51 protein-coding genes, 2 pseudogenes, 1 riboswitch and 1 other annotated feature are annotated in these 51,460 nt (G+C 55.2%); of the genes and pseudogenes, 18 read left to right on the top strand and 35 right to left on the bottom strand.

What is annotated here, in order from left to right; translation table 11 throughout:
- Positions 1–234 precede the first annotated feature (234 nt).
- From EL26_RS18715 to EL26_RS18695, 5 genes are all read right to left on the bottom strand, one after another.
- Complete coding sequence (locus EL26_RS18715; RefSeq protein WP_038092553.1) at positions 235–1,146, bottom strand: DMT family transporter; 912 nt, start codon at positions 1,144–1,146, stop codon at positions 235–237.
- A 101-nt stretch (positions 1,147–1,247) separates the two neighbouring features.
- Positions 1,248–2,111 (bottom strand): 2-oxoacid:ferredoxin oxidoreductase subunit beta, encoded by an 864-nt coding sequence (locus tag EL26_RS18710; protein WP_038092549.1) that lies wholly within the window; start codon positions 2,109–2,111, stop codon positions 1,248–1,250.
- Entirely contained in the window at positions 2,111–3,874 is a 1,764-nt protein-coding gene (locus tag EL26_RS18705) for a 2-oxoacid:acceptor oxidoreductase subunit alpha (protein ID WP_038092547.1), read from the bottom strand. The genes EL26_RS18710 and EL26_RS18705 overlap by 1 nt, the downstream gene beginning before the upstream one ends.
- Positions 3,875–3,993: 119 nt before the next feature.
- A complete protein-coding gene (trpS, locus tag EL26_RS18700; protein ID WP_038092544.1) occupies positions 3,994–4,992 on the bottom strand; it encodes a tryptophan--tRNA ligase in 999 nt (332 codons plus the stop codon).
- Positions 4,993–5,143: 151 nt separating this feature from the next.
- Positions 5,144–5,382: a binding site (T-box leader), on the bottom strand.
- Between the two features lie 46 nt (positions 5,383–5,428).
- Complete coding sequence (locus EL26_RS18695) at positions 5,429–6,613, bottom strand: trans-sulfuration enzyme family protein (protein ID WP_038092542.1); 1,185 nt, start codon at positions 6,611–6,613, stop codon at positions 5,429–5,431.
- A gap of 160 nt (positions 6,614–6,773) precedes the next feature.
- On the opposite strand from EL26_RS18695, the gene EL26_RS18690 reads away from it, so the two are divergent.
- Positions 6,774–7,559, top strand: coding sequence for a 3D domain-containing protein (locus EL26_RS18690; protein ID WP_081857329.1), 786 nt, complete (start codon positions 6,774–6,776; stop codon positions 7,557–7,559).
- A 115-nt stretch (positions 7,560–7,674) separates the two neighbouring features.
- On the opposite strand, the gene EL26_RS18685 is transcribed toward EL26_RS18690, so the two are convergent.
- The 10 genes from EL26_RS18685 to EL26_RS18640 form a co-directional block, all read right to left on the bottom strand.
- Positions 7,675–8,472, bottom strand: coding sequence for an ABC transporter permease (locus EL26_RS18685; protein ID WP_052036562.1), 798 nt, complete (start codon positions 8,470–8,472; stop codon positions 7,675–7,677).
- A gap of 295 nt (positions 8,473–8,767) precedes the next feature.
- Positions 8,768–9,364: a hypothetical protein gene (locus EL26_RS18680; RefSeq protein WP_038092539.1), complete on the bottom strand. Its 597-nt coding sequence runs from the start codon at positions 9,362–9,364 to the stop codon at positions 8,768–8,770.
- Between the two features lie 13 nt (positions 9,365–9,377).
- On the bottom strand, positions 9,378–10,358 hold the full coding sequence (locus tag EL26_RS18675) for a S8 family peptidase (protein ID WP_038092535.1): 981 nt from the start codon (positions 10,356–10,358) through the stop codon (positions 9,378–9,380).
- On the bottom strand, positions 10,339–11,280 hold the full coding sequence (locus tag EL26_RS18670; protein WP_038092533.1) for a hypothetical protein: 942 nt from the start codon (positions 11,278–11,280) through the stop codon (positions 10,339–10,341). The genes EL26_RS18675 and EL26_RS18670 overlap by 20 nt, the downstream gene beginning before the upstream one ends.
- Positions 11,281–11,477: 197 nt before the next feature.
- Positions 11,478–12,287: an ABC transporter permease gene (locus tag EL26_RS18665; protein ID WP_038092530.1), complete on the bottom strand. Its 810-nt coding sequence runs from the start codon at positions 12,285–12,287 to the stop codon at positions 11,478–11,480.
- A gap of 3 nt (positions 12,288–12,290) precedes the next feature.
- Positions 12,291–13,289 carry an ABC transporter ATP-binding protein gene (locus EL26_RS18660; protein WP_038092528.1) on the bottom strand — a complete coding sequence of 333 codons (999 nt, stop codon included), beginning with the start codon at positions 13,287–13,289 and terminating at the stop codon, positions 12,291–12,293.
- Positions 13,290–13,297: 8 nt separating this feature from the next.
- The gene (gene hepT, locus EL26_RS18655) at positions 13,298–13,759 is read right to left on the bottom strand and encodes a type VII toxin-antitoxin system HepT family RNase toxin (RefSeq protein WP_152559323.1); all 462 of its coding nucleotides are present in this window, start codon (positions 13,757–13,759) and stop codon (positions 13,298–13,300) included.
- 92 nt (positions 13,760–13,851) lie between these two features.
- Positions 13,852–14,739, bottom strand: a complete 888-nt coding sequence (locus tag EL26_RS24065; RefSeq protein WP_052036560.1) for an N-acetylmuramoyl-L-alanine amidase family protein — start codon at positions 14,737–14,739, stop codon at positions 13,852–13,854.
- 180 nt (positions 14,740–14,919) lie between these two features.
- Positions 14,920–15,468, bottom strand: coding sequence for a P-loop nucleotide/nucleoside kinase family protein (locus EL26_RS18645; RefSeq protein ID WP_038092525.1), 549 nt, complete (start codon positions 15,466–15,468; stop codon positions 14,920–14,922).
- Positions 15,469–15,491: 23 nt separating this feature from the next.
- A complete protein-coding gene (locus EL26_RS18640; protein WP_038092522.1) occupies positions 15,492–16,676 on the bottom strand; it encodes a copper amine oxidase N-terminal domain-containing protein in 1,185 nt (394 codons plus the stop codon).
- 139 nt (positions 16,677–16,815) lie between these two features.
- Between EL26_RS18640 and EL26_RS18635 the strand changes: the two genes are divergently transcribed.
- Positions 16,816–17,277, top strand: a complete 462-nt coding sequence (locus EL26_RS18635; protein ID WP_038092519.1) for a VOC family protein — start codon at positions 16,816–16,818, stop codon at positions 17,275–17,277.
- 163 nt (positions 17,278–17,440) lie between these two features.
- On the opposite strand, the gene EL26_RS18630 is transcribed toward EL26_RS18635, so the two are convergent.
- Entirely contained in the window at positions 17,441–17,719 is a 279-nt protein-coding gene (locus tag EL26_RS18630) for a glycine zipper domain-containing protein (RefSeq protein ID WP_038092516.1), read from the bottom strand.
- A 277-nt stretch (positions 17,720–17,996) separates the two neighbouring features.
- Here EL26_RS18630 and thiE point away from each other — a divergent pair, with 277 nt between their 5' ends.
- Both thiE and thiO read left to right on the top strand, forming a co-directional pair.
- Positions 17,997–18,704, top strand: a complete 708-nt coding sequence (gene thiE, locus EL26_RS18625; RefSeq protein WP_238546149.1) for a thiamine phosphate synthase — start codon at positions 17,997–17,999, stop codon at positions 18,702–18,704.
- Entirely contained in the window at positions 18,701–19,840 is a 1,140-nt protein-coding gene (gene thiO, locus EL26_RS18620; protein ID WP_038092514.1) for a glycine oxidase ThiO, read from the top strand. Before thiE ends, thiO begins: the two co-directional genes overlap by 4 nt.
- A gap of 135 nt (positions 19,841–19,975) precedes the next feature.
- Here thiO and EL26_RS18615 read toward each other — a convergent pair whose 3' ends face one another.
- The 4 genes from EL26_RS18615 to EL26_RS18600 form a co-directional block, all read right to left on the bottom strand.
- Positions 19,976–20,497: a DUF4352 domain-containing protein gene (locus EL26_RS18615; protein WP_038092511.1), complete on the bottom strand. Its 522-nt coding sequence runs from the start codon at positions 20,495–20,497 to the stop codon at positions 19,976–19,978.
- A gap of 115 nt (positions 20,498–20,612) precedes the next feature.
- A complete protein-coding gene (locus EL26_RS18610) occupies positions 20,613–22,304 on the bottom strand; it encodes a DEAD/DEAH box helicase (RefSeq protein WP_038092509.1) in 1,692 nt (563 codons plus the stop codon).
- A 151-nt stretch (positions 22,305–22,455) separates the two neighbouring features.
- Positions 22,456–22,881, bottom strand: coding sequence for a hypothetical protein (locus EL26_RS18605; protein ID WP_038092507.1), 426 nt, complete (start codon positions 22,879–22,881; stop codon positions 22,456–22,458).
- Positions 22,882–22,991: 110 nt separating this feature from the next.
- Positions 22,992–23,741 carry a glycerophosphodiester phosphodiesterase gene (locus EL26_RS18600; protein ID WP_038092505.1) on the bottom strand — a complete coding sequence of 250 codons (750 nt, stop codon included), beginning with the start codon at positions 23,739–23,741 and terminating at the stop codon, positions 22,992–22,994.
- A gap of 143 nt (positions 23,742–23,884) precedes the next feature.
- Between EL26_RS18600 and EL26_RS18595 the strand changes: the two genes are divergently transcribed.
- The 3 genes from EL26_RS18595 to EL26_RS18585 all read left to right on the top strand — a co-directional run bounded on the left by EL26_RS18595 (position 23,885) and on the right by EL26_RS18585 (position 27,527).
- Positions 23,885–24,847 (top strand): GntR family transcriptional regulator, encoded by a 963-nt coding sequence (locus EL26_RS18595; protein ID WP_038092502.1) that lies wholly within the window; start codon positions 23,885–23,887, stop codon positions 24,845–24,847.
- A 78-nt stretch (positions 24,848–24,925) separates the two neighbouring features.
- Complete coding sequence (locus tag EL26_RS18590; protein WP_038092499.1) at positions 24,926–26,656, top strand: 2-oxoacid:acceptor oxidoreductase subunit alpha; 1,731 nt, start codon at positions 24,926–24,928, stop codon at positions 26,654–26,656.
- A 1-nt stretch (position 26,657) separates the two neighbouring features.
- Complete coding sequence (locus tag EL26_RS18585; RefSeq protein ID WP_038092496.1) at positions 26,658–27,527, top strand: 2-oxoacid:ferredoxin oxidoreductase subunit beta; 870 nt, start codon at positions 26,658–26,660, stop codon at positions 27,525–27,527.
- 182 nt (positions 27,528–27,709) lie between these two features.
- Here EL26_RS18585 and EL26_RS26760 read toward each other — a convergent pair.
- Positions 27,710–27,865 (bottom strand): annotated as a pseudogene (locus EL26_RS26760) (DapH/DapD/GlmU-related protein); the annotation flags it as partial.
- A 777-nt stretch (positions 27,866–28,642) separates the two neighbouring features.
- On the opposite strand from EL26_RS26760, the gene EL26_RS18575 reads away from it, so the two are divergent.
- Positions 28,643–29,317 carry a response regulator transcription factor gene (locus EL26_RS18575; protein ID WP_038092493.1) on the top strand — a complete coding sequence of 225 codons (675 nt, stop codon included), beginning with the start codon at positions 28,643–28,645 and terminating at the stop codon, positions 29,315–29,317.
- Positions 29,310–30,764: a sensor histidine kinase gene (locus EL26_RS18570; RefSeq protein WP_152559322.1), complete on the top strand. Its 1,455-nt coding sequence runs from the start codon at positions 29,310–29,312 to the stop codon at positions 30,762–30,764. Before EL26_RS18575 ends, EL26_RS18570 begins: the two co-directional genes overlap by 8 nt.
- 106 nt (positions 30,765–30,870) lie before the next feature.
- On the opposite strand, the gene EL26_RS18565 is transcribed toward EL26_RS18570, so the two are convergent.
- From EL26_RS18565 to EL26_RS18540, 7 genes are all read right to left on the bottom strand, one after another.
- A complete protein-coding gene (locus tag EL26_RS18565) occupies positions 30,871–31,740 on the bottom strand; it encodes a DUF2268 domain-containing putative Zn-dependent protease (protein WP_052036557.1) in 870 nt (289 codons plus the stop codon).
- A 61-nt stretch (positions 31,741–31,801) separates the two neighbouring features.
- Positions 31,802–31,969 (bottom strand): hypothetical protein, encoded by a 168-nt coding sequence (locus EL26_RS25595; protein WP_161780755.1) that lies wholly within the window; start codon positions 31,967–31,969, stop codon positions 31,802–31,804.
- Between the two features lie 173 nt (positions 31,970–32,142).
- On the bottom strand, positions 32,143–33,405 hold the full coding sequence (locus EL26_RS18560) for an alanine racemase (protein WP_052036556.1): 1,263 nt from the start codon (positions 33,403–33,405) through the stop codon (positions 32,143–32,145).
- 96 nt (positions 33,406–33,501) lie between these two features.
- Positions 33,502–33,999 (bottom strand): NUDIX domain-containing protein, encoded by a 498-nt coding sequence (locus EL26_RS18555; protein WP_038092488.1) that lies wholly within the window; start codon positions 33,997–33,999, stop codon positions 33,502–33,504.
- The gene (locus tag EL26_RS18550) at positions 33,996–34,955 is read right to left on the bottom strand and encodes an NAD(P)/FAD-dependent oxidoreductase (RefSeq protein ID WP_038092485.1); all 960 of its coding nucleotides are present in this window, start codon (positions 34,953–34,955) and stop codon (positions 33,996–33,998) included. The genes EL26_RS18555 and EL26_RS18550 overlap by 4 nt, the downstream gene beginning before the upstream one ends.
- Positions 34,939–35,496, bottom strand: coding sequence for a 5' nucleotidase, NT5C type (locus EL26_RS18545; RefSeq protein ID WP_038092482.1), 558 nt, complete (start codon positions 35,494–35,496; stop codon positions 34,939–34,941). Before EL26_RS18545 ends, EL26_RS18550 begins: the two co-directional genes overlap by 17 nt.
- 39 nt (positions 35,497–35,535) lie before the next feature.
- A complete protein-coding gene (locus tag EL26_RS18540; RefSeq protein ID WP_052036555.1) occupies positions 35,536–36,690 on the bottom strand; it encodes a class I SAM-dependent methyltransferase in 1,155 nt (384 codons plus the stop codon).
- Between the two features lie 182 nt (positions 36,691–36,872).
- Between EL26_RS18540 and EL26_RS18535 the strand changes: the two genes are divergently transcribed.
- From EL26_RS18535 to EL26_RS18520, 4 genes are all read left to right on the top strand, one after another.
- Entirely contained in the window at positions 36,873–37,103 is a 231-nt protein-coding gene (locus EL26_RS18535) for a hypothetical protein (RefSeq protein ID WP_038092480.1), read from the top strand.
- Between the two features lie 102 nt (positions 37,104–37,205).
- Positions 37,206–37,454, top strand: a complete 249-nt coding sequence (locus EL26_RS18530; protein ID WP_038092477.1) for a hypothetical protein — start codon at positions 37,206–37,208, stop codon at positions 37,452–37,454.
- Positions 37,455–37,500: 46 nt separating this feature from the next.
- Positions 37,501–37,603: riboswitch (purine riboswitch) on the top strand.
- Positions 37,604–37,800: 197 nt separating this feature from the next.
- A complete protein-coding gene (locus EL26_RS18525; RefSeq protein ID WP_038092475.1) occupies positions 37,801–38,394 on the top strand; it encodes a xanthine phosphoribosyltransferase in 594 nt (197 codons plus the stop codon).
- A 53-nt stretch (positions 38,395–38,447) separates the two neighbouring features.
- A complete protein-coding gene (locus EL26_RS18520; protein WP_038092459.1) occupies positions 38,448–39,761 on the top strand; it encodes a nucleobase:cation symporter-2 family protein in 1,314 nt (437 codons plus the stop codon).
- Positions 39,762–39,897: 136 nt separating this feature from the next.
- On the opposite strand, the pseudogene EL26_RS26820 reads toward EL26_RS18520, so the two are convergent.
- The 7 genes and pseudogenes from EL26_RS26820 to EL26_RS26755 all read right to left on the bottom strand — a co-directional run.
- Positions 39,898–40,032 (bottom strand): annotated as a pseudogene (locus EL26_RS26820) (hypothetical protein); the annotation flags it as partial.
- A gap of 376 nt (positions 40,033–40,408) precedes the next feature.
- Complete coding sequence (locus EL26_RS18510; protein ID WP_038092451.1) at positions 40,409–41,740, bottom strand: GH1 family beta-glucosidase; 1,332 nt, start codon at positions 41,738–41,740, stop codon at positions 40,409–40,411.
- Positions 41,741–41,765: 25 nt separating this feature from the next.
- The gene (locus EL26_RS18505; protein ID WP_038092447.1) at positions 41,766–42,617 is read right to left on the bottom strand and encodes a carbohydrate ABC transporter permease; all 852 of its coding nucleotides are present in this window, start codon (positions 42,615–42,617) and stop codon (positions 41,766–41,768) included.
- On the bottom strand, positions 42,614–43,546 hold the full coding sequence (locus EL26_RS18500; RefSeq protein ID WP_052036554.1) for a carbohydrate ABC transporter permease: 933 nt from the start codon (positions 43,544–43,546) through the stop codon (positions 42,614–42,616). Before EL26_RS18500 ends, EL26_RS18505 begins: the two co-directional genes overlap by 4 nt.
- Positions 43,547–43,628: 82 nt before the next feature.
- Positions 43,629–44,993, bottom strand: coding sequence for a sugar ABC transporter substrate-binding protein (locus EL26_RS18495; RefSeq protein ID WP_038092441.1), 1,365 nt, complete (start codon positions 44,991–44,993; stop codon positions 43,629–43,631).
- 253 nt (positions 44,994–45,246) lie between these two features.
- Entirely contained in the window at positions 45,247–46,500 is a 1,254-nt protein-coding gene (locus EL26_RS18490) for a hypothetical protein (protein ID WP_052036553.1), read from the bottom strand.
- A 68-nt stretch (positions 46,501–46,568) separates the two neighbouring features.
- On the bottom strand, positions 46,569–46,832 hold the full coding sequence (locus EL26_RS26755) for a DUF1883 domain-containing protein (RefSeq protein WP_081857326.1): 264 nt from the start codon (positions 46,830–46,832) through the stop codon (positions 46,569–46,571).
- Between the two features lie 275 nt (positions 46,833–47,107).
- Here EL26_RS26755 and EL26_RS18485 point away from each other — a divergent pair, with 275 nt between their 5' ends.
- From EL26_RS18485 to EL26_RS18465, 5 genes are all read left to right on the top strand, one after another.
- On the top strand, positions 47,108–47,875 hold the full coding sequence (locus EL26_RS18485; RefSeq protein WP_038092440.1) for a rolling circle replication-associated protein: 768 nt from the start codon (positions 47,108–47,110) through the stop codon (positions 47,873–47,875).
- Between the two features lie 308 nt (positions 47,876–48,183).
- Positions 48,184–49,395, top strand: a complete 1,212-nt coding sequence (locus EL26_RS18480) for a helix-turn-helix domain-containing protein (RefSeq protein ID WP_038092427.1) — start codon at positions 48,184–48,186, stop codon at positions 49,393–49,395.
- 280 nt (positions 49,396–49,675) lie between these two features.
- On the top strand, positions 49,676–50,026 hold the full coding sequence (locus EL26_RS18475; protein ID WP_038092424.1) for a hypothetical protein: 351 nt from the start codon (positions 49,676–49,678) through the stop codon (positions 50,024–50,026).
- Complete coding sequence (locus EL26_RS18470) at positions 50,017–50,637, top strand: helix-turn-helix domain-containing protein (RefSeq protein WP_038092419.1); 621 nt, start codon at positions 50,017–50,019, stop codon at positions 50,635–50,637. Before EL26_RS18475 ends, EL26_RS18470 begins: the two co-directional genes overlap by 10 nt.
- 195 nt (positions 50,638–50,832) lie before the next feature.
- Positions 50,833–51,027 carry a hypothetical protein gene (locus tag EL26_RS18465; protein ID WP_038092410.1) on the top strand — a complete coding sequence of 65 codons (195 nt, stop codon included), beginning with the start codon at positions 50,833–50,835 and terminating at the stop codon, positions 51,025–51,027.
- Positions 51,028–51,460: the final 433 nt, after the last annotated feature.

Below are 51,460 nucleotides of genomic sequence, written 5' to 3'. Positions count from 1 at the left end.
GAAGAGCTTCTGGCTCGAATCGATCTTCATCTATCACTCGTTTAGTTTTCAAGGATCAATCGCGAGATCACTCTCGCGCCAACCGCTTGTCTCTCGCGGCGACAAGAGTTATCTTATCATGCCCAGACCCAAGCAACAACGCACCTTCTACCCCCTGAACAAACAAAATCGCCCGTCTCTCCCGATATCCGAGAAACAGGCGAACTCACCTCCTGATTTTGTTTCCGTACACGCTCAATCGCTGACTTTAGGTTCAGCCTTCCTCACCGCCAAGATGGCCACCGTCACCAAAATGCACACACCGCCGATTCCTTCATAGAAACCAAGCGGCACCTTCAGCCAAAACACGGACGCCAACACAGCCACCAGCGGTTCAATGATCGACAGCAAGGAAGCCTCCGTGGACGTCACATAGCGCAGACTGTCTATAAATAGATAGAACGCAACCAACGTACCGAATATCACTACATAGATCACTTCCGCCGCGCTCACCCACGACCAGTGCATGCCGACAGCGTTCCACGGTCGGTTGATCAGAGCCAACGCAGCGCCTCCCACGACCATCGCCCATCCCAAGATCACCGTGGATTCCCACTTGCGCTGGAGTTCCGAAGGATAGATTGCGTTAAACGCCAATCCGACAGCCGACAACAACCCCCAGACCACTGCTGCCGTTGATATCGAGAGTGAATGCCACGAGCCGTTCGTCACCAACAACAGCGTACCGACCAGCGCAAACGCCACCGCAAGCGTCTCCCGCCCGCTTGGCAATTTCGACTTCAACCAAGCCTGATACACAACCACCAACAACGGTGCCAGATACTGCAACAGCGTCGCCGCCGCCGCATTGCCTTTTTCTATAGAAGCAAAGTACGTATACTGCACCCCGAGCATCCCGATCAACCCGAACACGACCAAGCGAATGCGAGACTCGTGATCTTTCCAAACCCCGAACACCTGCCTCCGTTTCTCGCCAAACGAAGCAAATAACAGAAGCAACGCCCCGGCCACCACCAGCCGTATACACACCAAAAACCCCGGTGTAAACCCTTCCTCCACAAACAACTTCTGCGCCACCGTCCCGGACAACCCCCAAAACATGCCGCCGGTCAAGACCATCGCGAACCCTTTCCACCGCTTAAACACTTCACTGCCTCCTCCGATCCTCAATCTCAATACTTTGACTATAATGGAAAAAGCTCTTGCACGCACGCAGCGCACAAGAGCTTTTTCTCGAAAAAAACGACTTATTTGAATTGAGCGATCAGTTTGCCCCAGTTCTCTTGGTTGAGGTTGATGTCAGCCTTGACGATCGGGGTGGTCGGGAACGCCGTGTTCGCTTCGTGGTACGGAAGCTTTTCGGTGTTGTGGTAGAGCAGACCGGTGAGCAGCTCTTCGGTTTCTTCAATTTTCTTGATCGCTGCGAAACGGTCGGTCTTGTCATAAGACGCGTCTTCGTCAACGTTGATCAAGTGTTGCTTGTAGAAATCGTAGGTGTTGACTTTGTTGAAGGTGACGCACGGCGAGTAGATGTTGATCAGCGAGAAGCCTTTGTGCTTCATGCCGCCTTCGATCAGCTCGGTCAGTTGCTTCAGGTTGCCGGAGTAACCTTGAGCGACGTAGCCGCAGCCTGCCATGATCGCCATTTGCAGCGGATGTACCGGCTCGTCGGTGGAGCCGTCCGGAGCGGTTTTGGTCTTGGTCCCTTTGTCAGAGGTCGGGGAGGTTTGACCGGTCGTCAGGCCGTAGATGTGGTTGTCCATGACGATGTAGGTGATGTCGATGTTACGGCGCATTGCATGGACGAAGTGACCCATACCGATACCGTAGCCGTCGCCGTCGCCGCCTGCTGCGACAACGGTCAGGTCCGTGTTCGACAACTTCACCGCAGTCGCAACCGGAAGGGAGCGGCCGTGCAGGGAGTGGAAGCCGTAGGAGCCCATGTATTGAGAAATCTTGCCGGAGCAACCGATACCGGAAACGGTTACCATATCCTCCGGTTCAAGACCCATGTTTGCTGCTGCTTTTTGAAGTGCGGCCAGAACGGTGAAGTCACCGCAGCCCGGGCACCAGTTCGGTTTTTCCGCACGGAAATCTGCCAATGTTGCCATTAGAGCGTCACCTCTTTTTTCAAGCTTGCGGCAACGTCCTTCGCTTTGGCCAGAACTTCACGGACCAGAAGCGGGTCGCCGCTGTATTTCAGGAAGGATTCGTACTTGTCGTGGCCGCCGACGAATTGCTTGAGTTGTTGCGCCAGTTGGCCGGTGGAGTTCAGTTCGGTGACGAGGACTTTTTTCGCTGCGTTGATGTACGGAGCGACGTCAGCCGTCGGGAACGGAAGCAGACGAGCGATCGACAGGTGGCCGACGGAAACGCCTTCCGCAACCAGTTCTTCGTACACTTCGCGCTGAATGCCGGAAGTGGAACCGAAGTCGACGAGCAGCAGTTCTGCGTTCTCAGCGCCTTCGTAGGTTGCGCCGACGATGTCGTCGAAGCCGACGAGCTTCTTCGCACGCTTATCCATTTGCTTCACGCGCAGTTCGGTTTCTTCCATTTCCACGCCGACTTCGTCGTGTTCGTTGCCCATTGCAACGAAACGTCCGTTTTTCATGCCCGGAATGGTGCGCAGGGAAATGCCGTTCTCTGCGGTCACGTCGAAACGCTTGAACTCGCCTTTTTCGAGGGAGTCAAGGTATTCTTGGGTCGCGAAGTTTTGACGCTCGTTGTGGAGCTTGTCGAAGTCGATCGATTCAACCGTCCACTTGTTCATGCCCATGAACAGGTCGGTTGCCACGATAACCGGGCATTGGTACTTCTCAGCCAGGTTGAACGCTTCCTTGGTGAAGTAGAACACTTCTTCGACGTTGCGCGGGGTGAGGACGATACGCGGGATTTCGCCGTGCGAACCGTACATCATCGTGAATACGTCGGATTGCTCGGTTTTGGTCGGGAGGCCGGTCGACGGACCTGCACGCATAACGTCAACGATGACGAGCGGGGTCTCGGAGATGCCGGCCAGACCGAGTGCTTCCATCATGAGCGAGAAGCCCGGGCCGGAAGTTGCGGTCAGGGAACGAGCGCCGGTGTAGTTCGCGCCGATCGACATCATGACAGCTGCGATTTCGTCTTCCGCTTGGACAACAGCGCCGCCGAGTTTCGGGAACTGTTTCACCATTTGGTACATTACTTCGGTTGCCGGAGTGATCGGGTATTGCGAGAGGAAACGCGCGCCGCCCGCGATCGCACCGATCGAAGTCGCTTCGTTGCCGGAGATGAAGAGGCGCTCCGGTTTCAGAACCGGGCGAGCCGGGAGTTCGATCGTGTTGGTGAAGTTGTTTTTGTAGAAGTCGTAGCCCTTTTGCATCGCTGCAATGTTGGACTCGACGACGTCGCCGCCCTTGGAGCCGAAACGGTCGGTCAGTACGGAACGGAAATCGTCCGGGGTCAGGCCGATGATCGCGGCGGTTGCACCGATGGAAACCATGTTCTTCATGATGGTGGAACCGGCTTCCTTCGCAATGTCGGTCAGCGGAACCGGAACGATGTTGACTTTGTCGTTCTCCGGAACTTCAACGTTCTTGATCGCGGTGTCGTAGATCAAGAAGCCGCCGTCCACGAGTTCGTGGAAGTTGAAGTTGATCGTCTCTTGGTCAAACGCCAGCAGGATGTGCAGGTCGTCGCCGTGATGGCCTTTGTTCTCGGTGGTGACACGAACTTTACCATTCGTGTGGCCGCCCTTGATCAAGGACATGAAGTGACGGTACGTGGAAACATAATAGCCGAGACGGAAGAGAGACAGTGCAAAGATATCACCGGTGGACTCGATGCCTTCGCCTTGCGCCCCGCCTACTTTCCAACCAAGGTCTTTACTCACTATGGTTCACCCCTATTTCAATAAATGCCTATACCCTATGATACAGATGCTTCTCCTCCATTGTAACAGTTCTTCTACAAAAATCTAGAGGGCATCTGCATAAATTTCGCCAGAGTTGGTTAGACCGTAATGATTCCAACCGCTTTGCGCACTTCTGCAATCGTGCGCTGTGCCGATTCTTTGGCGCGTTTTTGACCATCTGTGAGCACGTCCAAAATGTACTGTTCAGTCAGTTTTTCCCTGCGTTCGCGGAACGGATTCACGATCTCTTTCATAGATTCTGCCAAGCGTGCCTTGCACTGGACACAGCCAATCTCGGCGCTCAAGCACTGTGTTTCAAGCTGTGCGCGCGTCTGTTCGTCTGTGAAGTACGTGTGCATGTGGAAAATGTTGCATCCTTCCGCCGTCGGGTGTCCCGGTTGGTGTTTGTACACCCGCTCGGGGTCGGAGAATGCTTTTTTGACCTTCTTCTCGATCAGGTCTTGCGGGTCGGTCATCGAGATGTAGGTGTCCGCGGCATCGGATTTGCTCATCTTGCCGTTGCCGGTGAGCGACGGGATGCGCACAGCGTTTTTGGTCATGCCCAGCGGCTCCGGGAACAGGTCGAGTCCGTAGGTTTGGCGGAATTTGCGGACGATGGTGCGTGCCATTTCGAGGTGCACCATCTGGTCGTCGCCGACCGGCACGAATTCGCCGCGATGGATAAGGATGTCGGCCGCCATCAACACCGGGTAGCCGACGAGACCGTAGTTGACGTTGTCGGGGTGTTTTTTGGCTTTTTCCTTGAAGGTCGGGCAGCGGAGCAGTTCGCCCAGCGGCATCATCATGCCGAGGTACATCGCCAGTTCCGACACTTCGGCGGCGATCGACGATTGGGCGTACAGCGCGCATTTGTCCGGATCAAGCCCCGCCGCCAAGTAATTGCCCGCCACGTTCAACACGTTCTTGCGCAAGTCCGGGTTGTTCGGGTGCGTCGTCAACGAATGCAAATCGGCGATAAAAAAGTACGCGTCATACTCGTTTTGATAGTTCACCAAGTCCATCATCGCCCCGTAATAATTGCCGAGGTGCAGCTCTCCCGTGGAACGAATGCCGGATACCAGAATTTTGTTAGTCATCGTAAACCCTCCAATGTGTGTTTTGATCGTTTCCATTTCGGTTCTCGTTTCGGAAAAAACGCCACCAGCCGTCGCTCATGCGACCCACCTCCTTTTTTTGCGGTCAGCCCTTCGGTTTTTGGACAACAAAAAACGGGCTTCCCCGTCCTGGTCAAAGGACGAGAAAACCCGTGGTGCCACCTTCATTTGTGCTCAATCGGTACACAACTGCTATACCTAGCCCCTTGTATCGGTAGGGCGGTCCGCCGAAACCTACTTTTTCCCTAGATAAGAAAAGTTCGGTCCAGTGCTCGGAAGGCCATTCACAAACGCTGCGTGCACCGGCTCGCACCACCCGCCGGCTCTCTGAAGCACACCTGCGCCGCTACTCTTCTTCCTCATCGCATCGCGGTTTGCAGTTGTTATTCCCTATCATATGCCACTTTGAAAAAAATGTCTATGCCCGCAGCGCTTGATCCAAGTCCGCAATGATGTCTTCCACGTTCTCGATCCCCACGGAGAGGCGGATCAAACCGTCGGTGACACCCGCCGCTTCCCGCTCCGGTTTCGGCATGATCGCATGCGTCATCGAAGCGGGGTGCTGGATCAGCGTGTGCACGTCGCCAAGCGACACCGCCAGATGGGCGAGTTTCACGTTGTTCATCACCGACTTGCCTTTCTCAAACGACTTGACGACAAACGACATCGTGCCGCCAAACCCGCTCATCTGCTTGCGCGCCAGATCATGCTGCGGGTGCGATTCCAGACCCGGATAGTAGACTTCGACCACTTCCGGATGGTTTTCGAGGAACTTGGCGACGGCGAGGGCGTTTTTGTTATGCTGTTCCATGCGCACGGCGAGCGTGGAAATCCCGCGGTTGAGCAAGAACGCGTCGAACGGTCCCATGATCGGGCCGTGTTCCTTGAGCGTGCCGAACAGCGGCTTCATGATGTCCGCATAGCCGACGGCAATCCCGCCGACGACATCTCCGTGTCCGCCCAGATACTTGGTTGCGGAGTGGATCGACACATGCGCGCCGAGGTCGATCGGGCGTTGGAAGTACGGCGACATGAAGGTGTTGTCGACGACGACTTTGATGTCGGTGCCCTTGGTCAACTCGGAAATCGCTTGGATGTCCGCCATCTTCATCGTCGGGTTCGCCGGCGTTTCCAAGTAGATCACTTTGGTGTTCGGTTGAATCGCGGCTTTCACCTTCTCCACGTCGGAGGTGTCCACCCAAGACGTTTCCACGCCGTACTTTTTGAACGTCTTGTCAAAAAGTGCAAAGGTCGCGCCGTACAGCGCATCGGCCGCGACGATGTGGTCGCCGCTTTGCAACAGATGGAACATCACGGTCGAGATCGCCGCCATGCCGGAACCAAAGCACAGGCCCATCTCGGCGTTTTCGAGCGCCGCGACTTTTTCTGCGAGCGCGTCGGTGTTCGGGTTGCCGAGACGGCTGTATTTGTAGCCCGGATCGGTGCCGCCAAAACGCGCGGCGCCCTGATCGGCGTCTTCAAACACGAACGTCGAAGTTTGGTAGATCGGCATGTTGTGCGAACCGGTGCTCGGGTCGACTTTGTGGCCGGCGTGCACGATGCGCGTGCTGTATCCCAGTTTGTTGAAATCGTGTTTACTCATCGGAACAACTCCCTCTCTGTATTTCCTCGGAAATAGTTTAACGTACGCGGGGCATTCTCAGTCTGCCCCTCAACTTTGTGCATAGCCTGACAGCGCCTCGGGCACAGTAAGACTGTTTGTTAAGATTCTTACATGACGCTTCGAGGAGTGACGATCTGCCATGCAACCACGAAGTATGGTGATGGTCGCGCTGGGGACACTTCTGCTCTGGTCAACAGCCGGCCATCACGTCAGCGAGGCGCAACCGCTTACGCACATCGCGGTGAAACCTCTGGAGTTGCATTCGAGTTCGAGAGCCTTTCCTGCCCTGAAAGTGCTTCACGCGCAAGCCCCGTCGGCAACGGCCTCGGTGATTCCGGCACCGATTCGCCGCGACGAGCCGCAGATGGCCCGTCATACGATTGAACAAGGCGATACGCTGTTCGAACTTGCAACTCGTTACAACACCAAAGTCGAGCATATCTTGCAGCACAATCCTGAGGTGAACCCCGACAACCTCAAGATCGGCGACACGCTGAAAGTTCCGCTCAACACGGTGCAGCATACCAAAACGCGGGAAGAGCTTGGCGACATCGCCGCCAAAGTGACGATGTCCAGCGGCGGTGAGCCGCTCGGCTACAAACGCAAGATCGCCTGCAAGCTGACGGCCTACACGAGCTCCTATGAATCGACCGGCAAGCATCCGGGGGACCGGGGGTACGGCATCACTGCCAGCGGTTCTGCCGCCAAAGAAGGGCTGACCGTTGCCGTAGATCCCGAGTTGATTCCCCTGCACAGTCTGGTGTACATCTCCGGCATCGGACCCCGTTATGCAGAGGACACCGGAGGCGCGGTAAAGGGGCCGCACATCGACGTTTTTTTCAACGACGATCAGATGGCCCGCGAATTTGGAGTGAAGCAAGCCAATGTTTATATCATAGAAGAAGGGCCCAGGGAGTCGGACTGACTCCCTGGCTTTGTTGTGTCGGTATGTACCGTGTAATTAGTATAGCACAGAATAAAAAAGTGAGGCTCCGTTTAGGGGCCTCACTTCGTTTCACGGAATTGCGGAAAAAGACTGTCTAGCTGGAGGCGCTGGTGTAGTTGCGCAGCGCCTGCTTCCAAAACCAGCGGGCGAACACGACCATCAGCACGGCGATGACAAACGAGATCACGGCGTCCGTCCCGTTCAGCTTCCCGATCAACGCCGCCGACGGGAACGTGGTCAGAACCGCAACAGGAAACACGTACGTCAACAGCGCCCGCAAGATGCCCTTGTACACTTGGACGGGGAACCGAGCTGTTTCAAACAGCGACGTAAACAGGAACGTCAAGTTCTCCACCTTCACGAACCAGAACGACATCGTCATCAGCACCATCCAGATACCGTAAAGCGTGACGAGCGCCGCCAAGAACATCAGCAGGAACCAGAGCAGGTTCATCGCGGTGATCGCGATGTTCATCTGCAGAACCGCGTAGACGACGAGCCCGAGCCCCATCAGGACGTCGGTGATCGGCCAGAAGAGGATGTGCCGGAATGACACGTAAAACTGCGCGTCAACCGGCTTGGTGAGGATCAGGTCAAGCGTGCCTTTGCGAATGTGTTGGACGATCCGCCCGATGTTCGGGCGCAGCACCATCTGCACGATGCCGTCGAGCGCGTTGAAGATGCCGAGCAACACGAGCACTTGTTCGAAGCTCCAACCGCCGATCGCTTGCGTCTGGTTGAAAAAAACTTTCAACGTGAGCAGCGACACCAACAGCCCGGAGACGGTGCTCAAGACGTTGGCGAAGAAGTTGGAGCGGTACTCCATCTCCTCGGAGATCGCGAGACGGATCATGGTCGAGAGAAGCCGGGCGTAGTGGAGTATTTTTTTCATAAAAAGAGAACCTCTTGCAAGGGGATTTTCGACCGTCTGGAATCGAGTTCCTTTCAGTCTAATGAATTACGATGCCCAATTCAAGTGCTGGTTATCAGCTCTTCCTTCTGGTCTCCCAACTTTTATGTTCTTCCGACAAAAACTCCTCCGTCTCTTGAACCAGTTTCAAAAATCCCTCTGATGTCGGATGGTTGTAGCAACAAAAAAGTTGTCTCCAATCGCTACTCCCCCGCCGCCGATTGGTGTTTGCGAGTACTGTTTCAAAGTGCTTGATACACCGAGTTAGTTGGTGGTGCTACTCTCGAATGATTTCGTTGCCCTTTTCATCATATCCTTTCACTTCAAGACTACCTTGAGTGACACCCTGTTTCGTATCAAAATATGTTTTTTGATGTGCACCTACCTTGATGATCATCAAACCTGTTTGAGAATAATCCAAATGAATTTCGCTGATCCTTTCATCATTAAGGTAACCCGCCGAAATAAGATAGGTTTGTTGCGGATTGTCATGTAATCCCCCGCTGACCTGATGGATTGTAAAATGACTTTTCGAATCTATAGGCGTTAAGTCAAAGTTATCAACTTTCCACTCGGAATTTTCTTGATATGCATAAACGCACCCTTCATACATAACATGATCTAAATCGAAGACTAAATTAGCAAATCCGGAATTCCCTTCAATCAAAACATCAGTAATCTTGAGATCTTGAGCAAATTGATACTTCTCATTCACTTTGATTTTGACTGCTTGAAAAAGCTTTTCTTCCATACCTGAATCATTGTCTTGCTGGTTCATTGCGATTTTTTGAGGTGAGTCATCTGCTGTTTTAGAATTTGTGCACCCCCCCAACAAAAAAGCAGCCCCCAAAACAACAAACATTATTTTATACATATCGAAAACCCCTTTATTTTTTATTGATTTCAACACCCATAGCAGTAAGCACCTTTTCAACATTCATCACTCTAACCGTCCTTTTTTGATTTTTCCAGTAAACGGTACGATGATCTGAATTTTCAATTAAAATACGCTTAATATCCTTGGGGCTCATTGAAGGTTCTAACGCTCGTATCATAGCCACCACAGATGTTACATAAGGTACAGAAACAGATGTTCCTGAATATGGCATGCAGCTAACCTTACTACCCAAAACCATCAATGAATATATATCTTGTCCAGGGACATAGAGATCGACTTTATCATTTACAGTAGTAAACGGAAGGATATTGTTATTTTTATCAAGAGATCCTACTGATAGTAATCCAGGTAAGGAATAAGACGCTGGGTAATTATAATCGCTAGTACCGCTATTGCCCGAAGAGGCAACTACAACTGTTCCATTTGCAATTACCTTCTTCAAATTAATCAATACCTCTTCATCTGCCTTAAACCCACCTAAGCTAATATTGAGAACATCCACACCATTTTGTAAAAAAGCCTTTATTCCGTTTGCGAGTTGTTTGTTATCAAGACTTTCGTTAGATACGTTATATGTGTACAACGAAATCCCAGGCAACAACCCTTGATAGTCAAGATCTTGCGTTCGCTTCGCACCTATAATTCCCGCAATTGTTACACCATGATACTCCGTATGGAGCCCGTTATCTTTATTTCCTCCCACTCTTTTCAAATTCAAATTATCATATTCCCCAGCAATTCCCGTATCCAAGATACCTACTTTTACATGATACAGATTATTTTGACCTACAGAGACTCTTATCTTATCTGCACCAATCATTTCCAAGGCCCATTTATTTTCTGTTATCGTATGGAAATAAAAAGAGCTATTTTCTGTAACCTCCCCCCACGCATATATACAACAACTAGCAGAAAGCAAAAAAATGGGGATTATGAATCCCCACTTTTTTTTATTGGTAAGTTGCCGCATAGTGTTCAGGGGTCCCCGACCCATCAACCTCATTAATTGCATATTGATGCCACTGAGCTCCAGCATTGCCCGATACTCCAAGTCCCATGTAGCTAGCCGAGAATGAAGCAGTTACTTTAAAGCGGACATCGGTGTAACCTTGAATATACTGCCAAACACCTTGGGCATTGTAACTCCCAATGTTTGATAAGCTCTCGTTGTCAATTTGAACAACTCCATAGGAAGCTGAACTGCCAGTATCAGATACAGCCCTCGTCGTATCCGTAGAAACCGAAGAAGTCTTGTTGTAGTTCCAATTTAGAATATCCTTCAGTTTCGAGTAATTGACTCCACTGCTAAAACTCCACTCACACCAAGTGTTGTAATTCCCGCTCGCTGTAACACCCGGATCCATAAACATAAAAGAGCTTGAATTCCATGGCCCAATAACATGCGTATTGGTCTCAACTTTATCAGTTGAAGAATCAACGGCTTTCTCCGTTCCGAACTTCATCGTTACCTTGCTACCATCAGGATATTTTACCTCATACGACTGTTTGATTGAGTTTTTCTTGCGATCACTTTCGATCTGTTTCTGAATATCAGTTTGACCGTGTTCCATCAAGTTCACATTCGACTTCGCAGCCTTTTTTAAGGCAGCCGGGTCCAATTTCAAAACCCGTTTGCGCATCTCTTGAGGATGAGTTCTTGCGTAATCATCCGAAACCTCTTCTACACCATTGAAACTTACAACTTTATTGTCGTTGCTAAGTTGCTTTACTAGACCGTCAAGTTCAGCGTAATACTTTGCATCATCCAAGGAGAGTCCATCTTGTAACAAATCGTTAACAATCTCACTCCCCTTTGTTCCCTCTGTTGCATGCGCTGTAGTACATACGGTAACTAGCGCAGATACAGCTAAAAACGTGACGATTTTTTTCACCCTTATACCCTCTTTTCTATAAATCACATTCTTGGTTCATGATTATAGTACGAAATATAAAAAATAAAGTCAACCTATATTTACCAATAAATTCATTCATATGGATTTTAAAAATCAAAAGCATCCGAGCGCATATGTGCACACCGGATGCTTTTGATTTAGCTCAATAATTTCTTTTCTCCAAGTTACTAATTTCCTCACCCTCCCACCGCGCTGTGTTTACGCAGGCCCTGTTTCCAAAGCACGCTGTACGCCGCGATGAAGAGCACCAGCCAGATCGCCTGCACGCCGAGCCCTTGCCAGACGGCGGCACCGGTGAGTTTGCCGGTCATAATGTCGACCGGAAACCCCAAGTTCCAGTAAAACGGCGTGAAACTCTGCGACTCCCGCACCCAGTCGGGCAACAGCGCATACGGCGCGATGCGGCCGGAGAGAAACATCGAGAGCGCCTCGACAAACCCGACGATCGCGCTCGTGCGGGTCGTCCAGAAGCCCAAGAGCCCTAAGTTGTAGTACAGTAGATAGCGCGTCGCACACGCGAGCAAGATCGCCAGCAGAATCGACAGCACATGCACAGGCTCCAGCGAAATCCTGACAACGTCCGTCAGCGGCCACGCAATGATCCACGCGACCACCATCACGACGCCGTAGAACAGCTTGTACACGAGGTTCTCCGCGATCCGATAATGCAGATACGACGAAGGCCGCAAGAGATACCCCGAAAGCGTCCCCTCCCGAATGTGCACTTCCACTTCCCACGCGTCCCACGACGCCGTCAGCCGCGAGACGAACATGATGCTCAAAAAGTAGAGAATGAAATCGCGCTGGTCGTAACTGCCGATCGAACCGCCGCCGGAGACGGTCATCCACACCGCCAGCGTGACGATCGGCGAAATAAACCCGCCCAGCATGTAAAAAAACGTATCTCCCCGGTACTCCAGCAGAATCGCCCAGTGAATTTTCATCCATCGGATGTAGACGCGCCACAGCGTGGTGAGTTTGCGCATGAATTACGCGCCCTCCTTGGCGGCAAACGCCATCCCGATCACGTCTTCCATCGGCGGGTCTTCGATGGTGAAGTCCTGCACCGGAAGATCGGCGAGCATCCGCGACGCTTGCTGCGAGACTTCCTCGCGCGGAATCTGAATCGACGCCTGCGGGTACTCGTAGTGCAACAGCGTGCCGTATCGGTCGAGGTCGACCTCCTCCACCTGCTTGGAAAAAACCAACTTGGCAACCTTGAACGGCGCATGCGTGGAAACCAGCTGGTTCAAGTCTCCGTCAAACAGAATCCGCCCGTGGTTGATGATGATCACCCGCTTGCACAGCGCCGTGACGTCCGCCATGTAGTGCGACGTCAGCAAAATCGTGGCGTTGAAGCGCTCGTTATACGCTTTGATGAAGCGGCGGACGGTCTCTTGCATGTTGACGTCAAGCCCGATTGTCGGCTCGTCCAAGAAGATGATCTCCGGACGGTGCAACAGCGACGCGGCGAGTTCGCACTTCATCCGCTCGCCAAGCGAAAGCGTGCGCACCGGCTTTTTCAGCAGCGGTTCGAGGTCGAGCAGGTCGGTGAGTTCCCCCACCGTCTCCCGGTACTGCGCGTCGGGAATTTCATAAATCGCTTGGTTGATCAAAAACGTCTCCGCCGCGGGGATGTCCCAGATCAACTGCGACTTCTGCCCCATGACGAGGGTGATGCGCTTCTTAAACGCTTCCTTCTGCTGAAACGGGACGTAGCCGCCGACGTCGATCGTGCCGCCGGACGGATGGAGCAAACCGCTCAACATCTTCATCGTCGTGGTCTTCCCCGCACCGTTGGGCCCGAGGAAGCCGACGATCTCGCCCGGTTCAATGCCAAACGAGATCGAGTCCACCGCCGTCACCGTGCGAAACGAGCGCTTCATCAGCGAATGCAACGCCCCGCGCAGTCCGGCTTCGCGCTCGTGGACTTTGAAGTTTTTGGTCAGCTCCTTGACCGTGATGCCGTTGTTGTGACTCTTCGGCATGTCGGCACTCACCCCAATTTAACGTAGGTGGAGATCGAATCACGCAAGGTCGGGAAGTCGCCGGCGTGTTTGCGGACATAGTGCCACACGGCGGAGGCTTCGAGTTTGTCGTATTCGTGAGCGAGCAGTTTGCGGAAGCGCACGAGGTCGATGAAGTGGTCGTAGAACTCGCGGGTGAACACGGTCTCCTCCGTCAAGATTTCAAAGATGTCCTCATAGCTCGCCGGGTCGCGCATGATCAGCGCGTCGATGATGATGTTGCCGATGTCGGTCAAGCTCTCCAGCGCCAAGTGCAAAGCGCGTTCGCCCGCCGCTTGCAAGATCAGATCGGCGAGAAATTGTTCCTCGGTATAATCGGACAGCCGTTGCAACACCTGAAATTGCTTCTCCATGAGCGTCAAGTGTCCGCGAATCTGGCTGCGGTGCGTGTCGGTGATAAACATATGTAATTCCTCCATTCTGTCTGCCAAGTGACTGCCTCATCACTCCATCGATCTATTGTAACAAAAAAAGCCCCCGGTTTCATACAAGCCGAGGGCGGCGTATTTTTTGAGAAACGGGCTTACTTTTGATCGGCGCGCATCTGTTCCGCCGCTGCGGTGTAACAGGCTTGCAGCTTGGCGTCATCGGTCAGCGGCCACATCGAATGGAGGAGCACTTCGACGCGGCGGGCCGCTTCCGGCGTCGGTTTGCCGTAATCATCTTGGATCGGCTGACCCGCTGCGATGCGCACGGCGTTGGCGGCACGGTTGAGAGCGACTTGGTCGGCGGGGCGGGCTTGGTTGTAGAACGTTGCGAGATGTACAAGCGCCGCATTGGCCGCCGTGGAGTCGAGTTTCGGCTTGGTGACGGGAGTGGAAGGGGTGGACGGCGACGGGCTCGGACTCGGGTTGGCGATCCCGTAGAAATCCCAGAACGCGCGGGCGATGAGCGGAGCGAATTCATCGAGGTTCGCTTGGATTTTCGGGAGGTCGTCGGAGTCGATGAAGCCGACTTCGACGAGCATCGCGTCCATTTGCGTGCCGACGATCACGCGAAACCCGGTTCCGTTGCTTCCCCCGTCGCGCACCGCCTGCCCGTGCACGCCGCAGATTTGCGAAACGTTTTGTACGATCCCCTTCGCGAGCGGTGCAATCGGGCCGCCGTCGCCGTTGGCGTACATTTCTGCACCGTGTCCGCCGCCCGCGTTGACGTGGATGGAGAGAAACACGTCCGCGTGCGCATTGTTGGCGATGCGGCAACGCTCGTTGAGATCCGGGTTGACGGAGGATGTGTTGCCCGGCGCGAGATCGGTTTCCCGCGTCATCACGACGCGAAATCCGGTCTGCCGGAGCATGTCTCGAAGTTGGAGAGCGATGTGCAAGGTAATATCCTTCTCCTGTGCTCCGTTGGCTGTGGCACCGGGATCGTACCCGCCGTGGCCGGGGTCTAAGCAAATCAGTTTAGACATGGAATTGTATCCTCCTTAAGAGATTTTAAACGGATAATTGTATTCTGATTATAAGGTGACTCCAAATGTTATTCCATTCCCAGTTTGAACTTCATTCCCGGAAACTACAAGCAGATTCCCGAATGACTCCTGATTAAAAAAAACACCCAGCCCGCATGGGTCAAGGTGTTCTTTGGTCATTTAGGATTGTGAGAGGTAGGTGATGACTTCCTCCAGATACGTCTCCAGCGGACGTGAGGAATCAATCAGCAGACAGGGGTGCTCCGAGGGGCGTTGGCTGTTACCGAAAGCGGAGGTGAATGCCTCTGGAGAGTTGACTTGTCGATTCTGGCTCACCATGGCCTCGCGGGTTCTCAGCCGTTGGTCAATCTGGTCGAGGTCTGCGAGCACACATTCTACATATTTATAAGCGGCTCCGTGCTTTTGCGAAAGACGGGTGCCCTTCTCCACCATCACGGTGTAGAGGCAAGGGCTGTCGAGGATCACGCTCAGCCCTTGGGCGAGGTAGAAATCCACCAACGCCCACTCGATGTCGTAGGAGATCTTGCCGACCAGCCGGTTGTCTAACTTCACGGTTTCGGCGTCGGTTTCTAAGGATTGCACGGAGTTCAGCATGGCGGACTTTACGATATCGTGATCGACCACGATCGCGTTTGTTTTTTTCGCAAGGGCTTTGGCGAGCGTCGATTTCCCGGAACCTGGGACTCCGGACATTTGGAGGAAGAACATGAGCGCATTCCCTTTCTACGTGCTTACTTGGCAGAAACAGCGTTTTTCAAAACGTCGTTCGGAATGGCGATCGCCTGCACCTTATCCCAATTGCTCAGTTTGCCTTCTGCGTGGAAGGATGTCGGCAACGTGATGTACGGGTTGGGGATCGAGTTGTCGAAATGAACATCTGCCGTGTAGCCCGTTTCCAAACCGGATGTTTTATCAAACTGCAGGGTGAGGTCAAAGGATTGGACTTCTTTGTCGATTCGCTTCGTGTTAAGAAGTTTGCAAATTCCGTTCGGGTCGAGGTGGTAGGTCACGGTGTTGGCCGCCGCGTCTTGCTTCAAAGTTGCGTACGGTGCGAGGTCCGCGAATTGTTGCAGTTGTTCCGGGCTCATCACAACCGCGTTCACAGCGTCTCGAATTCCTTCCCAAACGCCCTCATCATCTTCGGCATTCATCAGCTTGAACCATTGATTGTCCGAAAGCGGGTTGAGCCCGTAGAAGGTGTCGTCCTGACGGTACAATTCGAAATCCATGGTGCCTTTGACATGGCCGATGGATTCCTCAACGCTCCCCGTGACATGCTGGAGTTTCGATTGAGCTTGCGTGTCCACTTTCAGTTGCAGGGAGTTTAGGAACGGGGCCATCGTGAAAGTTCCATGCGATTCAGTCGGTACGGTAACTTTCATAGTGAAATCGGTCGTATAGCTTTTCTTCGCTTGCAGCGCTTGACTCGATTTTTTCAACAGATCTTGAATGCTCTTGCGCTCGTCCAGTCGAGCTTGCGTCGGCAACACGGTGACCGTTTGGGTCACATCGTCATACGTAACGGCATTGCCAAACGTCTCGGAAATAAACCGAACCGGCACCATCGCCCGGTAGTTGACCAGACGAGGTTGTTCATCCAAGGTGAGCAAAGTCCCGTTCTTCCACACTTTGCCGCTTTGGAAGTCTAACTTCAGCATGATGTCGCCCTTGGTGATCACAGCGGAATCGGTTCCCGAATCGTATGTAACGGTCGCTCCAAGAGCTTCTGTCAGCGTGCGAACCGGTACAAAGACGCGGTCACCCACGAAAAACGGCGCAGATGCTCCGGTGGACACTTCTTTATCGTCGACCATCAGTTTGACGGAATCTGCCGCCCCTGCAACAGACGGATATACAGACAGAAGACCTGCGAGCAGACCGAGCGAGGCCAAGGTGGAGAGAGTTTGTTTTTTCATAGATCGGAATCCTCCAGAAGTTTGATGGAATCGAGGGCTTCATTTTCTCATAATAATGGATTTTTGGGAATAAAAAACATTCCGAATTTCCAGTTTGTGTTAGACTGGTGGTAAGTATCACGAAAAGGAGAAACAAAACATGATCTACGGACTTTATGAAGCGCATCTGCATGTCACCAACTTGGAGCGTGCGGCGGAGTTTTACGAGAAGGTGCTCGGCTTGAAACTCGGGCATCATGAGGAGAAGAGACGCGCGAATTTTTATTTTTTTGATGAGAACAAAAACCACATGCTCGGCGTTTGGGAGATCGCCCCGGAACAGTTTCGACGGGAGCATGTCGCGTTTCATTCCACCGTGGAAGACATCAAACGGGCGGCTGCCTTCTTCGACGAGCACGGCATCGAAACCCGCAACTTTGACAACACGGGGAAGACACCGTTGAAAGTCATCGCGTGGATGCCTGCGATTTCGATTTTTTTCAAAGACCCGGACGGGCACTCGCTGGAAATGCTCGCCATGCTGCCCGATGAACCGAAGCCGGAACTCGGGGTCGTCCCGTGGGCGGAGTGGGAAGCGATGCACGGGCGTGAGTTAACATAGGTGAGCACGCGCTCCAATAACGAAAACCAGAACGAAAGCCCCCGACCCGAATTCGAGGTCAGGGGCTTTTCTATTCAGACCAACCCGTTCGGGACGCGACTCGCGACAGGATGAAAAACCATAGCCCGGTTGAATTCCGAACTATGGTCTTTTGGTGAGATCCCTATCGAGTCCGATTGTCGTCCTCCATGTCATTCGCAGCGTTGGCGCTGTTCTGTTCGTTCTCTTCGGCACCTTCGCCGATCTTGTTCCCTGCCACCCCGCCGGCGATGGCTCCGGCCACAGTCCCGACCGGTCCGAAAATAGAACCCACTGCTGCGCCTGCTACGCCGCCGCCTACGGTTCCTGCCGCTTCGCTCATATCCGTGTTGTTGGCAAAGGCACCGTCCTCACGATTGTTGCCTGCATCGTACTGATTTCGTTTTTGATGATTTTCTGCCATTCCGATCACTCCTTTGATAGGATTGTGGGCAGGCGTGGTTTTCCGCAACCTTTCCCGCAAGTATCATGCCCCTGCTGAAGCAACGGTACACCTCTATCAATTTGACAAGTATTTTGCTCACTGTTAGGATTTTGATAGGTTTTTTGTTCCCTACCGATAATGATCACTGGTACAATAAGGATTTTCCCTGTTGTACATGGGACAGGTGGATTGGTGCGCATCGTAAAATGGAACGATGGCCTCTTGGACCGAATCCCATGAGAGAGAAGGAATTTGTGTGTCCGAAGCAAGATTTCAATTGCATGTGATCACCGACGGCAAGCGTCAAGCGAACGACTTGCACGCGATTGTCGAACGGGCGGTGAAGGGCGGCGCTGATGTGATTCAATTGCGCTATAAGTCCGCACCGGCTCTCGATTTGTATACTCTCGCCCAAGCGATCTCCCCGACCATCCAGGCCGCGGGCGCCGGGCTTCTCATCAACGACCGCGTCGATGTCGCGCTCGCCGTCGAAGCACAAGGCGTGCATCTCGCCGCCAAAAGCTTGCCGATCTCTTCGGCTCGTCCGCTTCTGCAGCCGCATCAACTCGTCGGTTGCTCCGTGCACTCCGTCGAAGAAGCGATCCAAGCCGAACAGACGGGGGCGAGCTACATCACCTACGGCCACATCTTCGCCACGAACTCCAAACCCGGCCTGCCGCCGCGCGGCGTGGACGCGCTGCGCCAAGTCGTCGAAGCGGTGAACATTCCGGTGCTCGCCATCGGCGGGATCACCAAAGATAATTTAGAGGAAGTGCTCGCCGTCGGCGTCGCCGGCATCGCGGTCATCGGCGCCGTCATGGCGGATGAAGACCCGGAACGCGCATCCCGCGAACTGCGCGACGTGATGGACAACAGCGTCCATCGTCCGAAAAAAGCCCTCCCCAGCGCCCGCTCTCTAGCCTCTCAGGCGCAAGGAGTAACAGACGGGGGCGTGTCCCGATGAACGCAAACGCAAACCTCTCGTCCCGCGCGCTGGAAACCGACGTCCTCATCGTCGGCGGCGGCGTGATCGGTGCCGCCGTCGCTTATGAACTGGCGAAGGCAGGCGTCCAGACGCTGCTCATCGAACGCGGAGAACTCGGCGCACAATCGACCCGCGCCGGAGCGGGGATGCTCGGCGCGCAAGTCGAGATGATGAACCCGGGCCCGATGTACCGGCTCGGCGTCGCGTCGCGGGCGCTTTTTCCCAACCTGCGCGACGAACTGCTGGACATCTCAGGTCTTGACATGGAACTGCAAACGCCGGGGATCTTCCGCGTCGCCGTCGACGAAGCAGACCGTCAAGAGCTTCTCGCACGGCTTGCTTGGCAGCAAGAGGCGGGCCAGCGCGCCGAATGGTACGAAGACGACGAACTGCGCAAGATCATCGGCGACGACACCGTCAGCACGACGTACGGCGCGCTCTACCTCCCCGACGACCACCAAGTGCGCAACGCCGCGCTCTTGCTCGCGTTGGTCGCGTCCGCCAAGATGCTGGGAGCGAACATCCTTGAACACACGGCGATGACCGGATTCCTCGTCGAAAACGGCGCTGTCGTCGGCGTTCAGACGCTAAACGGCCCGATTCGCGCCAACCGTGTGGTGTTGGCGACCGGCGCGTGGACGGGACTGCTCGGCCAAGAACTCGGACTCGACATTCCGGTGTTTCCGGTCAAGGGGCAGTCGTTCTTGCTCGACACGTTCGCCCCGCCGACGCCGTACACGATCTTCACGCACGGCTGCTACATTCTGCCCAAGCGCAACGGACAAGTCTACGTCGGCGCGACGGAGGAACCGTCCGGTTTTGACACGCGCCCCGAACTCGGGTCGCTCGCGAAGCTCTCCGGCCAAGCCGTGCACCTCATGCCGTCGCTCGCCGCCCTGCCGTTCGCCGCACCTCTTGCCGGGCTCCGTCCCGGCTCCCGCGACGGACTGCCGGTGCTGGGCGAAGTGCCCGGCGTGCCAGGTCTGTACCTCTCCACGGGTCACTTCCGCAACGGCGTGCTGCTCTCCGCCATCACGGGCCGCCTGATGCGCGAAGTGCTGACGGGTGCGAAGACCTCTGTGGACGTAGAACCGTTTGCCCTCTACCGCTCATAGCGCATACTAGTAATAAGCACTCCACTGCCCGCTCAAGTGGAGTGCTTTATTTCGTTCGCCCTGACACGCTCCTCGAATAACAAAAAAAGCTCTCCTTTGCTCGGCGCTAGTGAGAGCTTTCTTTCCGTTTTTCCGTTATTTTAAATCAAAGTTGACCGTCTGCGAGCCGTCCCCCGACGTCAACTGCATCCGCACCAGCGGGACGTTGGGGACGTCAAACACGACGGTGCCGTTGATCGTCTCCTTGCCCTCCACGTTGCGGAGGAAGAACGCTTTTCCCGTCGGGACTGCCAAAAGACTTGCCGTGTTGTCAGCCGCAAGCAGGGACCCGTCCGGCAGCAAAAGTTTAAATTGCGAGAGGGTGACCGGCAACGGAGTGCCCTGAAGGTTGCGCATCGAGAAGTTCACTTTGTAGTACGTTCCGCGCGCTTCCGTTGCATTGTTATCACCGACGATCCGGTTCGTTTTTTTCAAATCGGTCAGTTCGACCGCGAATGGGCCCACGATCACGTTTTCGTGAAGGGTGTACGTCTTGAGGGTTTTCTGCCCTTTGTTTTGCGCCAACTGTTGATCCATCAGCCACCACGTCACGCCGCTGAACACCACGACGAGGACGATGAGCCAGAGGATCAGGTTGGTTCCTTTGCTACGTTTCATGAGTGTTGGTTCTCCCCTGCGTTTTCCGCAATTTTCTCAACTCTATTGTAGCATTGCCAGAAAAAAAGTCACGGCTCTGCAAGATGCAGAACCGTGACTTTTTGCGTACGTCAGATTAGAAACGCGGGCCGCGCGGTGCGCCGCCTTTGTTCTCGCCGGAAGCGCGACGGGATTCGCCGCTGCGTTCCTTGAAACCGCCCTTGCCGAAGCCGCCGCCGCCTGCACCGCCGCCGCGACGTTCGCCGTCACGACCGCGATAGCCGCCGCCTTCGCCGCCGCCACGGTAACCACCACCGCCGCTGCGACGCTCGCCGTCACGACCGCGGTAGCCGCCGCCGCCGCCGCCGCCGCCGCGATTGCCGTAGCCGCCGCCCTTGTTGCCGTAACCGCCGCCGCCGCCGCGGTTTCCATAGCCACCGCCGCCGCCGCCGCGCTCGTTGCGACGTTGGTCGCGCATTTCACGGAAGCGTTTGGAGAAGTCGATGACTTCCTCAAGGCTCTTGTCGATGGAGGTCAGCTCTTGGTCGCCGACGAGGTCTTCGCCGATGATCTTCAGCGCCGCCGCCACGATTTGCACGGAATCGTGCTGGTTAAGCAGTTCGTTCGCCAGTTCCTCGAATTGCGGTTCGATGTCCTCCATGCCGTTCAGGACGCGTTCCATGATGCGGGATTGCTGGCGTTCTTTCAGTTCTGCGAGCGTCGGGAGCAGCGACTTGTGGATGCGCTTGCCGATCGCTTGCTCGATCATGCGCAGGAGTTTGAACTCGCGCGGGGTAACCAGCGTCAACGCTTTGCCCTCGCGGCCGGCGCGACCGGTACGGCCGATTCGGTGCACGTAGGAGTCCACGTCTTGCGGAATGTCGTAGTTGATAACGTGCGAAACGCCTTCGACGTCGAGACCGCGCGCCGCCACGTCGGTTGCGATCAAGAGGTCGATCGTGCCTTGACGGAACTGATGCATGACTTGGTCGCGTTCGCGCTGGGTCATGTCGCCGTGCAAGCCGGACGCGAGGTAGCCGCGCGCTTGCAGGAGTTTTTGCAGTTCGTCAACGCCCTTCTTGGTGCGGCAGAAAATCACGCCGAGTTCCGGGTCTTCCACGTCCAGGAGACGGGTCAGCGCGTCGACTTTGTTCTTGTCAGCCACCTCATAGTAGATTTGCGCGATCTTCGGCGCGGTGACGCCTTGCGGTTGGATCTTGACCGTTTGCGGGTCTTTCATGAAGCGCTCCGCCAGACGGCGGATCGGGTCCGGCATCGTCGCGGAGAACAGCAGGGTTTGGCGCTCATCCGGCACTTCGGCGAGAATCGCTTCGATGTCTTCGAGGAAGCCCATGTCGAGCATTTCGTCCGCTTCGTCCAAGATGACCGTCGTGACGTCTTGCAGTTTGATCGTCTTGCGGCGGATGTGGTCGAGCAGACGGCCCGGCGTGCCGATGATGAATTCCGGGTTGCGCTTGAGCGCTTTGATTTGACGGTCGATCGGTTGACCGCCGTAGACCGGCAGAACGTTCACGCGGGAGAACTTGCCGAGTTTGGAAGTCTCGTCCGCGACTTGGATTGCGAGTTCGCGCGTCGGCGCGATGATCAACACTTGGATGGCGTTGCGGTTCTTATCCACGCGCGCCAGGGTCGGGATGACGAACGCAGCCGTCTTCCCCGTACCGGTTTGCGCTTGCCCGATCACGTCGATGCCTTGCATCGCGAGCGGGATGGTTTCTGCTTGGATCGGGGTTGCCGATTCAAAGCCCATCTCTTCCAACGAGCGCAGTACGTTTGTATCAATTCCCAGTTCAGAAAACATTGCCATAGATCTTGTTCCTCCTATAATAAAAAAACCTTCTTGGTCTAGTGTGCCCACATTTTGACCTCGGTTGTATGCAGACGCAAAAGAAAAAGAAGAGCGCTGAAGCTCTTCTCTATGCTCCAAATAATGATGATATCATAGTTTGGCTATCTTGTCACCAATTTCCTGACACGACATCGCAAAATTTCAAAGTTCGATCCCCCCAGAGGCCTTGGTTTAGGATCACGCGAACATCGGTGTCGTCTCCAAAACCTAACTGCCGGAACCCTTCCGCCGCTTGCTGGACGGCGCGACAGAGGTCTTCATGATCAAGATTCCCCACATCCGCCGCTTCCAAACGGTTCTCGTCAAAAAAACAAACGATCGAGATCCCCTCATGGTCCAATTCCGCCGTGGCGAGGTTATGAAGCAGTTCGATGGGAAACGCAAACAGCTCCCCCTCTTCCGTCAGCAGCAAGCGGCATTTCTGTTTGTATTCGCTCTGCTCGGTAAGTTTACGTATGTCGGAACGCGTCGGCGCCCGGTAAATTTCATAGTAATGTCGGTCGTACTTGCCGATCAAACCGGTGTGAAAAGGCACGTTGTCCACCTCCACTTTCAAGTATAACCAACAGATTGGTCGAACGCATCTCCGACCAATAGAAAACCCCGCCGTCCGGTGCTAGCGCCCTTCGTGCGAGGTATCTCTACCTATATAATAGGAGAGGACTCAAGAACCGATTTCAACCGGTCCGGGTAGTTCGTGATCATGGCATCCACCCCGGAGAGGACAGCCAACCGCATATGGTCCATTTCGTTTACAGTCCAAACATTCACTTCCAGCCCTGCTCGATGCGCCTCCGCCACCAATTCCGGCTTCACCGTCGCAAAAAAAGGATGCAACGCAGACGCGCCCAGGCGCTCGGCATACTCTGTCGCTCCCACGATCACGCAGTCGTAAAGCAGCCCGCACTTGATATCGGGAGCGAGCGCATGAAACTTCTGCATCGACCCGTGGTGGAACGAAGAAACCACGACCGAATTTTCAATTTGGTTGCAACGAATCAGGTCCAATGTCTTTTCTTCCAAACCCGGCATGTCGAAGATGGAGTTTTTCAGTTCAATATTCAACACCATGCGTCCGCCGAACGTTTCGATCACTTCTTGAAGCGTGGGGATCTGCAACCCTTTGTATTGCGGGGCGTACCATGATCCCGCGTCCAACGCGCGCAGTTCGTCCAACGTATGCATATAGACATAGCCTTGCCCGTTTGTGGTCCGGTTAAGCGTTTCGTCGTGAATCACGACCGGAACACCGTCCCGTGTCAATTGGACGTCGAACTCAAACCCGTCCGCTCCCAGCTGTTCTGCTCTGTAAAACGCCTCCATCGTGTTCTCCGGCGCATGCCCGGAAGCCCCCCGGTGGGCCAGATTTAGCACTTTTTCCCTATTCGGTCTCATCTCAACAACGCCTCCCAGCCAAAAGATAGCAAATCGAGGAACTTTCCGCAAAATGAACTTTTCGTATCGCGGTTGTAGGTGTATAATGTGTGCGAAGCAAGGTGTAGGACCAATGGATTAATCCATTTTGATGAGGTGAGCACATGCCGTTTCCGATTGTGCGGAAAAACGGAATTCCCCTCTACATACAGGTGAAGGAAGCCGTCCTCGCCGAGATCAAATCAGGCGTGTGGAAAACCGGCGACAAACTTCCCACGGAGCGGGAACTGTCTGAGAAGCTCAAAGTGAGCCGCAACACGGTATCACAAGCGTACCAAGAACTTGAAGCTGAGGGCGTCCTAAGCTCGGTTCAAGGGCGAGGCACGTTCGTCTGTGACCGTGACGACGCCGTCCGCATCGAGAATCGGAAGGAACTGCTGCTCAAAATCATCGATGTGGCGATGGAAGAAGGCCTGCAATTGGGTTTCACCTTGGAGGAATTCGCCGAGTTCACAACGGAACGCGCCCGCCAGAAGCTGGAGATTCTCAGCAAAGTACGCGTGGTGTTCATCGAGTGCAACCGCGAGCAAGTCGAGTACTTCTCCAAGAAATTGCAGTTTGATTCCGGCGTCACGATCACGCCGATGGTGTTGGAGGACTTAAGCCAAGACCTCGACCGCTATCTGCCGGATGTGTTTGCATCCGACCTTGTCATTACAACATTCTTTCATTATGATGAGGTTAAAGATCTGTTAGGCCCGCGTAAAAACGTGCTGGCCATCGCGCTGGACCCGCAATTGGAGACGATCGTCCGGATTGCACGCATTCCAATGGGAAGAAAAATTGGTTTGGTGTGTAAGTCGGAGAACTTTGCGGGCAAAGTATTACTGGCGCTCAAGAACGCAGGTCTCGACGGCGTGGACATCCGCGTGTTTACAAAACATTCGGAGCAAGACATCGCCGACATCGTGCACAGCCTCGACGTGATCATCTGTTCACCGGGCCGTCGCCGCGATGTCGAGCAGCACATGACCCGCCGCCAAGAGATCATTGAATTTGTTTACAAGCCGGATGTGGCCTCGATCAATTTGTTGCGCGCCGCATTAATTGATTTACGACGCCAATGATCCAATTTTTCGATCCTCACACCCGAGTTGTATAATAAGAGTACTTCACTTAATGTCTACGAGGAGTGGAACTGAAACATGTTAGAACAACTTTCTTGGAAAGTTGGGGGCCAACAAGGTGAAGGTATCGATTCCACCGGTAACATCTTGGCAACCAGCCTGAACCGTCATGGTTACTTCATCTACGGGTACCGTCATTTCTCGTCCCGTATCAAGGGCGGTCATACCAACTACAAGATTCGCATCAGTACCAAATCTCGTCTGGCGAACGCCGACTACCTGGACATCTTGATCGCTTTCGACCAAGAGACGATCGATTTCAACTCGCACGAACTTCGTGAAAACGGCGTCCTGATTGCAGACGCGAAATTCAACCCGGTCGCACCGGAAGGCAAGCAAATCCGTTTCTTCGCGGTTCCGCTCACCAAAATCGCAGAAGAAAACGGCTCTGCCATCATGAAAAACATGGTCGCTGTCGGCGCAACCGCAGCGGTTCTCGGCCTCTCGCCGGAAACCTTCCTGTCCTACCTGAACGACAAGTTCCTCCGCAAAGGCGAACAAGTTGTTCAAAACAACATGAACGCCCTGAAAGCGGGCTTCCAATACGTCATCGACCAAGGCATCGAACTCTCCGATCTGAAACTTGCACCTGGCGACGGTGTCGAGCGTCTCTACCTGACCGGTAACGACGCTTGCGGTTTCGGCGCACTGGCAGCAGGCGTTCGCCTCATGCCGGCCTACCCGATCACCCCGGCTTCCGAGATCATGGAATACCTGATCAAGAAACTGCCGAAAGTCGGCGGCCACGTTCTGCAAACCGAAGACGAAATCGCAGCGGTCACCATGTCGATCGGCGCTTCCTTCGGCGGCTCCCGCGTCTGCACCTCGACGTCCGGCCCGGGTCTCGCGCTGATGATGGAAGGGATCGGTCTCGCAGGCATCACCGAAACCCCGATCGTCATCTTCGACACCCAACGCGGCGGTCCGTCCACCGGTATGCCGACCAAGCATGAACAGTCCGACATGTACGCAGCTCTGTGGGGCACCCACGGCGAGATCCAAAAGATCGTCGTCGCGCCGTCCAACGCGGAAGAATGCTTCTACATGACCGTTGACGCGTTCAACTGGGCGGAACAATACCAAGTTCCGACGATCATCTTGACCGACCTCGCGCTGTCGATGTCCGACCAAACCGTTGAGAAGTTCGACTTCTCCCGCGTTTCCATCGACCGCGGCAACTTGGCAACCCAAGAACAATTGGAAGCTGTTGCAGCCGGCCAGCTGTTCAAGCGTTACGAGTTCACCGATTCCAAAATTTCTCCGCGCGTCTTCCCGGGTCAAAAAGGCGGCATCCACCACGTGACCGGCGTTGAGCACACCGAAGTGGGCCGTCCGACCGAAGACAAGAACATCCGTAACAAGATGATGGATAAGCGTCTCGGCAAATTCGACGGCATCGAGCTGCCGAACTCCTTCTCCTTCAATGGCGACGAAGACTTCGATACGCTGCTCATCGGCGTCGGCTCCACCGCCGGCCTGATCGACGAAGCGATGGAACGCCTGCAAGCGGAAGGCCAAAAAGTCGGCCACCTGCACATCAAAGTTCTCAACCCGTTCCCGACTGAATCCGTTCAGAAGTTCGTCAGCAAAGCGAAGAAGGTCGTTGTCATCGAAAACAACGCAACCGGCCAGCTGAAGAACATCATGCGCTTCAACGGTGTTCAAGGCGAGTTTATTTCCCAAGTCAAGTACGACGGGAACCCGTACATCCCGTCCGAAATCTTCACCTTCGTAAAGGAGCTGAACTAAAGTGGCAACAGTAAAAGATTTCCGTAACGAAGTACGCCCGAACTGGTGCCCGGGTTGCGGCGACTTCTCCGTCCAAGCCGCCATTCAAAAAGCACTCGCGGAATCCGGCAAAGAACCGGAAGAAGTAGCAGTCATCTCCGGGATCGGTTGCTCCGGCCGTATCTCCGGCTACATCAACTCCTACGGTTTCCACACCATCCACGGTCGTTCGCTCCCGGTCGCGCAAGGCGTGAAACTGGCGAACCGCGACCTGACTGTCATCGCTTCCGGCGGCGACGGCGACGGCTTCGGGATCGGCCTGCACCACTTCATGCACGCGGCACGCCGCAACATGGACATCACCTACATCGTGATGGACAACAACATCTACGGTCTGACCAAAGGTCAAACCTCCCCGACTTCCGCGCAAGGCTTCAAGAACCCGAAGTCCACTCCGGAAGGCAACATCGAGAACGCGCTCGTTCCGGCACAAGTCGCTCTGTCTGCTGGCATCGGCTTCCTGGCTCAAGGCTTCTCTTCGGACATCAAGCAATTGACCGAAATCATCAAAGCGGCGATCGCGCATAAGGGCTTCTCGCTCGTCAGCGTCTACTCGCCGTGCGTCACCTACAACAAAACCAACACCTACGACTGGTATAAGGAAAACATCACCGTCGTGGACACCATCGAAGGCTACGACAAAACCAACCGCATCCAAGCGATGGCGACGGTTATGGAACACAAAGGCCTCGTCACCGGTATCCTGTACCAAAACGAGTCCCTCAAAGCCTACGAAGACCTCATTCCGGGCTACAAAGAAGAGCCGATCGTCAACCACGAACTCCCGCTTTCCGAAGACTTCCTGACCAAAACCATGAAGGAATTCGTGTAAGCCGGATTCTCGGAATCAGCAAAAACACTCCGCCTCGCGCGGGGTGTTTTTTTGTTTCCCGTGCAAGCCGTGATAGGAAAGCCCAAATGCCCTAAAAAAAACACGCTTTGCGCAGCGAGTGCGAAAGCGTGCTATTATTCAAGATTTCATTCCGGATGTGATTACGGCACCCAGTTGACTTCTTCTTTGACGACGCGCGCCGGGTTGCCGGCGACAATCTGACGAGGAGCGACGTCCTTGGTCACGACGGCACCGGCCGCGATGATCGCGCCGTCGCCGATGGTGACGCCTTTCAAAATCGTGGCGCGGGACCCGATCCAGACGTTGTTGCCGATCTTGATCGGCTTGGTGTTCGGGCGACCTTCGGCAACGTGGTGGAAATCTGTGTCCATTATTTGAACATCCCAGGAAATTGCACAGCCGGAACCGATTTCAATGTCGGTTTTGACGATCAATTTCGAATTGGCGGTGATGTAGCTGCGATCCCCGATCTTGAGTTTGGCGTTCGGCCCGACCAGCACGCGCACGCCAGGACCAAACGTGACCGATCCGTCCACGTCCATCACACCGCCTTCGCCGATTTGAATGACGTTGCGGTCGAGACCTTCTTGGCCGTTTTGCCCGATTTGGGTGTCCATCCGCCCGATGATCAAGCGGTCGCGGACGACCAATTTGGCGGTGCGAGCGACGCTCCAACGCGTCTTCCAATGCGTGAAGACCGGCAACGGCATTCCCAACTTTCCGCGCAACCGCAGGCTCCAATAAAAACTCGACACGTAAGACAGGGCGTCTCCCGTCAGCAATCGGCGCAGAATTCCGCCGATGCGCCTGACGGCGCCGCGTTTCTGCTCAACAGCGGACTGCTCTCGTCCGGTTGTGCCTCTCGTGAGCGTTTTGTCCAACATCGACAATTTCGAGTCCTCCCATCTATCACCTGACAAAATTTGACAATATCTTCGACACACTCATAGTATGTTAGTTTACCTTTTAATAAGGAAAATTATACGTGTGTTTTGTGTTGGGAGTGTGTCCAGACATTCGGCAAGGGCAGTTTTTCTAGACGGGCGGTTTTGATACACTAAGGAGAGAACGATATGTGACGAGGAGTTCGAAAGATGCAAACGATTTTGATCGTAGAGGATGAAAAACCGATCGTGCGCTTGCTGCAAGCGTACTTGAACCAAGCGGGTTATCATGCGGAAGCCGCCATGGACGGCGAAGAGGCGTTGGTGGCGTTTGCCCAGTTGCGCCCGGCGCTGGTGTTGCTCGATATCAATTTGCCCCGGCTGAACGGGTGGGGCGTGTTGGAAGAGATTCGCAAACAGGGGTCGACCCCGGTGATCATGTTGACGGCACGAGGCGACGTGACCGACCGCCTGCGCGGGTTGCAAAACGGAGCGGACGATTACATCCCGAAGCCGTTTGATCCCGATGAAGTCGTGGCGCGCGTGCAAGCGGTGCTCCGGCGACCGCCGGCGTTGGTGGAAAGCAATCTCGTGCGGGTCGGCTCTCTGACCGTCGACTTCACTGCCCGCTCGATCACCGTCGGCGGCGATGCGGTGACGCTCGCCCCGCGGGACTGGGACTTGCTGGCGTTCTTCGTACGCCATCCCAACCAAAGCTTCACGCGCAGCCAGCTGCTCGACCGCGTGTGGGGCTTTGATTACGAAGGCGGAGACCGCGCGGTCGATGTGGCGGTGAAACGATTGCGCCAATCGCTTCGCAACTGGCCGAACGAGGACGGCGAGATCGTGACGATCCGCGGCATGGGGTACATGCTCCGTGCGTAGCCTGTGGCAGATGTTTCGACGACGGGACGGCGTGCCGGTTCCGCTTTTGACGTATTGGACGTGGCAGTATCTGTTGGTGTTGTTCGGGAGCTTGGCGTTTCTCGCCGTGCTTGCCGTGGTCTGGTTACAGTCCAACGCCTACAGCCAAGCGTATGAGATGATGGAGGTGCGCGCCACCCAGTTGGCCGATTCGATCGGTCAAACGATTGATGCGGCGGGGTCGCTCAAAAATCTTCGTCCGTACCGCGAGTTACGCAACGAAAAATTCATCTTGCAAGTCTTCGATGAACAAGGTCATGAGTTGGTTTTTCTCAAAGGCCAGAACCCCGACCTCCCGGACGAAGTGCGCCGCGAGTCCAAGAAGCGGGCGACCGTTTTGAAAAACAACGTGTTGCATGAGGAAATCGAAACGGATCAGGAAAATTGGCTGCGCGTCGGGGTTCCCGTGCAAATGTCCGACAACAAAACGTACGCGCTCTATTTGATGTTGCCAAAGGATGTAGCGATCCCTCATGTCACCCGCCAATTCGGCGTGGTGGTGATGTTGATCATCGGCGTGGCGCTGGCGGGGTGGTTGTTCATCTATGTGCTCTCCAGGCGCATGACCCGCCCCTTGCGCCAACTCGCCCGCGCGGCGCAGCAGATCGCCGAGGGCGGGTACAACCCGGTGCTGCCCGCAGGCGTGAAGGAAAAAGAACTGCAGCAGCTCTTGACCTCGTTCCACAACATGGCGACGCGCTTGCGGCAGTTGGAGCAGATGCGCACCGACTTGCTCGCCGGGATTTCACACGAGTTGCGCACGCCGATCACGTCGATTCGCGGCATGATTCAAGCGGTGCAAAGCAAAGTCGTCACGAACGAAGAAGCGGACGAGTTCCTGCAGATCTCGCTTGACGAGTCGAAGCGGTTGCAAAGCATGGTGGAGCAACTGTTGCACGTGTCGGCGCTGGAAACCGGGGCGCAGGAATTCACGCGGCAGAAAGTCGATCTCGTCGCGCTGGTCGAGGAAGTGATCCAGCAGTTGAGCGTGTTGCCGCCGTTTGCGTCGGTGGAGTTTCAACGCGAACTGCCGCCGGGGCCGGTCTGGGTCAGCGGCGACGCTGGCGCGTTGCGCCAAGTGCTGCTCAACTTGCTGAGCAACTCCAAGCACGCCCGCCCCACGTTGGACACGCCGCTTGAGATGCGCTTGACCGTCGACGTGCAGGACGAGCGGGTCGCGCTCGATGTGGCGGACAACGGAACCGGCATTCTCGAAGAGGAGCAGCCCTATATCTTCGAGCGCTTCTTCCGCGGGCAAGAGCGTCCGCGCGGAAGCCACGGACTGGGACTGGGCTTGCACTTGTCGCGATTGCTCGCTCGCGGTCAGGGCGGAGATCTGGTCTTGGTGAAATCGGACGAGCACGGCACAACGTTCCGCTTGCTTATGAAAAAAACGCCCCCGCGCTAAGGAGCCTCTTGCTCACGAAAAACGCCCCCGCGCTAAGGAGCCTCTTGCTCACAAAAAAACGCCCCCGCGCTAAGGAGCCTCTTGCTCACGAAAAACGCCCCCCGCGTTATGCGGTGGGCGTTTTTTTCATGCGTTCCAACCACGTGTGGACTTTCGGCGGGAGCTCTTCCCTCGCCCAGAACGTCATGGTTTCGTGGAGCGTGTGCGTTTTGGTGAGCGCTTTGACGAATTCGGTGCCCAAGTAGTACCCGAGGCGGATGTGCCCGAAGTGGCGACCGCCGCTGAGCCGGAACCATTCGCGTTCCGACTCGAACGTGTAGGCTGGCAAGTCGTCCGTGAAGCGTTGGCGGATTTCGGCTTCGTGTGCGCGGCAGAAATTCAGCCACGGTTCGCCGCCGTACTCTTCGCCGTAGGAGAAGTACTCCCAGTCTGCCAAGCCGGGGACGAGTCGCAGGGTCAAGTACGTGGCGATGCCTTCGAAATACAGCGACGTGTGTCCATCCCACTTGATCTTGCTCCAGTCCATCCCCGCTTGCGCCAACATGTGAAAGTGGAATGCATGGCCCAACTCGTGCGTGACGATGGCGCGCAGATGCTGAGGGTCGTCGGAGAGCTTTTCGACGGCGAAGTAGAGCTTGCGGCTGTGCGACACCCAAGCGTTGGAGCCGTACGCGCCGACGAGCATCGTCGCGTCCACAGCAAATTCCACGTTGAGGTACAACGACATCGCTTCGGCGCACTCTTCTAAGATCGCCGGCAGCTGCGCGATGACGCGGCGCATGCGGTCGATATGCTCCGGATAGCGCTCCAGAGCGGCTTGGAGGCGTTCCGGAGTGTGCGGGCAATGGCCATTGAAGTAGATGTCGCGGAACAGATTGGGAAATTGGCTGTAGTACGCCTCCAAGTCTTCCAACGTCAGAGATGCTTCGCGGTCGTACAACTCAAGAAATGCAGGTGTGGCGTCAAGCAGCTTCATGTGCGTCCACTCTCCAGTTGGGTCAGATGGCGGGTCAATTTCGGTTGAATCAGCCGTTCATTCAGCAATTTGAACGGGGAACTGCTTCGTCGTAGATCGTGAAGCCTTCGACGTCGTCGTAGTCGATGACAAGTTCGCCGACGAGCGTGACCGTTTTCGAGTCGAAGAGGAACCGAATGCCCGCTTCCTCTACTTGTGTATCGCGCGGTTTTGGCTCATCCAGAGCCAATTTATAGAGGGGACCGCCTCAGCCGGGGACGCAGAAGATGCGCGCCCCGAGGTCGTCGCGGTCGTCCTTGGCTTGCAAGAACTCGATGCGCTCGACGGCATCGCGGGAGATGTCGATGGTGATCATGGCGTGTGCCCTCGCTTTTTTTGGGAATCTCTTACTTTTCCAGTGTACTAGATGGTTTGTCCGCGTGCAATGACCCGCCACACAGACAAGGAGCCGTCCTGATTGAGTACATGCAAGTTGTCGGTGAGGTTGGCGACCGGGCAGGAGTGGTTCGGGATGATTTCCAGCACGTCGCCGACTTGGATGCGGCTGTCGGACGGGATGCGGACGACACCGTGTTCTTCGGAGAGGCGTTCGATCACCGCGTGCTCATAGCCGACAACCAAGCCGTAGCCTTGCAACGCGTCGCTGCCGTGCGCCCCGCGGTCCAACGCCAGCGTCTTGGCTCCCGCGTCGATGACGATTCGGTCGGGAGCCGGTCGGGATACCACCCGGCTCAGAACGCGGAGGGAGCAGGTTTCCTCCGTCGCAGCGCCCAGCCGAATCTGCGTGGCGTCGTTGAACACATAGTTCCCCGGCCGAATTTCTGTCACGCCGGCAACGGCACCCGAGATGCGAACGGTCGGGGTTGAGCCGACGGAGATGGCGAGAGAGGAGCCGCTAAATGGCCCCCTCTCTTCGACATTCCATCCAACGCTTGCAGCACCTGTGCAATCAGCAGATTCGCCACCTGCACGGGCGCTATTTTCACCCTCGCAGACGACTTCGCGTTCAGCCAACAGCTGTTGTTTTTTTACCATCTGCGCAGTATCAAGAAGGCACTGTGCTTCGTATTCTCCTATTGCCCTCACCCGCTCGTGGCTCTCTGCGCCATACGCATGCCCCGCGTGCGTCAGGAACCCCTGTACCTCCACCCCCGGCAGTCGGATCACGTCGCGGTAGAGTTGCGCCGCCGCCTCGCCGGGTTCCACACCGACCCGCTTCAGCCCGGAGTCCACCTTGATCCACAGCTTCAGCCGCTCCCCGTGCGCCGTCGCCGCTTCGGAAAGCGCCCGAGCGTGCGCCAACTCGCCCGTCAGCGTCTGCACCACCGCCTCGGGAAATTGCGCCATCAACTGAAACAGCCGCGAAATCTTCGGCCCCACCAACGGGTACGCCACCAGCACGTCCTTGGCCCCCCGTTCCAAAAACACGTGCGCCTCCCCGAGTTTGGCGCACGTCAGCCCGACTGCCCCCGCCGCCAATTGCATCTCGGCGATCTCCCACGTCTTGTGCGTCTTCAAGTGCGGGCGCAATCGAACGCCGTGTCGACGCGCAAATTCAGCCATTTCCTCCACGTTCTGCACCAGCTTCTCCCGATGCACCACCACCATCGGCGTCTCCAACTCCGCCGCGTCTTGCGCCATCTGTTTCAGCCACTGTTCCGCCATCTCCACCACTCCTGTCGAAAAAATATTTCCCGCGCAATGCCCCGCCTCTAGCAAAAAAGCCACCCGCCCCCGGATGGCTCTGCTCGTAAACGGTTCTTACTTGGACATCTGCGCAAACCGATGCGCCAACACGCGCTCCAACGCAAGCGGATACACGTCATCTTGCAGAATCGGAGAGAATCCCTCGCCGTCCCGCACTTCCTCCGGCGTCGGAGGCGTGGCGAACAACCGGGCTTCTTCCGTCTCAAACCCGATCGGAATCGCATGCATCCGCGCGATGCGCGCCACGTAGATCGTCTTCACAAACGGAGGCGTTCCCTCCAACTCGATGGCGTACTGCCCGATCGGTTCAATCGCCGCCAGCTCCGCGCCGGTCTCTTCAAACACTTCCCGCACGGCGGTCTGAATCGGCCATTCGTGCGCCTCCCGCGTCCCGCCGGGCACTTCCCAACCGCGCCGCTGATGGCGCGTCAGCAACAACTGCCCCTCGTAAAACGCAAACACCAACACGTACCCCGGATCGGCAAACTCCCGCTCGTCAAACGTCAAGCGCACGCGCTGCCCCGGATACGCTCCGCCAAATTCATACGTCATGAACTCTCCCTCCTCTCCGCCAAGATCACCGACAGATGTTTGGCTGCCGTCATGCCGTGCCCCACCGCTTTGGCGATGCTCGAATAGACCGGCCGCGTGCACACATCGCCGACGGCAAACACCGTTTCCGCCGACGTCTGCCCCACTTCATCCACTTTCACGAACCCGTCCTCGTCCGTCTCGACCTGCCCGCGCACGAGGTGCGAATTCGGCTCCACCCCCACGCGGACAAACAGCGCTTCCGCCGCCAGCCGCCGCCGTTCACCGCCGGAAAGCATCACTTCAACGCCGGTCACGCGTTCCGTCCCGAGCACGCCTGTCACTTGTGCATACGTCAGCAGTTCAATTCCCGGATGGCCCATCACCCGCGAACGAAACTCGCGGCGGGCGCGAAACCGCTCCGAACGATGGATCAGCGTCACATGGGCTCCGCTGTCGGCAAGCAGCAACGCCCCTTCGAGCGCGCGGTCTCCCCCGCCGGCCACCGCGACTTTTTTTCCGGAAAAAAATCCACGGTCGCGCGAGGCCGAGTACACTTCGCCGCGCTCGATCATCTCCGCTTCTCCCGGCACGCCCAAGCGGCGGTCGGCAGAACCCGTGGCGAGGATCAGACTCTGAAAGCGCAACTCCGAAACGTCCCGCGTGCCGCGCTGCTCCGGCAACTGCCACCACAGCACTCCTTGGGCGACGTCGATCGCCAGCACTTTTGCGCCTGTCTGCAGCGCACAGCCGACTCGGCGCACGTTCTCTTCAAACACGCGCTTGACTTCCAAGCCGTTTGCCGCCCAGAGTCCGGGATAGTCGAAAATCTCGTTGTGAATCACGTGCAATTGACCGCCGAGCTCTTCCGCCTGCTCCAGTAAGAGATGTTCCATCCCGAGCCGCTTGCACCAGATCGCCGCCGACAGACCGGCCGGTCCGCCGCCGAGGATCAGCACATCAGTTCTCGCGTTCATCCCGCTCGCCCCACTTTCGGTGTAGGAATGCTTCGAATTCCAACCACGAGCTGACCCGCGGGACTTCCACGTCCCGGTTGTACGGGTAATCCATCGCCACCGCGTCGCGCCCCGACGCTTGAAACGCCAACAAATTGTGCGGCGCGTCGTCAAACAGCAGATCGCCCCGGATCATGTCCTTGCGATGCGCAAAAATCAAATTCTGCTTGCCGAGAAACGGCAAGTGTTTCTCCACCCACTGCTCTTTCTCCGTGTACGCGTGCGTGCGCGACGACGTGACCAGCAAGATGTCATACGACTTCTGCAACCGCTCCAGCACGTCCAACGCTTGCGGCAACGGCGACAAATTCAAAAACAACCCCGGCTCGTCGAGGTAGTTGTACACCTTCATCCCGCACTCCGGTTTGACATACTTCTCCGTCTTCCAGCAGCCGAGCTTTGCGACCGACAGATCGTCGTCATAGTCGGCATTGTAGCGGCGATGCCACTCGGTCATCAGGTCGCAGATCACCGAATCCATGTCGATCAAGAGCGTTCGCACTGCTGCACCCCTCCACCATCTGAACTCCTCATCGACGTCCTACTCTTCCAGTTTGAATCGCAGCGCGTTCAAACGCTCGGCGAGCCCTGCCGTTTGAATGCCTTTGGCTTGAATCAGCACTTTGAACACATCGCCGAGCGATTGCGGCAGAAACAGCGTCAACATGCGGTGCATCTCCGCGTCCGCCATCAAATCAAACCGCTTGTTGCGCAGTTCGTGCGCTTTTTGCAAAATGCCGTTGCCGCCGAGCAGGTTCATCTGCGTGGTGAACCCGACCTCCGTCAGCCCGACGCTCTCCCCGCTGCGAACCAACAGCGAAAAATCCACGTCCGCCGTCAAATCCTGCTCGCCCGGACGCTCCAGCGGCTCGGTGAGCTTCTGATAGTAAAACCCGCGCACGCCGTCCGCCCGCTTGTGCTGGAAGTGCACGTCCGGCGCGAGGTCGCCGTAGTCGATCGTCAGCACGAACCCGCGCAGAAGCAAGTTGCCCATCGCGCGGATGACGTCCACCGCCGCCGGGCAGACCGCGAACCGCTCGCCGTCCGCAAACTGCGCCCGCGTCGCTTCGTCCACCAACTCCACCAACGCCGGGTCGGACAGCGGCCCTTCCGCTTCGACAAACCGCTCTCCGTCCGCCGCGACGTAATACTCCACGTAACCGTCGCCGCTTTTGCCCAAGCGGTGCACGGGAAGCGCGTCGAACAGTTCGTTGGTCAACACCACGCCGACGAGTTCGCCCGCTCCCGGCACTTCGTCGAGAGAGTCGTACCAGTTCACTTTTTTCAACAGGTCGCGGGCTTCGAGGCGCTCGCGCTGCCGTTCGCGCAACTGCGCGCCCTGTTCGACGATCCCGTACGTCAGCGCCGCCCAAAACTCTTGGTTCGCCTCGCGCACCGTCTGCAGCAGATCGACGGCGAGTTGGCCGACGCCCGCGCCCATCTCCAGCACCAGAAACGGCGACGGCTTGCCCAGCGCCACCCAGAATTGGTGCACTTGCCGGGCGATGCACGCGCCAAAAATCGGATGCACCATCGGCGACGTGTAAAAATCGCCGCCCTCGCCGATCGTCATCTCCGCCCGGTTGTAATACCCTGCCGTCGGGTGATACAGGGCGGTTGCCATAAACTCGGCAAACGTCAATTTGCCCGCCTCGGCGAGCTGTTTGTGCAACGCATCCACTACCACTTGGTTCATGCTCGACTCTCCTTGCCGTCCGTTCTACGTTCTCGTGGATATTGTACCAAACCCCGCGCCGCTTGTCGTCACAGATCGCCGGCATGCGGTTCTCTCTGAAATAGAGGATTTTCCTTAAAGCATTCGAATAAATACTTGCAGAAGGGATCGGAGAATTCGATCCGCACAGGAGGGCAACACAGATGCGGCTTCCAGACATGACGGTGCACGAACTCGAGGAACTCTACTACGCTCGGCTGGCGGCGGGTGCCGATTTGCTGGAGTTGAAGAGCATCCGAACTTTACAAGAAGCCAAACTCCGCAAGTTGCCCTTGGAAGAGCGCGCACAACTGACAAGAGAAATTCGCAACCGCTATTTCGAAAAAGTGCTCTCGCCGTCTGCGCGTGACCTGTTGAACGCACAGCGAAAGTGAAACACCTTGGGCTGTTTTGGCGGCGCGCCGGGGTGTTTTTTTGCGGCGGCGTTTTAGGGTACAATTTTTGGTACAATAGGGTCGGAAAAGGAGTGATTTCGGATGCAAATGCCCAAAGAGTGGCACGAAGCGGAAGTTCCGGAGGGCGGCAAGCTGTTGCGCAAGGAATCGTACGAATACCAAACGGACAAAGGCGACTTCGACATCGAAGTGTTTGAAAACATGAAGGGTGAATTCTACGCGATCGCCGTCCCCCGCGACGACGAGCGGTTGGTGATCTACGGCAGCAACGTGACGACGAGCCGCGCCCTGGCGCTGTCTGTCGTGATGGAAAAAATTGAGCGAGAGTAACAAAATGTAAGGGTTGCAGATCTCTACAACTCTATGCTAGATTGTATCTAAACTTGAATATCGAACTCGTATAATTCATGGGAATATGGCCCGTAAGTCTCTACCAAGCGACCGTAAATTGCTTGACTACGAGTGAAAGTGCGTCTAGGGTTCCGTCCTGTTTGTTTTTTTCAGGAGCTGGTCCGAGCGGCGCAGGCGTGTTTTTTTTCAGAACACGCTACACCTTGGGGAGAAAAGCCCGGAAGGATAGGTTTCACTTGCGTACTCATGCGAGTGAAGTCTATCCTTTCGGGCTTCTTTGTTTTTTTCCAGAAAAGTAGCGAAGAAAAAGGAGTCGGTGAGAGAGATGAAAAAACTACAAGACCGCATTCGCCAAGACGGCGTCGCGTTGAACGACCGCGTATTGAAAGTGGACTCGTTTTTGAACCATCAAGTGGATTCGGCGCTCACGATGGAGATCGGGCAAGCGTTCGCGGCGGAATTCAAGGACGAGCGCGTGACCAAGGTATTGACGATTGAAGCGAGCGGGATTCACTTCGCGCTGGCGACGGGGGCGGCGCTCGGCGTGCCGTTCATCTACGCCAAGAAGAAAAAAGCCGTCACCCTCACCGAAGACCTCTACACGACTTCCGTGCACAGCTTCACCCGAGGCGAGACGTTCACCGTCTCGGTGTCAAAGCGGTATCTGAGCGCGGAAGACCGCGTGCTGATCGTCGACGACTTCCTCGCGACGGGCGACGCGCTGCTCGGCTTGCAAGAGATCGTCCGCCAGTCCGGGGCGCATCTGGTCGGGATCGGAGCCGTCGTGGAGAAAAGCTTCCAAGAAGGTCGCGGCAAGTTGGAGGCGACCGGCGTGCGCATCCATTCGCTCGCCCGCATCCAATCGATGTCGCCGGAGCATATCGAGTTCCTCGAAGAAGAGGCTGTTGTTTCGAAGTAAGTTGAAAGCTCCTACAAGCACTCATCCTATCCCCTTCAAGGAGGATCTCCACCATGTTGAGCAAACAAAAAATCTTCACCCTCGGTCTCCAGCATGTCCTCGCGATGTACGCCGGGGCGATCATCGTGCCGTTGATCATCGGCGGCGCGTTGAAGATGACCCCGACGCAGTTGGCGTATCTGATCGCGGCCGACCTGTTCACCTGCGGGTTGGCGACGCTGCTGCAAGTGATCGGGACACGCTATGTCGGCATCCGTCTTCCGGTGGTGCTCGGTTGTACGTTTACGGCGGTCGGCCCGATTATCGCCATTGCGTCGACGTCGAACTTGGCGACGGCGTACGGTTCGATTCTCGTCGCGGGTCTCGCCGTGTTCTTGCTCGCTCCGCTGTTTGGCAAATTGTTGCGCTTCTTCCCGACCGTCGTCACCGGGTCGGTGGTGACGATCATCGGCTTGACGCTGATCCCGGTCGCGATGAACAACGCGGCGGGCGGCCAAGGCGCACCGGACTTCGGCGCGCCGCGCAACTTGCTGCTGGCGCTGGGCACGCTGGTGTTGATCCTCGTCATCAACAAGCTGTTCACCGGTTTCATCCGCGCCGTCTCCGTGCTGATCGGTCTCGTCGTCGGGACGGCGGCGGCGTCGTTGCTCGGGATGGTTTCGTTTGAGAATGTGGCGAACGCTTCGTGGTTCAATATCGTGCAGCCGTTCTACTTCGGCACTCCGCAGTTCAGCATCTCGGCGATTTTGACGATGGTGTTGGTGTGTGTGATTTCGATGGTCGAGTCGACCGGCGTGTACTTCGCGCTCGGCAAGATCGTCGGCGCCGACCTCAAGGAGCAAGACATCGTGAAAGGTCTGCGCGCCGAGGGGCTCGCGATTCTGCTCGGCGGTTTGTTCAACTCGTTCCCGTACACGACGTTCTCGCAAAACGTCGGCCTCGTCTCGCTGACCCGCGTGAAGACTCGCAACGTGATCATCGCGGCGGGCGGGATTCTCCTCGTACTGGGTCTGCTGCCGAAGCTGGCGGCGCTGGCGACGGTGATTCCGTCGGCGGTGCTGGGCGGCGCGATGGTGGCGATGTTCGGGATGGTGGTCTCGTCGGGCATCAACATCCTCTCCGACGTCGACTTCAAGCAAAATGAAAACCTGCTGATCGTCGCTTGCTCCATCGCCGTCGGCCTCGGTTCCGCGGTGATCCCGCAGATGTTCGACCAACTGCCGAACGCGCTGAAGATGCTGCTGCAAAACGGCATCGTCACCGGCTCGCTGACGGCGGTGGTGCTGAACATCTTCCTCCATGCGAAGGCGAAAAAAGCAACCGTGCCCGCACAGTCCTCTACGCAAACCGGCGGTGCACACGCCTAACGATTGACAGGAAAAAACCCCGTCCACGGAGGCGGGGTTTTTTCACTGCGCCACCGCCGCGAAAGAGTAGCGGTTCTGATCACCTTGCAAGCCTATAGAAAAAACCCCATCTGTTGAGACGGGGTTTTTTCTTTGCTTACATAGCCGGTGCATTCTGCTGCACCAGCGATATCTGCTTCCACTTCCCTTGCTTCCATCTCCTGTACATCAGCACGCCTCGGAGCCATTCGTCGGCACAGTACGCAATCCAGACGCCGATCAGCCCCATGCCCGATCGAGTTCGTGAGGATGTTGATGTACCCCATCAACGCCTCCGTATACACTTTGGCGGCGATCGTGTCGGTGCCAAGCGAGGCGATCATGCCGGTGATGACGATCTGAGACAGCATGTAGGAGAGGTTTTCCCCCGCCGACGGGAACCCGATGCGCAACACTTTCCACGCGTGCTCCTTCGGGAACGTCTTCAACACGCGCAGCGCCATCTCGAAAAAGATGGGGATCGTCAGCGACAGCAACGTCATTTTTTACTGGTCATCTCAAACTCCCTCATAAAAATCAGGGGACGACCGCTGTCTGTCCCCTGACCTCTCTACTTTGTACACTCTACTTTGTAGAACCATCCGTTCCGTAGCACAGCCCGCTTCGCCCTACAGTCCGTTTCGTTCGATAACCTGTTTCAACCAATGAGCGCTGTCCTTCGGAATCCGCGCTTGAGTTTCATAGTCTACATAGACGATCCCGAAGCGTTTCGAATAGCCGAACGCCCACTCGTAGTTGTCCAGGAACGACCAGACGTAGTAGCCCTTCAGATTGCCGCCTTCCTCCAAGAAGCGCAATGCTTGCTCGAAGTGCGTGCGCAAGTACTCGATGCGCTCCGGATCGTGCACCTTGCCGTCTTCCACCGCATCCGGGAACGCCGCTCCGTTCTCCGTGATGTAAAGCGGCAGGCTCGTGTACTCCTGCTTGATGCGCGTCAAGAGATCAAACAGCGCCGTCGGCGCGATTTCCCAGCCCATGTCGGTCACAGCGCCGCCGCCCGGCACGTGGTCGAGCTGCAACAGCGGGTCATTGCCCTGTCGCACGACATTGCGGGAGTAGAAGTTGATCCCGAGGAAATCGTTCGGCGCGGCGATGATCTGGGCGTCGCCCGGCTGGATGAAGTCGAGCGGACGACCGAGGAAGTTCGCAAACAGCTCCACCATGTCTGCCGGGTACGACCCCTTGAAGATCGGGTCCAAGTACCAGCGGTTGGCGAATCCGTCCTGCCGATGCGCCGCCGCCGCATCCTCCGGTGCCTCAGACGCCGCGTACGCAGGCGTCAAGTTCAGCGTGATCCCGATCTGACCTGCCAAATTCAGACTGCGGTACAGTTCCACCGCTTTGCCGTGGGACAGCAGAATGTGGTGCGCTGCCGCCGTCGCTTCGTACCAGTCCCGATGCCCCGGCGCGTGTTCGCCGATGCCGTAGCTCAAGAACGCGGCGCACCACGGCTCGTTGTGCGTGATCCACGACGGCACGCGCCCGCCGAATTCCCGGAACAGCGCCTCTGCGTACACTTCGAAATACTCGACGGAGTTGCGCGACGTCCAGCCGCCCTCGTCGGCGATCCATTGCGGCAAATCCCAGTGGTACATCGTCACCGCCGGCGTGATGCCGTGCTTCTCCAATTCGTCCAAGAGCCGGTGGTAAAACGCGACGCCCGCCGGGTTGAGTTTGCCCTTCTCCGGGAAGATGCGCGGCCACGAGATGGAGAATCGATACGACTGCACGCCAAGCGATTTCAGCAGCGCGATATCCTCGGCATAGCGGTGGTAATGATCGCACGCCACATCGCCCGTGTGCCCGTCGAAAACGTTACCGGGCGTGTGCGAGAACGTGTCCCAATGGCTCCGCGTTCGCCCGTCTTCGTGGGCTGCCCCTTCAATTTGATACGCAGCCGTGGCGGTGCCCCAGATAAAGTCTTTCGGAAATTGAGTCATCCTCGCAGTCTCCTTTATGATTAGATTAACCCTTGACGGCCCCTGCTGTCATCCCGCGAATGAAATATTTTTGGCACAGAAAGAACACCAGCATGACCGGAACGGTTACGACCGTCGCCGCAGCCATCAACAGGTCGTAGCGGTTCTGGGTGCCGAACTGCCCGACAAACAAGCGAATGCCGACCGGAATCGTCTGCACGTCGGACGTCGTCGTCAACACCCACGCAAACATCAACTCATCCCACGCCGTCAAGAAGATAAACACGCAAGTCGCCACCATCCCCGGCACAGCCAGCGGGAGGATGATGCGGAGAAACGCTTGAAATCGGTTGCAGCCGTCGACGATCGCCGACTCTTCCAACTCTTTGGGAATCGACACGAAAAAACTGCGCATGATGAAGATGCTCATCGGGGTGTAAAACGCCGTGTAGACCAAGATCATGCCCCAATACGTGTTGACCATCGGCAGGTGAATCGTTTTGTTGATCCACAGAAACATCAAGTAGATCGGGATCAAGAACATGATCCCCGGAATCATCTGCGTGGAGATAACCGCCGTGGAAAAAAGCCCCGCCCCCGGAAAGCGGTACTTCGCCAGCGCATAGCCGCCGAACAGCGCGAACGTGCACGCGAACACCATCGTGAACCCGCAGATGATCAGCGAGTTTTTGAAATAGCCGAGGAAGTCGATGTTCTTCCACATGTCGACGAAGTTGTGCCACTGGGGCGTGAACGTCAGCGTGTTGATGCCGCCTAAAATTTCATCGCGGGTGTGCAGTGCCGTGAACACCATCCAGACGATCGGAAACACCACGCCAAGCACCAGCAACCACGTCGCCAAGTTCGCGATAAAGTGCCAAAATTTGCTCGTTTTCATTCCGTGTTCAACTCCGATCTGAAAGCGCGTTGCCAAACCGCGACAACCCCCAACATCACCAGCATCAACAGCACCGAAGCCGCCGCGCCGGAACCGAACGCCCAGTACCCGAACGTCTGCCGCTGGAGCGCCGTCATCAGCAGGTCGCCCCACTGCCCCGGATACCCGGCTCCGTTGCCGAACATCATCGCCACGATGTTATAGGAATACACGTTCGAGATGACTTGGAACAGCAACTGCACCGCGATGATCGGCTTGAGCAACGGAAGCGTGATTCGAAAAAAACGCTGTACCGCGCCCGCCCCGTCGATCTTCGCCGCCTCGTACAGTTCGTCCGGAATGGTTTGCAACCCGGAGAGGAACACCACCATCATAAACGGGAAGTTCCGCCAAATCGTCGGGATGATGATCGCAAGAATCGTGTTGGAGCCGAGCAGCCAAAACGGTTTGTCAGGCAAGAGGTGCAGCACGTCGACCAACAGGTGGTTGATGATGCCGTTGTCGCGCTGCCACATGAAGCCCCAGAGAATCCCGACGACATACGACGGCACCACCCACGGCAACAGCATCGCCGTGCGGGCAATCCCTCGGCCCTTGAACTTGCGGTTTAACAGCATCGCGGCTCCCAAGCCGAGGACAAACACCCCGATCGTGACGGCGATGCTGTAGAGGATCGTATTGCGAATCGCATAGCCAAGCCCGGCACGAATCGGGTTGTCGGGGTTGGTCAGCAGGTCGATGTAGTTTTGGAACCCCGCCGCCGGCGCGCCCAGGTATTTCGGCAGCGTAAACTGGTTGAGGTTCAAAAACGACATCCAAATCCCTTGGATCATCGGAATGAAATGCACCACCACCATGAAGAGAAACGAGGGCAGAATCAACCAATAGGCGAACCCGTACCCTCGAAATCGCAACGCCCGTCTGTTCATGTTTCTCGCCTCATCTCGTTTGATCGAAAGGGGCGGCTCAGAGAGAGCCGCCCTGAGAGTTTTGCGGGGAGTCCTGCTTTCATTACTGCTGTTGTTTCAAAAGCGCGTCGACTTCAGACGCGGCGGCGTCGAGTTCTTTTTTGACCGACTCTTGGGAGTAGGTGCCGTTCACGCCCGCCACGAAGTCCCAGATGTTGCCCAAGTGTTTGACGAGCACGGTTTCAATCGGGCCCCATTGCGCGACCGACGGGTAGCTGCGGCCGTTTTTGGCGGCGTCGACGAACTGCTTGAGGTTCGGGTCGTTTTTGAAATAGTCGTTGTTGAACACGGCGTTTTTCGCCGGGAGGTCGCCGGTCATTTTGGCGTACGTCAGTTGCGCGTCGTCGGTGGAGAGGTACTTGATCACGTCCCACGCGTCGGCTTTGTGTTGCGAGCCGGAGAACACCGTCAAGTCGGAGCCGCCGAAGAACGTCGCCGCTTTGCCGCTCGGGCCCGGCGGGAGCGGAGCGACGGCGTAGTTTTTCGCGGCGGGCGATTCGGCGGCGCCGCCCTTGTCCTTGGTTGTCGCCAGCGTGGAGATCATGTAAGAGCCGTCGATCAGCACCGCCGCTTTGCCGTTTTCCCAGTCGGCTTCCGTCTGCGCGGTGTTTTCTTCGAGCGCGCCTTTGTCGACCAGTCCCGATTGCGCGAGGCCGGTGTAGTACAGCACGCCTTGCAAGCCTTTGTCGTCGTTGAACACAGCCTTTTTGTTGTCGGAACTGAGCACTTCGCCGCCCGCCGCCCACACCCACGGGAAGATGTTGTGGTCGACGTTCCAGTCGTTTTTGCCCGGCAACGTCATCGCCGCCATCTTGGTTTTGCCGCCGTCGACGGAGATCCCGTTGACTTTTTCCAACGCGGCTTTGAAGCTGTCCCACGATTGGAACGCCGTCGCCGGGTCGACGCCAGCTTGTTTGAACGCGTCGGTTCGGTAGAAGATCGCGCGCGCGTCGATGAACCACGGCACGCCGTAGACGTTCGGCTTGCCCGCGATTTGCGTGGTCGCCCACGAGGCAGGTGCCCAAGCGGAAGCGCCGCCCACGTCATTCACTTTATCGGTCACTTCCTCGATTCCGCCCATCGCCGCGATCGCCGGAACCCACGTCGTGCCCAATTGGAGGATGTCCGGGCCGGTGCCGGACGTGGCGGCGGCGGTGATCTTCGTCCACGCGGAGTTCCAGTCGAGGACGGTAACGTTGATTTTCACGTTCGGGTGTTGGTCGAGGTACGGTTTCAGCAGCGTGAGGAAGTCCTTGTCCGGTTGCGGCGAGTTCGGCATGATCCACGCATTCAGCGTAACCGGTTTCGACGAATCGCTCGGCGAAGACGTCTCGTTGGAGTCGGAGCAACCTACTAGCATCGTGGTCGCGGTCAAAACGGCAAGTGCGGCGAGCGCTTTCATTTTCATAAAAAATACATCCCCCTCTAGGTTTTCAGTCGATTCAAGCAGCAGGCAGAAGAAACAAAAGAAGCGGTACAAGCGGCGGTACACCACCTCCTGAAGTCGGCTGTGAGTCGTTGGACTATCCAAAGTTCCGAAACCGCTTTCGATATAAAAACTATATTTCTCCCCCGTTCCTGCTATTCCACTCTTGAATGATTTACACGATAAAAAAACAGCCCCGTGAGAGCCGGAGCTGTTTTTTCTAGGTCGTGCAGGGTTACTTCGGTTGTTTGTATTGCTTGAAGGCGTTTTGCAAGACGTAGTAGCTGGCTTTCTTCTGCTCGTGGTATGTCGGCACGTCCCACTTCGCCCACGTGTACGCCGTGGAATCGACGGTGACGGGAGCGGTGTCGCCGTTCGCGCGCAGGAGCGGTTCGACAGTTACGCCCGGAGACGTTACGTTTTGCAGTTTGCCCGCTTTGTACGGGTAGTCCCACACCTGCAGAGAACTCGGGTCGGTGTAGCCGATCATCATCCACGGGATGCGGATCTCCAAGACGTTGCCGCTCGCGTACCAGTCGGAGAGCGAGTTTTGGCCGGTTTTCAAGATGCCGACGTTGAGGTCTTCAAACGGCACGTCTTTGCCGCTTTGCGGCAGGTGCAGCGCGTACGAGAGCGCCAGTTTCCACGGGAGGAATTTGCCGAGCGCGGCGTCTTGGTACGACGCGTCGTACGGCACCGCGCCGCCGGAGGAGTTCCGGTATTGGAACGTGTGCTGGTCGTAAGCGCTGTTCACATACAGTTGCGATCCGTCGTTGTCGCACTTGAGTTGGAGCAGAAATTCCACCGGAGATTTGAACGTCACGCCCGGCGCAATGTCGGCGGTGGTGCTGCCGCCGCCGAGCACGTCGAAGCCTGCCGTGAACGTCTCTTTGGAAAAGTCCCAGTTGCCCGACTTTTTCTGCGCCAAGAGGTACAGGTACGCTTCGTCGTGCGCGAGGGTGAGGTCAAAGCCCGGATAGGACGCGGTGGTTTTGTCGGTGCGCTTCGCCCAATCGGCGGCGTTGCCGTCGAGCTTGATCACGTCGTCCTCCGTCTTGCCCGGCACCATGCCGATCACGCCGAAGTTCGCTTCGTTCGTCAAACGGTTGAACCAAAAAGCGCCCCGGTCGCGCGGCAGGGTCAATTTCATCGTGTTCCAAGTGAACTTGAACCATTCGTCCTGCCACGAGAACACGAATCCGCCGTCAAAGCCTTCGTTGTAGATGCTTTTTTGCAGATCGGCGTCGATCTTGCCTTGCTCTTCCTCGGTGTGCATCCCTTGGTTGCGGTCGAGCGGCCCGCGGTGCGCCATCCCGCGCGAACTCGGCACGCCGAATTCCGCGATCATCACAGGCAGGTCCGGCGAATGTTTCTTGAGGTCGTGCAGATAGCCGGCGTACGGGTTGACGGTGCCCGTTGCGTCCTTGTAGTTCTGGTAGGTCGGGTCGAAGCGCAGGAAGTCCGGATAGTACGGGTAGCCCTTCAACATAAAAGAGGAACAGATACAATGAAAAGGCAAACATCTACGGTCTGTAGTTGCTTGCCCCTTCTTTTGACTTAGCGGATATATTCGATGCTATGTCGAATGCTCCCTGCCGACCCGTTTAGATCGAGTACGACATTCCAGAAACCGCTGTAGGGAACAACAATTTCGTGTGGTGAAACGGTTACGACAGTTACATTGCCTCGATAGTCGCGACCATTTCGAAAGTTATTATAGTTCAGATCATCCATCACTCGAACCCAGCAAGCATCTTCCAACCATACCCGTATCATTGCCCCCTGTTCCAAATATTCTCGACTGCGAAGATGTTCGAACATTTGCAATCCCCTCTCTTTACGTGAAAGTGTCTAACAATCTCATTCTTACCAAAGCATCTGAATTGTATACATAGTTTGCTCCACAACTTTAAGATTTTCATTCCGTGATGATATTGCGCCAATTCGAATGATCATGATAGCATTGTAGGACTTCAACCACACTACACCGACCGACTGCCCAAAAATGGAACAGTCAAAACCTCCAAAATCCCTGATAAACACTTCGTGAATGTTTTTAACAATAGTTATTAATTGGACGAAAAGGAGTTTAACAAGTGACATCAAAGCAAAAGTACTATAAGCGTAAGATCATTCGTAGCGGTAAGCTAATTGAGTCCTTTGTCTATGAAAAGGCAGTGTTCACCCATCGCTATGGTCATCCAGATTACAAGCCTTCTGGTGGAAGACATCAAGTTGCTGATTCCAAGAAGAAGCTCACCAACCGTGAAGCCACTAACAAGCGTAACAAGAAGACCGTAGCCCGACTGATCCACGCAAACGCCTACAGATGGGCTGACGAGGACGGAGAAGTAATTCAACCCAAAATCTTGACTTTGACCTTCGAAGAGAACCTACAAGACATTGACGAAGCTAACAAGCGATACAAGTCCTTCATGAAAAAGCTCAATTACCACGTTTATAAGCAGAAGGTTAGTAAACTCCAGAACATTGTCGTCGTTGAGTTCCAGAAGCGCGGAGCGATCCACTTCCACTGTATCTTCTTCAACCTCCCCTTCATCGAGATCGAAGCCTTGAATGCAATGTGGCAAGATGGAGTCAATATCCAAACGGTTCGATCAGTTGGAGCTATGGCAACCTACCTGACCAAGAAGATGAAGGGCAACAACGACAACCTAGCGGGGCATAAGAACTATCGGACAACAAAGGGACTACTCAAGCCTGAGACGTTCATAGACGACAAGCGGATAGACGCGATTATAGAAGAGACAACGCCTACCTACAACGCAAAGTATCCAACCGAATACTATGGGGAAGTCACGTATGAACGCCGTGAGCCGAAAAAGAAGAAGCGCAAGAAATAACACAGGGGGAGCCTACAGGCTCCTTTTTTCATTCACCCGCTCCCCTAATAGTCAGGATACCCGCCAACGCCTCTCCGCGCTTCATGAAGCAGGGTCATAGAGTCAATGCGACCCAATATAGCCCCCTGCTAGAAGTCACCTTCTGGCGGCTTCTAGAGGCAAAATTACCAAGTTACATACTGTAGCAATGATTTAAGCTATGATTACGAAAAAAACTTTCCAATTAACGGAAGATTCCCTCGCTTCGCACGTTTTGTAAGTGGATTCTTTGCTATAATAAGCGTGTAGAAAACAGTGGAGGGGTTATTGTGGAAAATCGCATCTTAAACAACGGCGGTTTTGTTGATACTATGTCTGACGGCAGAAGACTGAAAGAGATTCTGGAAGAGAGGGCAGAATCCGACAAACACGCATGGAGCGTTGCCGCGTTCGCTATTCGTGTACCTTCGATCAGTGAGTCAACTCTCTATCGTATCGTAAATGAACAGCGACCAATGAAGCCGCAAGAAAAGCGAGCTATCGTGCAGGCACTTAACATCAGCATTGAGCGTTTCGATATGAAGGACGTTGAAAAGACTTTGCTTGGCATTCAGGCACAAGTGGAGTTCAACGTCAATCTTCAAGCCGCATTGTCTGCCGCGCAAAAGATAATGCCCTTAGCTTTGGGATTTACAGAGAAATTCGTACTTCTCAATAACTTTGGGGCAATTCACTACCGTGAAAAGAATTACATATTGGCAATCGCCACTTGGTCAGATGCTCTAACACTTGCAGAGAAAATTTATTCTCTTTTCGGAGAATGCGAACCCTTGTATATGGCAGTCTCTAACCTCACTCTTGCATACGCAGAAGTGAATGACTTTTACAATGTCGCAAAGCTCTTGTCTTCAATCGAATCGAGATTCAATAATCTCCCTGCTAGGTTCTCAGCGGCAGTCGCCTACAGTCTTGCGATCAACGCAAAACGCCTTGGAGACGAGGAGACATACGAGGCAAAGATGTACGAACAGTACGACTTCTACCAACAAGTTGGAGGCGAACGTGTGTTAGCAGTTGCATTACACAATGTTGCCTATATGTTGTATTCAATTGGAAAATTGATGGAGTCCGTCGAGAAATTTGAAGAATTGTACAGTTTCCTGACCGAACACCCTACAGTACGGAAATCGGAATATGGCTTCATCATGTTGAAGGACTATGCAAAGGCTCTCGTGAGAGCTGGACGAAAACAAGAGGGAATTCAACTCATACATCGACTTCTCAACGAGGTTGAAGGGAGATTATTCCACAAGGTCAAAGGCAAACTCATGTTGCTGGACGCGATCTACTCGAAGAATTCGGAACGGGCGAAAGAAGTTCTTGAACTTAAAGAGGCACTTACGGAACACAAACTGATGGCAATACAAATTCTTATGAAGGAATCCGCAAAAGCTAATGACGCAGAAAGTTTAATGAGATATTATGAAATTGGCGACGCAATACAGCCGTCGTCAGATAGTGAAATGGAGGCTAAACTATGAAAAAAGTCCTTCTTACATCATTGGTTGCTGTCGCTGTGCTTTCGGTACTCTTCTCATTCCATAGCACCAAACAAGCAGAGCATCTTCCACCTGAACCGTGGACGATTGCAGTATTTAGGTAATTTTATTCGAACCCTTCGCATTTAAGCGAGGGGTTCATTTTTGTTTATAGATTTGGAACGAAATCGAATGTCATTCACAAGTTGAACAAAATCCCTCCCAATCATAAATCTCAGGTGATATTGTTTTATCAGAGCTTTACAGATGGGAGGGGTCTTACATGTCGCTCGAAAAAAAGAAAGTCAAAGCACTTGACCTTATGGAAGTCAAAGACTATGCCAACGCAATTACCCTGTTCAAAACTATTATTCAGTCTCCTGAGTTTGACACCTTCGAGGAAAAACACCTTGTTTATCAGTCGCTTGGAGTTTCCTATCTTGAAATGCACGCGTTTGATGATGCGATCAGCGCGTTAAAGGCTTCGCTTGCTTGCTCTCCAGAACCGATTGAAACCGCTGATTACGTCACACTAGCAGACACACACTCCTTTTTGTCGGTAGCCTATGAGGAGAAGTCAGCATTTGGCTTTGATCCCGTAGAAGGGGTTAAGGGGGCTATTGCGTGGCACTAGATCGAGCCGAAACCACTGGCGAACGATTGCGGCGGTTACGCGAAGAATCGAGTCTCTCCTTGGAACAACTAGCAGAGGGCTTGCTGACTCCTGAGATGTTGTTGCTGATCGAAAACAATATGGGTATGCCTTCAAAGCGTGTCTTGACACCTCTGGCAACTCGCCTTGGTGTCACAGTAGACTACTTCAACGAGACAGCAAACAAGATGCGAAAACGCCGTGTTTGGGAGCAGATCGGCAACCCATTGACCATCGAAGGAGAAACAGCACTTTTGTTTCAACACGTTTACTTCCCGCAACAATGGTTGTTCAATGGCAACATTGTCCTCGCTGACAGAATGAGCGCAGCAATCGAAAAATTGACAGATCATGCGAAACTACTTCGTGCAATTGGAAAAGACAGTTACTGGATTACGATGTATTGGAAATCAATCGAGAAACCCCATGTACCTTCCCTGCGAGTGAAAGGTTCGCGAGACAAGATTTACAAGCACAGACTTGAAGTGAATCTGTGGAAGTGGAATGACTTCGTGTGCGAAGCCTTGACATACGAGGATTGGTACAAGTCAGTCATGCGAGAAGTTGTTGCCAAACTTCGGAGCTTGGCATGACACCGAAACCGCGAAAGACGTTCGCAATTCTCATAAACGGTTCTGAGCGTTTCCGTGTGGAGGCTGTTGGTCAATTCTCAGCAGTTTGGGCGGGGCAAGATGATGAACGGTACAAGCGGCTTTTGAAGCGGCATCCACGTTGGTGTTTCATCCTGACAGCGGTAGAAGTTCAGGAAACCAAAGGAGAACGCAATGATGAGCCGACATGAGATTTGGGAACCGCCACCACCATATCTGCATGATGTTTTCGTTGATGGAGTGAAAGTCTGCAAGGTTCTGGCGGTCAACAAAGCACACGCCCAATACATGGCTCAGTATTCAAGCGAGTTCTTAGAAGCGGTGAGATTGAAAAAGACCTATACAGTCACGATCAGACAATCAGACGATTAGGAGGTGATGCCCAGGGAGCAAAAGAGCTATGAACACAGGGGATTCAAATTGGGGTGCTACTGGACGGTGGAAAGTTGGTTGTGGTTGTGAAGGGAATAGAAAAATATCTGCTAACCTTTGTTCGACAAACAGAAAAGATTTTGCAACGCATTTTGGCGGCTCTCTAGGGAAGAGTCGCTTTTTCTTTTGTAGGTACTGAATAAATCGGCTCCAGTGATTGGGCTCGCAGATCGGGCAGATCAGGGGCAGATCGTGAGCAGATCAGACCGTCCCCGCGACTCGTGTTATGGTTCTCGATAACGAAATTGTGAGAGTCGGTGTTTCCCTTGTAATTGTTTGGCTTTCCGTCGATCAGTCGATAACCATCGGACAACGATATATCGGATAACTCCCGCTAGGAGGCTCTGTACGGCGGGTTTGAGGGTGGGGTGTG

The sequence above is a fragment of the Tumebacillus flagellatus genome (genome assembly GCF_000714935.1).
Classification (GTDB): domain Bacteria; phylum Bacillota; class Bacilli; order Tumebacillales; family Tumebacillaceae; genus Tumebacillus; species Tumebacillus flagellatus.
The sequence above is the reverse complement of the archived record's forward strand: the minus strand, read 5'-3'. Positions and strand labels throughout refer to the sequence as shown.

Bases quoted from the DNA above. Each gene is read 5' to 3' on its own strand.
- EL26_RS18710 (WP_038092549.1), bottom strand. From the start codon at position 2,111: ATGGCAACATTGGCAGATTTCCGTGCGGAAAAACCGAACTGGTGCCCG.
- trpS (WP_038092544.1), bottom strand. From the start codon at position 4,992: ATGACTAACAAAATTCTGGTATCCGGCATTCGTTCCACGGGAGAGCTG.
- EL26_RS18695 (WP_038092542.1), bottom strand. From the start codon at position 6,613: ATGAGTAAACACGATTTCAACAAACTGGGATACAGCACGCGCATCGTG.
- EL26_RS18690 (WP_081857329.1), top strand. From the start codon at position 6,774: ATGCAACCACGAAGTATGGTGATGGTCGCGCTGGGGACACTTCTGCTC.
- EL26_RS18685 (WP_052036562.1), bottom strand. From the start codon at position 8,472: ATGAAAAAAATACTCCACTACGCCCGGCTTCTCTCGACCATGATCCGT.
- EL26_RS18680 (WP_038092539.1), bottom strand. From the start codon at position 9,364: ATGTATAAAATAATGTTTGTTGTTTTGGGGGCTGCTTTTTTGTTGGGG.
- EL26_RS18675 (WP_038092535.1), bottom strand. From the start codon at position 10,358: ATGCGGCAACTTACCAATAAAAAAAAGTGGGGATTCATAATCCCCATT.
- EL26_RS18665 (WP_038092530.1), bottom strand. From the start codon at position 12,287: ATGCGCAAACTCACCACGCTGTGGCGCGTCTACATCCGATGGATGAAA.
- EL26_RS18660 (WP_038092528.1), bottom strand. From the start codon at position 13,289: ATGCCGAAGAGTCACAACAACGGCATCACGGTCAAGGAGCTGACCAAA.
- EL26_RS24065 (WP_052036560.1), bottom strand. From the start codon at position 14,739: ATGTCTAAACTGATTTGCTTAGACCCCGGCCACGGCGGGTACGATCCC.
- EL26_RS18645 (WP_038092525.1), bottom strand. From the start codon at position 15,468: ATGTTCTTCCTCCAAATGTCCGGAGTCCCAGGTTCCGGGAAATCGACG.
- EL26_RS18640 (WP_038092522.1), bottom strand. From the start codon at position 16,676: ATGAAAAAACAAACTCTCTCCACCTTGGCCTCGCTCGGTCTGCTCGCA.
- EL26_RS18635 (WP_038092519.1), top strand. From the start codon at position 16,816: ATGATCTACGGACTTTATGAAGCGCATCTGCATGTCACCAACTTGGAG.
- EL26_RS18630 (WP_038092516.1), bottom strand. From the start codon at position 17,719: ATGGCAGAAAATCATCAAAAACGAAATCAGTACGATGCAGGCAACAAT.
- thiO (WP_038092514.1), top strand. From the start codon at position 18,701: ATGAACGCAAACGCAAACCTCTCGTCCCGCGCGCTGGAAACCGACGTC.
- EL26_RS18615 (WP_038092511.1), bottom strand. From the start codon at position 20,497: ATGAAACGTAGCAAAGGAACCAACCTGATCCTCTGGCTCATCGTCCTC.
- EL26_RS18610 (WP_038092509.1), bottom strand. From the start codon at position 22,304: ATGGCAATGTTTTCTGAACTGGGAATTGATACAAACGTACTGCGCTCG.
- EL26_RS18600 (WP_038092505.1), bottom strand. From the start codon at position 23,741: ATGAGACCGAATAGGGAAAAAGTGCTAAATCTGGCCCACCGGGGGGCT.
- EL26_RS18595 (WP_038092502.1), top strand. From the start codon at position 23,885: ATGCCGTTTCCGATTGTGCGGAAAAACGGAATTCCCCTCTACATACAG.
- EL26_RS18590 (WP_038092499.1), top strand. From the start codon at position 24,926: ATGTTAGAACAACTTTCTTGGAAAGTTGGGGGCCAACAAGGTGAAGGT.
- EL26_RS18575 (WP_038092493.1), top strand. From the start codon at position 28,643: ATGCAAACGATTTTGATCGTAGAGGATGAAAAACCGATCGTGCGCTTG.
- EL26_RS18565 (WP_052036557.1), bottom strand. From the start codon at position 31,740: ATGAAGCTGCTTGACGCCACACCTGCATTTCTTGAGTTGTACGACCGC.
- EL26_RS18560 (WP_052036556.1), bottom strand. From the start codon at position 33,405: ATGGCGGAACAGTGGCTGAAACAGATGGCGCAAGACGCGGCGGAGTTG.
- EL26_RS18555 (WP_038092488.1), bottom strand. From the start codon at position 33,999: ATGACGTATGAATTTGGCGGAGCGTATCCGGGGCAGCGCGTGCGCTTG.
- EL26_RS18550 (WP_038092485.1), bottom strand. From the start codon at position 34,955: ATGAACGCGAGAACTGATGTGCTGATCCTCGGCGGCGGACCGGCCGGT.
- EL26_RS18540 (WP_052036555.1), bottom strand. From the start codon at position 36,690: ATGAACCAAGTGGTAGTGGATGCGTTGCACAAACAGCTCGCCGAGGCG.
- EL26_RS18535 (WP_038092480.1), top strand. From the start codon at position 36,873: ATGCGGCTTCCAGACATGACGGTGCACGAACTCGAGGAACTCTACTAC.
- EL26_RS18530 (WP_038092477.1), top strand. From the start codon at position 37,206: ATGCAAATGCCCAAAGAGTGGCACGAAGCGGAAGTTCCGGAGGGCGGC.
- EL26_RS18525 (WP_038092475.1), top strand. From the start codon at position 37,801: ATGAAAAAACTACAAGACCGCATTCGCCAAGACGGCGTCGCGTTGAAC.
- EL26_RS18520 (WP_038092459.1), top strand. From the start codon at position 38,448: ATGTTGAGCAAACAAAAAATCTTCACCCTCGGTCTCCAGCATGTCCTC.
- EL26_RS18510 (WP_038092451.1), bottom strand. From the start codon at position 41,740: ATGACTCAATTTCCGAAAGACTTTATCTGGGGCACCGCCACGGCTGCG.
- EL26_RS18505 (WP_038092447.1), bottom strand. From the start codon at position 42,617: ATGAAAACGAGCAAATTTTGGCACTTTATCGCGAACTTGGCGACGTGG.
- EL26_RS18500 (WP_052036554.1), bottom strand. From the start codon at position 43,546: ATGAACAGACGGGCGTTGCGATTTCGAGGGTACGGGTTCGCCTATTGG.
- EL26_RS18495 (WP_038092441.1), bottom strand. From the start codon at position 44,993: ATGAAAATGAAAGCGCTCGCCGCACTTGCCGTTTTGACCGCGACCACG.
- EL26_RS18490 (WP_052036553.1), bottom strand. From the start codon at position 46,500: ATGTTGAAGGGCTACCCGTACTATCCGGACTTCCTGCGCTTCGACCCG.
- EL26_RS26755 (WP_081857326.1), bottom strand. From the start codon at position 46,832: ATGTTCGAACATCTTCGCAGTCGAGAATATTTGGAACAGGGGGCAATG.
- EL26_RS18475 (WP_038092424.1), top strand. From the start codon at position 49,676: ATGTCGCTCGAAAAAAAGAAAGTCAAAGCACTTGACCTTATGGAAGTC.
- EL26_RS18465 (WP_038092410.1), top strand. From the start codon at position 50,833: ATGAGCCGACATGAGATTTGGGAACCGCCACCACCATATCTGCATGAT.